Origin of the sequence: Pedobacter sp. (assembly GCF_041662865.1) — a bacterium.
GTDB lineage: Bacteria > Bacteroidota > Bacteroidia > Sphingobacteriales > Sphingobacteriaceae > Pedobacter.
This window is the reverse complement of the sequence record NZ_JBAZRL010000011.1, coordinates 1-57,671: the sequence shown is the minus strand read 5'-3', so window position 1 is coordinate 57,671 and position 57,671 is coordinate 1. Positions and strand designations below refer to the sequence as shown.

The 57,671-nt window shown below is 34.1% G+C and carries 54 protein-coding genes, 1 tRNA gene and 1 pseudogene (1 of these 56 running past the window's edge); 39 read left to right on the top strand and 17 right to left on the bottom strand.

The annotated features are described in order from the left end of the window. The 3 genes in view from WC622_RS06095 to WC622_RS06085 are tightly spaced (at most 39 nt apart) and all read right to left on the bottom strand, a layout consistent with a single transcriptional unit that may run on beyond the window. Positions 1-311, bottom strand: partial view of an IPT/TIG domain-containing protein gene (locus WC622_RS06095; RefSeq protein WP_372818275.1) — the beginning only. Its footprint begins 721 nt before the window's first position; 311 of the gene's 1,032 nt are visible here — the first part of the coding sequence; it begins with the start codon at positions 309-311; the stop codon falls past the left edge of the window. Positions 312-350: 39 nt separating this feature from the next. Beyond that, a complete protein-coding gene (locus WC622_RS06090; RefSeq protein WP_372818273.1) occupies positions 351-2,003 on the bottom strand; it encodes a RagB/SusD family nutrient uptake outer membrane protein in 1,653 nt (550 codons plus the stop codon). Positions 2,004-2,021: 18 nt separating this feature from the next. Continuing rightward, a complete protein-coding gene (locus tag WC622_RS06085) occupies positions 2,022-5,195 on the bottom strand; it encodes a SusC/RagA family TonB-linked outer membrane protein (protein WP_372818271.1) in 3,174 nt (1,057 codons plus the stop codon). Between the two features lie 227 nt (positions 5,196-5,422). Here WC622_RS06085 and WC622_RS06080 point away from each other — a divergent pair, with 227 nt between their 5' ends. From WC622_RS06080 to fabF, 11 genes and pseudogenes are all read left to right on the top strand, one after another. Beyond that, the gene (locus WC622_RS06080; RefSeq protein ID WP_372818269.1) at positions 5,423-6,298 is read left to right on the top strand and encodes an AraC family transcriptional regulator; all 876 of its coding nucleotides are present in this window, start codon (positions 5,423-5,425) and stop codon (positions 6,296-6,298) included. Positions 6,299-6,302: 4 nt separating this feature from the next. Beyond that, entirely contained in the window at positions 6,303-7,364 is a 1,062-nt protein-coding gene (locus WC622_RS06075; protein WP_372818267.1) for an SGNH/GDSL hydrolase family protein, read from the top strand. Then, complete coding sequence (locus WC622_RS06070; RefSeq protein WP_372818265.1) at positions 7,358-8,359, top strand: glycoside hydrolase family 172 protein; 1,002 nt, start codon at positions 7,358-7,360, stop codon at positions 8,357-8,359. Before WC622_RS06075 ends, WC622_RS06070 begins: the two co-directional genes overlap by 7 nt. An 11-nt stretch (positions 8,360-8,370) precedes the next feature. After that, positions 8,371-8,544, top strand: coding sequence for a hypothetical protein (locus WC622_RS06065; RefSeq protein WP_372818263.1), 174 nt, complete (start codon positions 8,371-8,373; stop codon positions 8,542-8,544). An 8-nt stretch (positions 8,545-8,552) separates the two neighbouring features. Then, entirely contained in the window at positions 8,553-9,203 is a 651-nt protein-coding gene (locus WC622_RS06060) for a GDSL-type esterase/lipase family protein (RefSeq protein WP_372818262.1), read from the top strand. Positions 9,204-9,240: 37 nt separating this feature from the next. Beyond that, positions 9,241-9,555, top strand: coding sequence for a DUF6660 family protein (locus WC622_RS06055; RefSeq protein ID WP_372818260.1), 315 nt, complete (start codon positions 9,241-9,243; stop codon positions 9,553-9,555). A 131-nt stretch (positions 9,556-9,686) separates the two neighbouring features. Further along, on the top strand, positions 9,687-11,861 hold the full coding sequence (locus tag WC622_RS06050) for a TonB-dependent receptor domain-containing protein (protein WP_372818259.1): 2,175 nt from the start codon (positions 9,687-9,689) through the stop codon (positions 11,859-11,861). Positions 11,862-12,008: 147 nt separating this feature from the next. After that, positions 12,009-12,596 (top strand): TetR/AcrR family transcriptional regulator, encoded by a 588-nt coding sequence (locus tag WC622_RS06045; RefSeq protein WP_372818257.1) that lies wholly within the window; start codon positions 12,009-12,011, stop codon positions 12,594-12,596. 67 nt (positions 12,597-12,663) lie between these two features. Further along, positions 12,664-13,434 carry an SDR family oxidoreductase gene (locus WC622_RS06040; RefSeq protein WP_372818255.1) on the top strand — a complete coding sequence of 257 codons (771 nt, stop codon included), beginning with the start codon at positions 12,664-12,666 and terminating at the stop codon, positions 13,432-13,434. A gap of 4 nt (positions 13,435-13,438) precedes the next feature. Continuing rightward, a pseudogene (locus tag WC622_RS06035) lies at positions 13,439-13,680 on the top strand (DUF2798 domain-containing protein). A gap of 3 nt (positions 13,681-13,683) precedes the next feature. Continuing rightward, positions 13,684-14,934 (top strand): beta-ketoacyl-ACP synthase II, encoded by a 1,251-nt coding sequence (fabF, locus tag WC622_RS06030; RefSeq protein WP_372818253.1) that lies wholly within the window; start codon positions 13,684-13,686, stop codon positions 14,932-14,934. A gap of 27 nt (positions 14,935-14,961) precedes the next feature. Here fabF and WC622_RS06025 read toward each other — a convergent pair whose 3' ends face one another. The 4 genes from WC622_RS06025 to WC622_RS06010 all read right to left on the bottom strand — a co-directional run bounded on the left by WC622_RS06025 (position 14,962) and on the right by WC622_RS06010 (position 19,929). Next, positions 14,962-15,327: a PleD family two-component system response regulator gene (locus tag WC622_RS06025; RefSeq protein WP_372818251.1), complete on the bottom strand. Its 366-nt coding sequence runs from the start codon at positions 15,325-15,327 to the stop codon at positions 14,962-14,964. Positions 15,328-15,369: 42 nt separating this feature from the next. Then, positions 15,370-18,072, bottom strand: a complete 2,703-nt coding sequence (locus WC622_RS06020) for a PAS domain-containing protein (RefSeq protein ID WP_372818250.1) — start codon at positions 18,070-18,072, stop codon at positions 15,370-15,372. 97 nt (positions 18,073-18,169) lie between these two features. After that, positions 18,170-19,315 (bottom strand): fatty acid desaturase, encoded by a 1,146-nt coding sequence (locus tag WC622_RS06015; protein WP_372818248.1) that lies wholly within the window; start codon positions 19,313-19,315, stop codon positions 18,170-18,172. Positions 19,316-19,512: 197 nt separating this feature from the next. Further along, on the bottom strand, positions 19,513-19,929 hold the full coding sequence (locus tag WC622_RS06010; protein ID WP_372818247.1) for a sensor histidine kinase: 417 nt from the start codon (positions 19,927-19,929) through the stop codon (positions 19,513-19,515). A 107-nt stretch (positions 19,930-20,036) separates the two neighbouring features. On the opposite strand from WC622_RS06010, the gene WC622_RS06005 reads away from it, so the two are divergent. From WC622_RS06005 to WC622_RS05985, 5 genes are all read left to right on the top strand, one after another. Then, on the top strand, positions 20,037-21,947 hold the full coding sequence (locus tag WC622_RS06005) for an alpha-amylase family glycosyl hydrolase (RefSeq protein ID WP_372818246.1): 1,911 nt from the start codon (positions 20,037-20,039) through the stop codon (positions 21,945-21,947). Positions 21,948-21,955: 8 nt separating this feature from the next. Then, entirely contained in the window at positions 21,956-23,215 is a 1,260-nt protein-coding gene (locus tag WC622_RS06000) for an ectonucleotide pyrophosphatase/phosphodiesterase (protein ID WP_372818244.1), read from the top strand. 163 nt (positions 23,216-23,378) lie between these two features. Then, positions 23,379-24,950, top strand: coding sequence for a S10 family peptidase (locus tag WC622_RS05995; protein WP_372818242.1), 1,572 nt, complete (start codon positions 23,379-23,381; stop codon positions 24,948-24,950). 191 nt (positions 24,951-25,141) lie between these two features. Further along, positions 25,142-26,107, top strand: a complete 966-nt coding sequence (locus WC622_RS05990) for an acetyl-CoA carboxylase carboxyltransferase subunit alpha (protein ID WP_372818240.1) — start codon at positions 25,142-25,144, stop codon at positions 26,105-26,107. Between the two features lie 41 nt (positions 26,108-26,148). Continuing rightward, on the top strand, positions 26,149-26,424 hold the full coding sequence (locus WC622_RS05985; RefSeq protein ID WP_372818238.1) for a hypothetical protein: 276 nt from the start codon (positions 26,149-26,151) through the stop codon (positions 26,422-26,424). A gap of 44 nt (positions 26,425-26,468) precedes the next feature. On the opposite strand, the gene WC622_RS05980 is transcribed toward WC622_RS05985, so the two are convergent. After that, complete coding sequence (locus WC622_RS05980) at positions 26,469-29,573, bottom strand: protein O-mannosyl-transferase family (RefSeq protein ID WP_372818236.1); 3,105 nt, start codon at positions 29,571-29,573, stop codon at positions 26,469-26,471. A gap of 231 nt (positions 29,574-29,804) precedes the next feature. On the opposite strand from WC622_RS05980, the gene WC622_RS05975 reads away from it, so the two are divergent. The 4 genes from WC622_RS05975 to pth all read left to right on the top strand — a co-directional run bounded on the left by WC622_RS05975 (position 29,805) and on the right by pth (position 32,203). Further along, a tRNA-Gln gene (locus WC622_RS05975) sits at positions 29,805-29,875 on the top strand. Between the two features lie 71 nt (positions 29,876-29,946). Then, the gene (locus WC622_RS05970; protein WP_372818299.1) at positions 29,947-30,888 is read left to right on the top strand and encodes a ribose-phosphate pyrophosphokinase; all 942 of its coding nucleotides are present in this window, start codon (positions 29,947-29,949) and stop codon (positions 30,886-30,888) included. 30 nt (positions 30,889-30,918) lie between these two features. Beyond that, positions 30,919-31,500, top strand: coding sequence for a 50S ribosomal protein L25/general stress protein Ctc (locus WC622_RS05965; RefSeq protein WP_372818234.1), 582 nt, complete (start codon positions 30,919-30,921; stop codon positions 31,498-31,500). A 142-nt stretch (positions 31,501-31,642) separates the two neighbouring features. After that, on the top strand, positions 31,643-32,203 hold the full coding sequence (pth, locus tag WC622_RS05960) for an aminoacyl-tRNA hydrolase (protein WP_372818232.1): 561 nt from the start codon (positions 31,643-31,645) through the stop codon (positions 32,201-32,203). Positions 32,204-32,207: 4 nt separating this feature from the next. On the opposite strand, the gene WC622_RS05955 is transcribed toward pth, so the two are convergent. The 6 genes from WC622_RS05955 to WC622_RS05930 form a co-directional block, all read right to left on the bottom strand. Then, positions 32,208-33,803 (bottom strand): response regulator, encoded by a 1,596-nt coding sequence (locus WC622_RS05955; protein ID WP_372818230.1) that lies wholly within the window; start codon positions 33,801-33,803, stop codon positions 32,208-32,210. 12 nt (positions 33,804-33,815) lie between these two features. Continuing rightward, a complete protein-coding gene (locus tag WC622_RS05950) occupies positions 33,816-34,655 on the bottom strand; it encodes a protein-glutamate O-methyltransferase CheR (RefSeq protein WP_372818228.1) in 840 nt (279 codons plus the stop codon). Between the two features lie 7 nt (positions 34,656-34,662). After that, positions 34,663-38,136: a response regulator gene (locus tag WC622_RS05945; protein WP_372818226.1), complete on the bottom strand. Its 3,474-nt coding sequence runs from the start codon at positions 38,134-38,136 to the stop codon at positions 34,663-34,665. A gap of 115 nt (positions 38,137-38,251) precedes the next feature. Further along, positions 38,252-38,932 (bottom strand): LytR/AlgR family response regulator transcription factor, encoded by a 681-nt coding sequence (locus WC622_RS05940; protein WP_372818224.1) that lies wholly within the window; start codon positions 38,930-38,932, stop codon positions 38,252-38,254. A gap of 27 nt (positions 38,933-38,959) precedes the next feature. After that, positions 38,960-40,459: a TlpA family protein disulfide reductase gene (locus WC622_RS05935; RefSeq protein WP_372818222.1), complete on the bottom strand. Its 1,500-nt coding sequence runs from the start codon at positions 40,457-40,459 to the stop codon at positions 38,960-38,962. A 3-nt stretch (positions 40,460-40,462) separates the two neighbouring features. Continuing rightward, positions 40,463-41,968: a sensor histidine kinase gene (locus WC622_RS05930; RefSeq protein ID WP_372818220.1), complete on the bottom strand. Its 1,506-nt coding sequence runs from the start codon at positions 41,966-41,968 to the stop codon at positions 40,463-40,465. A gap of 172 nt (positions 41,969-42,140) precedes the next feature. On the opposite strand from WC622_RS05930, the gene WC622_RS05925 reads away from it, so the two are divergent. From WC622_RS05925 to WC622_RS05900, 6 genes are all read left to right on the top strand, one after another. Beyond that, the gene (locus WC622_RS05925; RefSeq protein ID WP_372818218.1) at positions 42,141-42,488 is read left to right on the top strand and encodes a Spx/MgsR family RNA polymerase-binding regulatory protein; all 348 of its coding nucleotides are present in this window, start codon (positions 42,141-42,143) and stop codon (positions 42,486-42,488) included. An 84-nt stretch (positions 42,489-42,572) separates the two neighbouring features. After that, positions 42,573-43,298, top strand: coding sequence for a hypothetical protein (locus WC622_RS05920; RefSeq protein ID WP_372818216.1), 726 nt, complete (start codon positions 42,573-42,575; stop codon positions 43,296-43,298). A 105-nt stretch (positions 43,299-43,403) separates the two neighbouring features. Beyond that, positions 43,404-45,659, top strand: coding sequence for a M1 family metallopeptidase (locus WC622_RS05915; RefSeq protein WP_372818214.1), 2,256 nt, complete (start codon positions 43,404-43,406; stop codon positions 45,657-45,659). Between the two features lie 90 nt (positions 45,660-45,749). After that, entirely contained in the window at positions 45,750-45,971 is a 222-nt protein-coding gene (locus tag WC622_RS05910; protein ID WP_372818212.1) for a VF530 family DNA-binding protein, read from the top strand. A 14-nt stretch (positions 45,972-45,985) separates the two neighbouring features. Further along, the gene (locus tag WC622_RS05905) at positions 45,986-46,720 is read left to right on the top strand and encodes a ThuA domain-containing protein (RefSeq protein ID WP_372818210.1); all 735 of its coding nucleotides are present in this window, start codon (positions 45,986-45,988) and stop codon (positions 46,718-46,720) included. 102 nt (positions 46,721-46,822) lie between these two features. Next, a complete protein-coding gene (locus WC622_RS05900; protein WP_372818208.1) occupies positions 46,823-47,023 on the top strand; it encodes a hypothetical protein in 201 nt (66 codons plus the stop codon). Between the two features lie 56 nt (positions 47,024-47,079). On the opposite strand, the gene WC622_RS05895 is transcribed toward WC622_RS05900, so the two are convergent. Next, positions 47,080-47,418: an MmcQ/YjbR family DNA-binding protein gene (locus tag WC622_RS05895; protein ID WP_372818206.1), complete on the bottom strand. Its 339-nt coding sequence runs from the start codon at positions 47,416-47,418 to the stop codon at positions 47,080-47,082. A 55-nt stretch (positions 47,419-47,473) separates the two neighbouring features. On the opposite strand from WC622_RS05895, the gene WC622_RS05890 reads away from it, so the two are divergent. Beyond that, a complete protein-coding gene (locus tag WC622_RS05890) occupies positions 47,474-47,656 on the top strand; it encodes a hypothetical protein (protein ID WP_372818204.1) in 183 nt (60 codons plus the stop codon). Positions 47,657-47,856: 200 nt separating this feature from the next. Here the strand turns inward: WC622_RS05890 and WC622_RS05885 are convergent, their stop codons facing one another. Then, positions 47,857-48,483, bottom strand: a complete 627-nt coding sequence (locus WC622_RS05885) for a Pr6Pr family membrane protein (RefSeq protein WP_372818203.1) — start codon at positions 48,481-48,483, stop codon at positions 47,857-47,859. A 241-nt stretch (positions 48,484-48,724) separates the two neighbouring features. On the opposite strand from WC622_RS05885, the gene rpsL reads away from it, so the two are divergent. The 4 genes from rpsL to rpsJ all read left to right on the top strand — a co-directional run bounded on the left by rpsL (position 48,725) and on the right by rpsJ (position 52,261). Beyond that, positions 48,725-49,138 carry a 30S ribosomal protein S12 gene (gene rpsL, locus WC622_RS05880; RefSeq protein WP_109926363.1) on the top strand — a complete coding sequence of 138 codons (414 nt, stop codon included), beginning with the start codon at positions 48,725-48,727 and terminating at the stop codon, positions 49,136-49,138. A gap of 16 nt (positions 49,139-49,154) precedes the next feature. Further along, the gene (gene rpsG / locus WC622_RS05875) at positions 49,155-49,622 is read left to right on the top strand and encodes a 30S ribosomal protein S7 (protein ID WP_182923598.1); all 468 of its coding nucleotides are present in this window, start codon (positions 49,155-49,157) and stop codon (positions 49,620-49,622) included. Between the two features lie 96 nt (positions 49,623-49,718). Then, positions 49,719-51,833, top strand: coding sequence for an elongation factor G (gene fusA, locus WC622_RS05870; protein ID WP_372818200.1), 2,115 nt, complete (start codon positions 49,719-49,721; stop codon positions 51,831-51,833). Between the two features lie 122 nt (positions 51,834-51,955). Further along, a complete protein-coding gene (gene rpsJ, locus WC622_RS05865; RefSeq protein WP_008244591.1) occupies positions 51,956-52,261 on the top strand; it encodes a 30S ribosomal protein S10 in 306 nt (101 codons plus the stop codon). 76 nt (positions 52,262-52,337) lie between these two features. On the opposite strand, the gene WC622_RS05860 is transcribed toward rpsJ, so the two are convergent. Beyond that, positions 52,338-53,027, bottom strand: a complete 690-nt coding sequence (locus WC622_RS05860; RefSeq protein WP_372818196.1) for a hypothetical protein — start codon at positions 53,025-53,027, stop codon at positions 52,338-52,340. Between the two features lie 280 nt (positions 53,028-53,307). Here WC622_RS05860 and WC622_RS05855 point away from each other — a divergent pair, with 280 nt between their 5' ends. The 8 genes from WC622_RS05855 to WC622_RS05820 form a co-directional block, all read left to right on the top strand. Then, complete coding sequence (locus WC622_RS05855; protein WP_372818194.1) at positions 53,308-54,144, top strand: sulfite exporter TauE/SafE family protein; 837 nt, start codon at positions 53,308-53,310, stop codon at positions 54,142-54,144. After that, positions 54,141-54,536 (top strand): DUF1634 domain-containing protein, encoded by a 396-nt coding sequence (locus WC622_RS05850; protein WP_372818192.1) that lies wholly within the window; start codon positions 54,141-54,143, stop codon positions 54,534-54,536. The genes WC622_RS05855 and WC622_RS05850 overlap by 4 nt, the downstream gene beginning before the upstream one ends. Positions 54,537-54,719: 183 nt before the next feature. Then, positions 54,720-55,337: a 50S ribosomal protein L3 gene (gene rplC / locus WC622_RS05845; protein ID WP_372818190.1), complete on the top strand. Its 618-nt coding sequence runs from the start codon at positions 54,720-54,722 to the stop codon at positions 55,335-55,337. 4 nt (positions 55,338-55,341) lie between these two features. Next, a complete protein-coding gene (gene rplD, locus WC622_RS05840; protein WP_182923609.1) occupies positions 55,342-55,971 on the top strand; it encodes a 50S ribosomal protein L4 in 630 nt (209 codons plus the stop codon). 1 nt (position 55,972) lies between these two features. Next, the gene (gene rplW / locus WC622_RS05835; protein ID WP_372818188.1) at positions 55,973-56,263 is read left to right on the top strand and encodes a 50S ribosomal protein L23; all 291 of its coding nucleotides are present in this window, start codon (positions 55,973-55,975) and stop codon (positions 56,261-56,263) included. Positions 56,264-56,286: 23 nt separating this feature from the next. Then, positions 56,287-57,111 (top strand): 50S ribosomal protein L2, encoded by an 825-nt coding sequence (rplB, locus tag WC622_RS05830; RefSeq protein ID WP_372818186.1) that lies wholly within the window; start codon positions 56,287-56,289, stop codon positions 57,109-57,111. Continuing rightward, the gene (gene rpsS / locus WC622_RS05825; RefSeq protein ID WP_055130480.1) at positions 57,111-57,377 is read left to right on the top strand and encodes a 30S ribosomal protein S19; all 267 of its coding nucleotides are present in this window, start codon (positions 57,111-57,113) and stop codon (positions 57,375-57,377) included. The genes rplB and rpsS overlap by 1 nt, the downstream gene beginning before the upstream one ends. A 7-nt stretch (positions 57,378-57,384) precedes the next feature. Then, a partial coding sequence (locus WC622_RS05820) for a 50S ribosomal protein L22 (RefSeq protein WP_372818183.1) occupies positions 57,385-57,671 on the top strand: 287 nt, incomplete at its 3' end.

Sequence of the window (57,671 nt, the reverse complement as noted above, 5' to 3'; positions counted from 1 at the left end):
TTATTGATAGGATCTGTTAATTGAGCTGGGATTTTAACCGTTACTGTATTATCATCGCCATAAATTAACGAATCTTTAGCTAACGTACCATTAAAATCAACTTTATAGGTGGTGCTCAGATTAGTTCCTTTAATTACAATCCATTCTCCATATCCAATCGAGGTTATTGCCGTATTCCTATCGTTTAGATTAGTTACTGCGCTTAATGTAGGAGGTGCAGTATCTACTACTTTATCCTTTTTACAAGCTCCCAAAAGCAGAAATAGCATCGCACAGAGAGCGAGGTGGCTTATTAATAGCGATCTTTTCATGTTCATAAATTTAAGTTATGATTTTATTAAATAGTTTAATTACCAATCAAGGTTGTTTTTTCCTCCTATGGCTTTATTAGAATTCAATTCGTTCAATGGGAGAGGTAATAATAAATTCTTTCTTGCACGAACCTTCGAAATGTTGTTCTGTCCAGTTCCAATTTTATTCATTACCTGTAAATAAATTCCCCAACGGATTAAATCAAAACGTCTAATCCCTTCTAGGTTAAGTTCACGAGCACGTTCTGCTAATACATAGCTACGGAATTGCTCGGGAGTCATTCCGGCTGGAGCATAAGCTGCTGGAACAGGTACTGGCGGAGTGCCAGTAGTTGGATAAGAACGGAAGCGAACTGTGTTCAATGCATCATAAGCAGCAGTTGTGGCACCATTTACTTCATTTTCAGCCTCTGCATACATTAACAATACTTCTGAATATCTTAGCAAAGGAAAGAAAGCATCGCTATTAGCTACTGTTGGATCTGCAACTGCGCTATATTTAATGGTATAAGCTCTTTGAGAAGTGGCTGTGTTACTATTGTTATAGGTTACCCCATTTACTACTTTATACAATGCCGATTGTTCAAAAGGATAAAAAATATTGGTTCCTTGTAACGTAGTATAATTGTGCGTAATTCCATCTAATACTCTTTTATCCTCGATATCGTAATCGTTGTAATGGTTATTAGTAGTCCAAACAGCGCCTTGCCCGAAGGTAGAACGAGCAGGGAAATAAGCACTTAAATTATTGATAAACGCCGTTCCTGCAAGTGATTGTAACTCCCACATTTGTTCTTTATTGTTTCTTCCTGCAATACTCCATAAGTCTTTCCAGCTTGGTGTTAATGCATACAAATTACTAGTAATTACTTCTGCAGCTTTATCTCTTGCTAAGGTGTAAAGTGCTTTCGAATCCATTCCTTCATGACCAGCTACTACATTTTTTGCGTAAGTATAATACCCATTATCAGTTCCGCCACGCACTGTAACGTTACCTGTTGCTGCACCAGAAGCCATTGTTAAATAGGTTTTAGCTAAAAAAGCTTTTGCTACACCCTGATTAACTCTTCCTGCTTCACCAGCTTTAGGATGGCCTAATGGGAATAAATTGGTTTCGGCAGATTTGAAATCACTAATGACCACATCATAGGTTTCTTTAACTGTAGCACGAGGCACATTTACCTCTGGGTTTTCTGCCGATAAAGATTTCAAACGAAGGGGTACGCCACCATACAATTGTACCAGTTGAAAATAAGCCCATCCTCTTAAAAAGTAAGCTTCCCCCAAAATCCTTTTCTTTACATCTGCATCCATATTTGTAATGGAAGGAACATTTTCTAACACCGTATTTGCTCTCGCAATAATGGTATAACATCCAATCCAAGGCGCTTGCCAACCAAAATAGGCTTGTGGATTTCCAGCACCAGTCGTTCCTAAAAACCAATCGGCTCCAGATACATGGTCATCATCTAAAATGGTGATGTTCCAAAAGGGTTGTAAGTATAAATCATAAGTGTACAATTCGGCATATACCCCATTAATTGCCGCTTTTGCATCACTTTCGTTTTTATAAAAATTCTCTGGTGAATAAAAAGAATAGGGTGTTTCTTGTAATGCTTTTTTGCAAGAGCTAAGGCTAAGTACGCTTAGACCAGTCACAAATGCTATAAAATATGTTGAAATCGCTTTCATATTATATTTTTAATAAGGTTAAAAATTGCAACGTAAAGAAAGGTTATAAGTTCTCGAGTTTGGATAACCGCCAAGGTCTACACCAAATAAAGCAGGGTTATCACCATAACTGTTAATCTCAGGATCGTAACCAGAATAATTGGTAAATGTATAGAGGTTGTTAACGCCTAAAGAAACTTTTAAATTAGAAATCGTTTTAGATTTTAGAGGAACGTTATAACCAAAAGTTATGTTTTTAATCCTCACAAAACTTCCGTCTTCTACAAATCTTCTGCTAAACAATAGGTTTCTAAAGAACTGACGCATAATTTTTGGCCCAGTAGCATTGGTATTATCCTTGCCTTGTGTCCAAGCGCCATCAGCCATTTCTTGAGTGATATTTTTATTGGTGCCTAAGTTGCCGCTAAATCTAGTATTCATGTTAATGATGTCATTTCCTTGAACACCATTAATGAATACACTCAAATCAAATCTTTTGTATTTAAAATTATTGGTAAAACCGAAGGTGTAATCGGGATTTACATCACCAATAAATGTTCTGTCGCTTTGTGCAATTGAAGTTCTGTCGTTATCTAAATTTTTGTATTTAACTTCTCCAATCGTTCTTAAAATGATAGCATCACCTAATCCGCTGTACGCTGGATCGCTTCTCACTTCTGCTTCATTATCGTAATAACCATCTTCAACATAACCATATAATGCGCCAATTGGCTTGCCAACAGTTTGAATAAATGGGGCATCTCCAGTAGAAATGTTTCGGCCGTATTGTTCGGTCACATCTGGACTTAGGCTTAAGATTTTATTTCTGTTAAATGAAATGTTGAAATTAGAGTTCCATTCAAAATCTTTGTTTTTTAAGACAATACCATTTAAAGTTAGCTCTAAACCTTTGTTCTCAATTGATCCTGAATTAACCAACTTGGTTTGAAATCCAGTAGATGAAGGGATGATTAAGTTTTGTAAAAGATCGTCGGTTATCTTTTTGTATACATCTACATGCAGATTTAGCCTGTTTTTAAATAGGCCTAAGTCTAAACCTAAATTGTAGGAAGTAGTCGTTTCCCATTTCAATTTCTCATTAGCAGGTCCAGCATATAAATCGTTGGCTAAACCAGTTTGAACAGAACCACCAAATGGATAATTGTATACGCTCAATTTAGCCAATGAAGCATAAGAGCCTATTCCTTGATTACCAGTTTGCCCATAACTAATGCGTAATTTTAAATCGCTAATGGCTTTAACATTTTTCATGAACTCTTCATTCGATATTTTCCAAGCAGCAGCAGCTGATGAAAAACCCGCCCATTTATTGTCTTTTCCAAATTTACTTGAGCCATCTTGGCGATAAGAAAAAGTTAGCAAATAGCGATCGTCATAGCTATAGTTAGCACGACCTAAAAATGAAATTAAAGTAGATTGATAACGGTAGGTGATAATTGGCAGCACAACTTCTCCAGCCGCAAGATTTTCATTTTCTAATGCGTCATTTGGGAAAGTCTTTGCTTCTGCTCTTTTGCTATTTCCATTAGTGCGCTCAAAAGTGCCAGCGCCAACTATGTTTAAACTATGTTTGTCAATTTTTTTAGCATAAGTAAGAATACTTTCTGCAACACCGCTATTCCAAACATTATCAGATTTTAATCCCCAACCTTTAACAGCAAAGCCTTCGTACACACTTCTTGGGTAATATTGATCTCTGGTACTACCAGCATAACTAAAGCCAATGTTTTGTCTGAATTTGAAATCTTTTAAGAAAGTTGCTTCCAAATAGTTTGAAGTAAAAATATTTAATCCTTTTACTCTATTTAAAACATCATTTACATAAATGTAAGGGTTTGTAATAAAAGCATCGCCGACCCCATCATATGCTATTGGTTCTGATAAGGTAGAAGGAAATGTTAATGCCGAACGGATAACTCCTGCACTTGCGGCATCAGATTTATCAGTTCCTGTTTTCACTCCATTGTTAATCGTGCGTGCTATAGAAGTACTTGTGCCTACTTTAAACGTTTTGCTAATGTTTCTATTTAAATTTAAGCCTAAACTAAGTCTGTTATAATCCGAGTTTGAAATGGTGCCTTCCTGATCTAGGTAACTAAAAGTTAAACTATGACTACCTGCATCACCACCTCCAGAAACATTGATAGAATAGTTCTGATACAAACCACGACGGAAAATTTGATCTTGCCAATTATTTTTATTTCCTATATAATCTTGTGGACCTTTTGAATAATAAGTGTTTCCTGGATTTAATGGGTCTGGTAACTGTGCGCCAGGATAAGGTAATGCGTAGGCAGTACCTGTATACTTGTTCGAATTTGTATAAGCCAAATTTTGATATGCGGCATATTCTGACGCATTAAGCACATCTATTTTTCTAGAGACCTCTGCTTGTCCAAACGTAAAATTAGCTTCCACTCTGTCTTTGCCGCTTTTTCCTTTTCTGGTTGTAATTAATACAACACCATTAGCGCCACGTGAGCCATAAATTGCCGTTGCTGATGCATCTTTAAGGATATCAATGCTTTCAATATCATCTGGATTTAAAAAAGACATTGCATTTAAAGTTTGTTTCTCATCATCGCCAATAGATAGAGGTGTAGAACCGCTACTATTGTTATTAAAAGGAACTCCATCAATTACGTAAAGAGGTTCTGTCCCTCCTAAAAACGAGTTTGAACCTCTAACGCGGATACTTAAGCCAGCACCTGGTGCACCATCATTTTGTGTTACATTTACACCAGCAATTTTTCCTTGCAAGGCTTGTAAAACGTTAGTTGTGGCATCTTTAATTAAGTCTTCTCGCTCAATTCTTGATACAGAACCAGTAAGGTCTGATTTTTTAACGGTTCCATAACCAACAATTACAACATCAGAAAGGGTAGTGCTTTTAGATTTTAAAACAACATTGAACGAAGTTTTAGTGCCAATAGCTAGTTGTTGGCCTTCCATTCCTAAAAAAGTAATGACTAAAGTTTGTGCAGTAGAAGGAATGGTCAATGAGAAATAGCCATTACCATCGGTAACCGTTGCTACTTTAGTGTTCTTAATACTAACAGAAACACCTGGAAGTGTTAATCCATTTTCATCAGATACTTTGCCTGAGATCTTTTTATCTTGGGCAAAACAAGTAGTAATAGATAACAGGCATACAAGTATTGCCAATAAATTAGTAGATAGTTTATTAAGCATAAGCGTTTTATTTGGTTTATATCAAAAGTAGTGTTCAATGCGTTGGGTAAAATAATACTATTTTATCCATTTATAATATTTTTATCTCCTCATCATTCGTTTTACTCAAAATAACTGCTATTTAACTTTCGTTATGCTCTTTTAATTAGTGAATTAGCTATAGTTGTTATATATTTGAATATTGATATTATTTTATCCTGTTTATTGATATTATTTAATCATTTATTGTGCATTCAACTATAATAAAAGAAATTACTCCGCTTACTAATGGCGATTGTTTCACCATTTTCGAAAGGAAGAAACAAGATTTTGACTTTCCTTTGCATTATCATGAAGAGATGGAATTGAATTTTATTTCTAATGCTAGTGGAGCACGTAGAGTAGTTGGAGATCATATTGAAGAAATTGGCGATATCGAGTTGGTGTTGGTTGGCTCTAATTTACCACATGTTTGGGAAACCTATAAATTAAGCGGCAAAGAAATTCACGAAGTAACCATTCAATTCCACAAGGATCTTTTTGATGAAAAATTTCTACGCCGAAATCAACTACGTGTAATTAGAGAACTATTTGAAAAATCGAAATGCGGTATTTTATTCTCCAAGGAAACAGCACAAGCAATTGGCCCGAGATTGATCAAACTAAATAAGAAACATGGTTTCGATTCGGTTTTAGAATTGATGTCCATTTTACATGACCTTTCTACTTCTAGAAATATGCGTACGCTATCCGATTCTACATTTAGCAATGCTGAATTTTCTTATAATAGTCGAAGAGTAGAAAAAGTGATGGAATATATTAATGTCAATTTTGATAAGCAAGTAAGCCTTGCAGAGGTTGCAAGAATAGCAAACATGACTGAAGTTTCATTTAGTCGGTTTTTCAAAAGTCGTACGGGCATTAGTTTTATTGATAGTTTAATAGAAATTAGATTGGGTCATGCATCAAGAAAATTAATTGATACTACAGAAGCTGTCGCAGAAGTCGCATACAATTGTGGTTTTAACAACATTTCTAATTTTAATAGAATATTTAAAAAGAAAAAAGGCTGTACGCCAAAAGAGTTTAGAGAAAATCTTTCTGGTCATAGAGTTTTCGTTTAATCGTATGAAACTATTATTTTCAATTTTATTGCTAACAGTTTGTAGCAACTTTACTGTACATCATAAAGAGCAGTTTTTCAGTGCAGATAACCCATATATACAATACACGGGCAGAGTAGATTTTACAAATCCAGCAAAACCAAAATTTTGGGCTTCTGGCGCTTATGTGCAAGTAAAATTTAATGGGACATCTTGTGCACTTCAAATTAACGATGAAATGATTTGGGGTAAAATCCTGAACTATCTAGAAATAAAAGTTGATGATCAACCTGCCTACCGAATTCAATTAAAAGGAAAAGAGAATACCATAGTATTAGCCGAAAACTTAACAAAAGGAGATCATGTAGTCACCATTTGTAAAAATTCAGAAGCTGAAAATGGATATATTGAAATTGTAGGCTTTACATGCGAAAAATTAGTGGCACTGCCAGCAAAGCAAAAACGTAAGATGGAATTTATTGGAGATTCCATTACATGCGGTGCAGGTAGTGATGAAAGTGTAATTGCTTGTGGGAAAGGAGAATGGCACGATCAGCATAATGCGTGGCTCGCCTATGGGCCAACTACTGCTCGTAATTTGAATGCACAATGGCATTTGTCTTCCGTTTCGGGTATTGGATTAATGCATAGCTGTTGTGATAAAAAAATAGTGATGCCACAGGTTTTTGATAAGGTGAGCATGGCAAGAGATACCATAAAATGGGATTTTAGTAAATATCAACCCGATGTGGTGACTGTTTGTTTAGGACAAAATGATGGTGTACAAGACTCAACCAAATTTTGCAATGCTTATGTGAAATTTGCTAAAACATTGCGAGGTTATTATCCTAAAGCAAAGTTGATTTTTCTAACTAGCCCAATGGCGAATAAAGAATTGAAAACAGCACTAGTAAAGTATATCACTGCTGTTAAAAAGACCTTAAATGCTGACGGAGAACAAAATATTGACTCTTATTTCTTTACAAAACAAGCTAATAAAGGCTGCGGTGGACATCCTTCTTTAGTAGAACACAAAGAGATTGCAGATGAACTTACGGCTTATGTTAAAAAAACAATGAAATGGTAAAGCTAAGAATTACAATTTCCTTAATTCTTTTGAGTTTAAGCACGGTTACAAATGCACAAGAGCTCTTTAAAATGAAGAGCAATGTGAAATCTAGACTCATCAGTTTCGAAAACTTAAGTGGCGCAAGTAGCAATGGCGGTAAAGAAAATAATGGAGCAAAAGGTCATGCTACAGAGACTATTTTACCTGGTGCTACCCGAACACTTGTAAATTACAATGGCAACGGCATAGTGCAAAGAATGTGGTACACAATTAGTGAACGCAGTCCAGAAGTATTACGCTCCATTCGTTTGCAAATATTTTGGGATGGTGCTACAAAACCTGCAGTTGATGTACCATTTGGAGATTTTTTTGGCATTGGTTTAGGTCAGAAAAAACCTTTTGAATCTACTTTTTTTAGTGATCCAGAAGGAAAATCGTTCAATTGCTTTATCCCAATGCCATTTCGCAAGCAGGTAAAAATGCTTTTTATTAATGAAAGTAAGTTAAACGTAAACCTATTTTTTGATGTGGATATTCTAGAAACTCCGCCACATACTGCAGATGTATTGTATTTTCATGCCTATTGGAATAGAAAAATTACGAGCGAGTTAGGAGAAGATTTTGAACTATTGCCGCTCATAAAAGGCAAGGGAAGATTTTTAGGAACAAATGTTGGCGTAATTACGGATTCTGTTTATCGTGGTACATGGTGGGGCGAGGGAGAAGTGAAAATGTATATTGATGAAGACACCAAATACCCCACTATTAATGGAACAGGAACAGAAGATTATGTCGGCGCTGCTTGGGGTTTAGGAACTTTTAATCATCAATTTCAAGGGTGTTTAGTGGCAGACAATAAATTGGGTTATTTTGCATTTTATAGATATCATGTTCCTGATGAAATTTATTTTAACAAAAGCATTAAAGTAACTATCCAAGAACTCGGTGGTACTAGTTTAGAAATAGCGAGAGATTTATATAAAAAAGGAGCGAAAATTAAACCGGTTATTTAAAATTAAATGCGATGAATTCTGCACCCATGCTTACAGACGAGCAGTTTAGACCTGGGGGTGTATTATTTTACAGAGTTGATGATTATTCTGCAACAAGTTACTTTTATTTGGATAAACCAACTCACAATTTACCAAGTTTACAACCAATTGATATACGTACTTACAACTTAAAAACTATAAATTAACTTAATTTATGAAGACTTTAAAACTAATTGCCTTATTCCTTTTCGTATTTGTTGCTGCACAAGCACAACAGAAAGATGCATTTTACAATGAAATTCAAAACTTTAAAAAACAAGATAGTATTAAATTCCCCCCAAAAAAGGCAGTGCTTTTTATAGGGAGTTCAACTTTTACCAAATGGAAAGATGCACAAACTTATTTTCCTGATCATGTAATTTTAAATCGTGGTTTTGGAGGTTCTTCTTTGCCAAATGTAATTAATTACATAGGTGATATTGTTTATCCCTATCAACCAAAACAAGTTGTTATTTACTGTGGAGAGAATGATTTTACAGGAAATGCTACTGCACAAATGGTGGTAGATCGAGTTAAAAACTTGATAGATTTAATTCGAGCAAAATATCCAAGAGTTCCTATTGCTTACATTTCTATTAAACCAAGTCCATCACGAGAGAAATATTGGCCGTTAATGGTTGAAGCAAATCAAAAGATTGCTGAAATGATTAAAGGAGTGAGACGTGCCGATTTTATCAATACTTATGATGCTATGTTTAACGCTGATGGTACAATAATGACAGATATTTTTCTAGCGGATAAACTACATATGAATGCCAAAGGATATGCTATTTGGGCCAAAATTATGGAGCCTTACTTAAAGTAGGGCTCTAGAATTCATCTTTATTTCCTACTTTTGCGAGGTGAAAAACCTAGCTGTCTTTTATTTAATCTTTGTGGTATTGCTGTCGGTATTGCCATGTAGCGATGAATTAGCGGCCCAAGAATTTACCCAACAAGCAGTTGTTAAGGTAGATCATGATAAAGCAAAAGGTAGCGCAGAAAACTGTTCGCCAATTTGCTTATGTTCTTGTTGCGGACAAAGTGTGGTTGAACCTCAGTTTGTTGCATTTCAAACAAAAATCACAACTTTTAAAGTAGAAAATGAAATTTCTACACATCAATTTTCTCTTGAACAGAGGGCAAAAAATATTTGGCAACCGCCAAAATTCGGATAATGCTATTTAAGTTTGTCATGCTGAGCTTGTCGAAGCATCTTTATGGCAGTTCAAAATAATATCATTATTCATTTAATAATAGAACAATGTATCAATACATGATTCTATTCACATCAATCATTAAAATACAGATGAAAAAAATCATATTGTCAATATTGGCATTATTTATAACGACACTAACTTTTGGGCAAAATACATGGAAAGCCCAAGTTTTAGAACAGGAAACAAAAAATCCAATCTTTGGTGCAACAGCGAAAATAAGAGGAACAGCGATTGGTACACAAGCTGATGAAAAAGGTTTTTTAAGTTTAACAAATATTCCAGATGGAATACAAAAAATCACTATCAGTTTTGTTGGATTTGAGGAAAAAACAATCACTTTAACATTTCCATTAACTCAAACTGAGGTAGCCACAATTTTATTGAAAGCAACTAAGGATGAATTAGAAACAGTAACTATTTCTTCTACACGAAGCTCAAGAAGCATTCAAGATATTCCAACTCGAGTTGAATTTATTGCAGGAGAAGAATTGGAAGAAAAAGCCAACATGAAACCGGGAGATATCAGAATGATGTTAAGTGAAAGTACAGGTATTCAAACCCAACAAACTTCTGCAACATCAGCCAATGCCGCCATACGTATTCAGGGTTTAGATGGGCGTTATACTCAAATTTTAAAGGATGGATTTCCATTATATGCTGGCGCTGCCAGCGGTTTAGGTTTATTACAAATTCCACCATTAGATTTAAAACAAGTAGAATTAATTAAAGGATCTGCATCCACTTTATATGGTGGGGGCGCAATTGCTGGCTTGGTTAACTTGATTTCCAAAACTCCAAATAAGGAAAGTGAATTAAATTTCCATTTTGATGGAACAGACGCATTAGGCTTAAGTCTGAATGGATTTTACAGTAAACGTAATGAAAAAGTGGGCACTACTTTATTTGCTGCTTATCAAAATAATGCCGCTTATGATCCTGCAAATATCGATTTATCAGCTATCCCTAAATCGGAGCGTTTTACTTTCAATCCAAAATTATTTCTTTATCCGAATGCTAAAACCACACTAATATTAGGTGTAAATACCACTTTTGAAGATCGCATTGGTGGAGATATGCACTATATTAAAGGAGATGCTGATGCATTGCACACTTATTTCGAACAAAATAAAACACGACGAATTAGCACCCAATTTTCACTAGATCATGATTTAGGTAAATGCGGACATTTTACAGTGAAAAATAGCTTGAGTTATTTTAATAGAGTGTTAAATACACCAGGATATGAATTTAATGGCACTCAATATTCCACTTTTACGGAGGCAAATTATGCAAATCATGGCGAAGAAATAGAATGGATAGGTGGCATTAATTTATGGACAGATCGCTTTAAGGAACAAGGACTATCTTCTTCCGCTTTGCGAAATTACAATCAAATTACTGCTGGTGCTTTTGTACAAAATACGTGGAAAGCCAATCCTTGGTTACATATAGAAACAGGAATGAGAGTAGATCACGTGAGTGATTATGGTTTTGCATTCTTGCCAAGAATATCAACGCTGTTTAAAATTAATCCTAAACTTACTTCTCGATTAGGAGGAGGTTTAGGTTATAAAGCGCCTACAATTTTTACAGAAGATAGCGAAAGAATTCAGTACAAAAATGTATTGCCGATTAATAAAACAGAAAATCAATTAGAGAAAAGTTATGGTGCTAATTTGGATATCAATTATCGCACTGCGCTATTAAACCAAACGATTTCCTTTACTATTAATCATCTGTTTTTCTTTACACATCTTAAAAATCCATTACAGTTATTAGCTGTTACCAATGGAAATTATCAGTTTGTAAACGTAACTGGAAATATAGAAAGTAAGGGAACAGAAACTAACGTGAAATTAGGCTATAAAGATTTTAAATTATTTTTAGGTTATACGTATACCGATGCACATCAACATCAAAATGGTGTGAAAATGGAAAATACGCTAACCGCTAAACATCGAATTAATGCAGTTTTAATGTACGAATTAGAAGATAAATGGAAAATTGGTTTGGAAGCATATTCTTTTAGCAAGCAATTATTAAGCGATGGTTCTATCGGTAAAAGTTATGTAACTACAGGTTTTATGGCCGAAAAACTTTGGGATCGTTTCTCTATCTACATTAACTTTGAGAATTTCTTAGATGTACGACAAACACGCTTTGATTCCATTTACACAGGCACATTAACTAACCCACAATTTAGAGATATTTACGCTCCACTTGATGGTTTTGTAATGAACGGGGGAATAAAGTTTAGATTATAATTTTATCGCTTCTGAGGAATCTCATTAATTAACCTCGATGAGATTCCTCATTTAATACCTCTTTTGTCTGCTCAAAATCATCTTGATAAAATAAATTTGCAAGATAATACCAATCGGTATATATTTGCGCTGTCAATTTAATACATCATGACAAAAGCAGAAAAAACGAAAGCATACATTATTGAGAAAACGGCACCAATCTTTAATAAAAAAGGATTTGCTGGTACTTCATTAAATGATATGACTGCTGCAACAGGTTTAACTAAAGGAAGCATCTATGGTAATTTTGCCAATAAAGATGAAGTAGCCTTAGCTGTTTTTGATTATAATCTCAAAAAATTAACTGACATTATCAATAGTGATTTATCTGCACAAAAAGGAGCTAGAAACAAATTGCTAGTTTACGCAGAACGATACGAGAGATTTTTAAATCCACCATTTACAGAAGGAGGATGTCCTGTTTTAAATACTGCAGTAGAAGCAGATGATACCCACGCAGGATTAAGAACAAAAGCCACAGAAGCTATTTTAAGCTGGAAAAAAACAATCGTTAAAATTATAGAAAAAGGCATTGTAGATAAAGAGTTTAAGCCTGATACGGATGCAGAGCAAATTGCCTTCACCATGATTGCAATGACAGAGGGCTCAATGATGATTGCCAAATTGCTAGACAATAAACAGTATGTAACGATGGTGCTTCAATCCATGAAAAAAATGATCCAAAGCATCGATTAAAAAAATTTGAAACAGAATATACCGATTGGTATATAAAAGATAAATTAAAATTTAAAAACAATAAAAAATGAAAACTACAAACAACACCATATTAATTACCGGCGGCAGTGCAGGTATTGGTTTCGAAACAGCAAAATTATTAAGTGAACAAGGAAACCATGTAATTATATTGGGTAGAGATGAAAATCGCTTGGCGGCTGCTAAAGCAAAATTAACTAATGTAACAGCTATTCAAGCCGACGTGAGCAATGCAGATGATGTAAAACGATTAGTTGCTACTATTAAACAAGATTTCCCAAATCTAAATGTATTGATTAACAATGCAGGTAGGGCTTCGGTTTATAATTTGGCCGACCAAAGCAAAGATGCTTTTAGCATTGCAGAAGAAGAAATGTTGACGAATTATCTTTCTATTGTTAGATTGAATCAAGCGTTATTGCCAGTATTGTTAAAGCAAGAAGCAGCAGCAATTGTAAATGTATCATCTGTTGTGGCTTATGTGCCAGGTGCTACTTTGCCAACTTATGGAGCAAGTAAAGCAGCATTACATTCATATACTACTTCATTGAGATTAAGTTTAGAAAACACGGCAGTTAAAGTTTTCGAGTTAATGCCTCCATTGGTTGATACAGAACTTTCTGCAGAAATAGGTGGTCACAACGGCATTCACCCATCACAAGTTGCCAACGAATTTTTGGAAGCATTTGCGAATAATGATTTTGAAATTCGTGTAGGTGATACCGCTAAAATATACGAATTGTTCCTTTCTTCCCCAGCTGATGCTTTGAATGTAATGAATGCAAACAGAGCAGCGTGGATAGAAAGTGTTAACTCATAAAACGATGTCATTTCATCTAAAAAGAAAAATAGCATTTGCCTTAATAATGGCACTATTAACTACTGGCATTATTTCTTTCACGGTAATAGGTGTAAATCTTGGTTTCATTGATCATTTTTACAAATATGGGTGAAGTCGTGGCTCATTGCCTATTTGATTGCAGTACCTTGTATTTTAGTTGCTGGACCAGTAATAGAAAAATTGGTACAACAATTAGTGAAAGAAAAGATAAAAGCTAATCATTAAAATATGAAAAGAGTAGTGATTACCGGCCTAGGAGCAATTACACCTTTAGGAAACACGGTAAATGAATTTTGGGAGAATATAGTTGCAGGTAAAAGTGCTGCAGGACCAATTACCAAGTTTGATAGCACTAAATTCAAAACGCATTTTGCTTGTGAGGTAAAAGATTTTGATATAGAAGCCTATTTGGATAAGAAAGAAATCAAAAAGTACGATTTATTTACTCAATATGCTATTGCAGCAAGTGATCAGGCGATTAAAGATGCAGGACTTGATTTTGAAGCAATGGATGAAAAAGATAGATATGAAATTGGTGTAATTTGGGCTACAGGTAATGGAGGTATAAGTACTTTTGAAAGTCAGTTAAAAGAATTTAATACTGGCGATGGGACACCTAGATTCAATCCCTATTTTATTCCTAAAATGATTGTTGATATTGCAGCCGGAGTGATTTCTATTCGCCACCAATTACATGGGCCAAATTATTGCACAGTATCTGCTTGTGCGTCTTCAAATACAGCCATCATCAATGCTTTTGATACCATTAGATTAGGAAAAGCTAAAGTAATGATTGCAGGCGGATCTGAAGCAGCGATCACTGAATCCTCAGTAGGTGGTTTTAATTCAGCTCAAGCTTTATCTAAAAATAATGAAGCTCCTCAACAGGCATCAAGACCATTTGATGTGGATAGAGATGGCTTTGTAATGGGAGAAGGTGCAGGCGCATTAATTTTAGAAGATCTGGATTATGCTTTAGCAAGAGGAGCGAATATTTATGCTGAATTGGTAGGTGGCGGCATGGCTGCAGATGCTTATCATTTAACAGGTACACACCCTGAAGGATTAGGAGCTATTTTGGGTATGAAAAAAGCAGTAGAAGAGGCAGGTATAAGTTTGGCAGAAGTAGATTATATCAACGCACATGCGACATCTACAGGTATTGGAGACATTAGTGAACTAGTAGGAATTAAAAAGTTATTTGGTGATTTACCAGTTGCTATTAGCGGAACAAAATCTATGACTGGTCATTTGTTGGGAGCTGCGGGCGCTGTCGAGAGTATTATTTCAGTGCTGTCTGTTAAAAACGATATTATTCCGCCAACAATAAATACTCAAAAACTGGATGATGAAGTACCGAAAGGTTTAAATATTGTTTTGGGTAAACCGATCTACAAAACAGTTAATTATGCACTTAATAATACCTTTGGTTTTGGCGGGCATACAGCCAGTAGTTTATTTAAAAAGTACAGTAAATAAGGGCAAACTTGCTTAAAAAAGCCTTGTTTAATTGAGCAGGGCTTTTTCTATTTTAGATAAAAGCATATCAATTTCGAATGGTTTGGCCAAAAAATCATCGGCGCCAGCAGTTTCGGCAGAATGTTTTAAATCATTACTTGCAGAAATTAAAATAACAGGAATGTGTTTGGTACGCTCTTCACTTTTCAACTTTTTACATAATTCTCTACCATCTGAACCAGACATCCAGATATCTAAAACATAAACATCTGGTAATTCATTTTGAGCAGTAAGTATAGTATTTCCATTTAGAGTAGCATTTACAATATAGCCTTCCATTTCTAGCATCATTCCAACTGCATCTAAAATACCAGGATCATCATCAGCAACAGTAATTCTTTTTGGTTTGTTCATCTTAAATTCTATGTAAAAAAATCAAGTCTAAATTGTTAATTTTTAAGCAATTGGTCGTTGTATCGGAATAGAAAACCAAAATTTAGAGCCTTCACCTTCTTTGCTGCTCACCCATATTTTTCCGCCTTCACGCTTGATAATTTCAGAAGAGATATAAAGTCCTAATCCCAAGCCCGGAAATGTATGTTGCATACTTCCACTTACGCGATAAAATTGTTCAAAAACCTTATTTAAATTGCTTTCTGCTATGCCTATACCAAAATCTTCTACACAAAGCACAACGTTATCATTTTCTATCATGGTATGCACAACAATTTGTTCAGAATCTGGGGAATATTTAATTGCATTAGTTAATAAATTTGTAACTACTTGGCTTATCCTTTCCTTGTCCGCATAAACTAATCCAACTTTTTCTAAATTCTCTATAATTTGATGCTTTTCAGTAACACGTTGCAATTCCTCTACTTCAGATCTAACCATTTCATTAAAATCGAAATGGATTAGATTATACTGTAATTTGCCTGAATTTACTTTAGTTACATCTAACAAATCTCCAATTAAATTGGTGAGACGATTGAGTTGTAAATCCATCTTTTTCATGAGTCCAGCTTCCATTACATCCCCTTTTTTTAGCAAAATTCGCTCTAATACTTGAGCATAAGCTTTAATACTGGTTACTGGAGTTTTCAATTCATGGCTGGCAATGCCGATAAAATCGTCTTTTTGTTGTTGTAATTGTTTGGTTTCAGTAATATCAAAAGATACGCCTATAAAAGTAAGCGGATTTCCTTTCTCATCATATTGGGCTTTACCTGATTCCTTAATCCAATGAATGGAATCATCAGGCCAACGAATTTGATATTCTGCTTGGTAAATTGTTCCATCCAAAATAGCTGTATTTATCGCTTTAATTACATTCTCTTTAAAATCTGGCTCAATAAAATTAAGTAGCTCATTGTAGGTTAACTTCTTTTTAGTTAAAAGGCCGTAATTTTTATTGAATTGATCAGAAAATCTAATTTTATTTGTCTTAATATCTAACTCGTAAGAACCTAATCTTCCAGCTTCTAATGCTATTTCTAATCGCTGATTAATTCGTATTAATTCTTCCTTAGCATTTCGTTGTTGCGTAGTGTCCATAACTGTGCCCAACATCCTCAACGCTTTCCCATCTGCATCGTAATAAATTTTCCCTTGAACTTTTATCCAATGGATAGACTTATCTTCCCAAATAACTCTCACTTCATAGTAAATTTGCCCGATATCTAAGGCTCTTCTATGGGCATTTAACCGTAATTCATGATCATCAGGGTGAATGGCCGCTACATAGGTAGCTCTTGGAACTCGATGTTTATAACCAAAAATCTCATCAAAACGCTCAGAGGTGTTCATCTCTCCAGTACGTAAATCAAGGTCAAAAGTACCTAAACCTGCCGCTGCGGCTGATAATCTAGCTCGTTCTTCAGCATCTTGAATTTTACGCTTGCTTTCAAGCATCTCAGTTACATCAATTGCCACAACCATAATCCTATTAATGCTTCCATCTGCATCTTTCAATGGCTGATAAACATAGTTGATATAAATCGTTTGTTTCTGACCATTTCTAATTAAAGTGATAGGTTGTTCATTGCCATGATGAGTAATGCCAGTTTGCATTATATTTTTAAGAATATTGTCAAAACCTAATGTTTTAGATTCAGGGAGCGCTTCCCATAACGTTTTTTCAGCAAATTCTTGTCTGTTTTTACCCGAAAGATTTAGATACGCGTCATTCACTAATTCTACAAAAAGTTGCTCTCCTTTCAAAATAATCATTCCTACTGGAGCTTGTAAAATTAACTTACGAAAATTTTCTTCACTTTCTTTAAATGCATTTTGAGCGGCAACTTCTTCAGTAATATCTTGCAATGTGCCATTTAAACGATAGGCAACATTTTGTTCATTAAATAATGCTTTTCCTTTTGCTTTTACAATCCGTTCTTTTCCAGTTTTTGCATTGATGATGGTATATTTTGCGGTATAATTTCCTCCAGATGAGTGATCCAGAGCTTTTGAAATGGCATCGTTTACTTTTTCTCTATCTTTTTCGGCAATAGAATTAAGCGCTATAGACAAGTCTATTTCAACATCCGAAGCAATGCCAAACCAGCTTTTTAATCGAGCATTGCTAGTAAATTTATTAGTAAGTGGATTATAATCCCATGTGCCTAATTCGGCTGCATTTAATGCAAATTCAAGTTCATCTTTACTCTCACTTAAAGCCTTTAAGGTTTTTACTTTTGTGGTGCTTTCTGTACAGGTCACAAAAACTCCCGCAGGTTTACCAGTTTCATCATAAGCGGGGCTATAGCTAAAAGTCCAATATACATCTTCAATTTTGCCGTTACGATAAATTGGAATTAGTTGGTCTTCGCTCCAAGTGGCATCACCTCCAGAAAGCACTTGATCTATTAATGGTTTAATGATTTCCCAAATTTCTGGCCATACCTTTTTACCAACCTGGCCCATCGCCTCCGGATGTTTTCCTTCATTACCCAAACTAGGGCGGTAGGCATCGTTATAAAAGCAAATTAATTCTGGCCCCCAAAATAAAAACATTGGGAATTTAGAGTTGAGCAGAATGCTAAGCGTAGTACGTAAGCTTTGAGGCCACTTTTCTATAGGGCCAAGAGGATTTTTAGCCCAATCGATTGAGCGGATTAGTGCACCACATTCGCCACCTCTGCTAATGAAACCAAAACTCATGCGTTGTTAAAATAGTTCATCGTAAATTAAGAAATTTTATATCCCCAATTAACAAATAATTTATTTTTTTGTTCGATTGATTGAAAGAAAGAGCTATTTATAAAGGTGTGCTAATTTTTGGTGCAAGGATACAAGGGATAATGGCTAACTTTTCTTTAGCTATGTATGCTTCCTTACCTAATTTCCGCAACATGCGGTAATGAGAGCATAAAGCACTTAAAAAAGTTGGGCTTTCTATGTAAGGAAGATTAAACTCCAAAGCGGTATCCTTAACTATTTTGCCTATAGCGGGATAGTGAATATGACATATTTTTGGGAAGAGATGATGTTCAACTTGTCTGTTTAAACCACCACATATAAAACCAGCAAGTTTACTATTTACTGCAAAATTAGCTGTGGTCATCATCTGATGTGCTGCCCAAGCTTCTTCAATATTTCCTTCGTTATTTGGATGAGGAAAACTAGTTCCTTCTACCACATGCGCTAATTGAAAGACTAATCCTAATACCAAACCCTGTGCAAATTGCATAGCTAAAAAGCCAATAATAAACTGCCACCAAGTAATATCCAAGACTATTAAGGGTAAAATTATGAACAGGAAATAATATAAAAATTTGAAGAAAAACAAATTAAAATATTCAATTTTTGGATGATTTGATACTTGACAACCAATTTTTGTTTGGAAGAATTTCTTATAATCCTTTCTAAAAACCCATGATAGCATAGCTAAACTGTACAAGCCGAAAGCATAAAAATGCTGATAGCGTTGTAATTTATTTACAGGTTCATTTTCGCAAAAGCGGATTAAGCCTGGTGCTACATCAATATCTTCATCATGTCCCGAGATATTGGTGTAAGTGTGATGTACAATATTATGGCAAATACTCCAAACATAAGCACTAGCACCAATTAGACTAAATAAAAAACTAAATGATTTATTGATAAATGATTTATCAGAAAAAGCCTTATGAATTGCATCATGACAGATATTAAAACCAACAAAAGCGCCAAACATGCCTAATAAAATAGCCATGCCTAACATGAGTAATGGATTAAAACCGCCTAATAAAATTAGTAGATACAAGGTAACAAAGGTTCCTAAAAAGAAAACTGCTTTAAACCACATTGCGCCATTGGCATGAACACTTATTTGTTGCTCATCAAAATGTTCATCAACACGTTTACGTAAGGTAGCATAAAAGGTAGATTTATTCGTATTCGTAAACTTGACTTTCTTTGTCATATTTCGTGTAAAGTGTGGTAGGGGCAGTTTTTTAATTTTAGCTAATGTAGTCTAATTAATGTGTTATGTTACATAAATACTAGTTTAATTTTAGCTGTTTCATTCTTATTTACGCAAAAGCTTAAACAAAAGATGTAGTGCAGGTTTTTTTGGTTAGATATTCCGTTGCTTGTAATATTTTAAATTGTGCATATACTTTAATAAGATGTGAACATACGTTGGGTTGGTATATCAATTACAATGAGCGTTCCTTTATCTGGTTGCTTTTCAATACTTATTTTTCCTTCGTAGTAATTTATTCGGTTAGATAATAAGCCAATCCTTTTCCCTTTACCATTATTTTCTATACATAAATTAATAGAATCTGGATGTTCTATCAATTGAAAAATAACATTTGTAGCCTTGGCATATTTTATGATATTTTGGAAAATTTTTTTCACAATGCGATAAAAACTGACTTGAAAATCTTCTGGATATTTAGAAAGATCATCGAAACCATAAATTAAATGTTCAATGTAAATTTTGCCTGATGTATTAATATCGTTAATTAATTGCTCAATTGAATTAATCAAACCATATTGATAAATAGAGATTGGCATTAATTGAGAGCTCATTTGTGAACTTATTTTTTTAAATAACTATTGAAATGAAAATTACAGTTAATTTTATAGACGTAAATACCTAATATTAAGTATTTTTGATTCCAAATATAATCCCAAGTATGAAAAAATTGATTTACCCTTTATTGTTTGCAATAGTCGCTTTACTTTTTAGTTGTAAAAAATCGGGAACGTTCCCAGTCCCAGATCCAACACCAACTCCACCTACTGTACCAACAACTCCAACTTATCCGTTGCCAGGTGCAGCTAAAGATGGTGTGGTATTTATCAATGGTGGTACATCAGCAATTGTTACTTTATATGCACCTTCAAAATCATCGGTATATGTGATTGGTGATTTTAATGATTGGCAAACTTTACCTGCTTATCAGCTGAAACTAGCACCAGATAATAATACATGGTGGGTTCAAATTGACAACTTAAACCCTAATACAGAATATGCATATCAGTTTTTTGTAGATGGAACATTGAAAGTTGCAGATCCTTACTGCGAAAAAGTGTTAGATCCTAACAACGACAGTTATATTTCATCAGTAACTTATCCAAATCTAAAAACATATCCAACCGGAAAAACAACTGGAATTGTAAGTGTAATGCAGGCTAATCAGCCAATTTATACATGGAAAAATGGAAGTTTCACTAGGCCAGCAAAAGATAATTTAGTAGTATATGAATTGTTAATTCGTGATTTTACAATGGAGCATAGTTACGCATCAACACTTCAAAAATTAGATTACTTAAAGGATCTTGGGATAAATGCAATTGAATTAATGCCAGTTACAGAGTTTGAAGGCAATTTAAGTTGGGGTTACAATGTGTCTTATTATTTTGCACCAGATAAATATTACGGCACCAAAACTGCTTTGCAAAACTTCATAGATGAATGTCATGGTAAGGGAATTGCAGTAATTATGGATATGGTATTAAACCATTCTTTTGGGCAATCGCCAATGGTGCAGTTGTATTTTGACGGAAGTAAACCCACTTCAAATAGCCCTTGGTATAATGTAGATGCAAAACATCCATACAATGTGGGTTATGATTTTAATCACGAAAGCGCAGCGACTAAATATTTTGTCAAAAATGTGGTTAAATTTTGGATGCAACAATATAAAATCGATGGTTTTAGATTTGACTTATCAAAAGGATTTACACAAAATTACTCTACAAATGATGCTGGTTTTGCTGCGTATGATGCGAGCCGTGTTGCAATTTGGAAAGAATATAATAACTACATTAAAAGTATAGATCCTAATAATTTCTACGTGATTTTAGAGCATTTTGCCGATGCTAGCGAAGAAAAAGTATTGGCAGATGATGGGATGATGCTGTGGAATAATCTTAATTACAACATGAACGAAGCCACAATGGGCTGGATACCAACTTCTGATTTTTCTTGGGCATTTTATACTAAACATGGATTTAGCAAATCCGAAAATCTGGTTGATTATATAGAAAGCCATGATGAAGAACGATTGAACTTTAAAAATATCACCTATGGTAATGTAGTTACTGGATATTCTATTAAAGATTTAACAACAGCTTTAAAACGCGAAGAAATGGCTGCGGCATTTTTATTTGCAGTTCCTGGTCCGAAAATGATTTGGCAATTTGGCGAACTTGGTTACGATGTAAGCATAGACTTTAATGGTCGCACAGGCGATAAACCAATTAAATGGGATTATTTTACCGATAGCCGCAGGAAAGCTTTATACGATGCTTATACTAAATTCATCAAACTAAAAAAGAATAATACTATTTTTACTAGCCCAACATATACATATAGTGTTAGCGGTGGACTTAAATATATCAAATTAACTAACGGTACAAATACAGTGGTTGTAGTGGGTAATTTCGATGTAACTAATCAAACTGCAAACATTGATTTTGGAGCAAATGGAACTTGGATTGATGCAACTGGTGGAGCAACTATTAATATGGCTAGCACTACATATGGTGCAACTTTAGCTCCTGGAGAATATCATATTTATAGTAAACAAGCTTTAAATTAATTTTAAGAATGCTTATTAAGAAGTTATTAGCGGTCGTATTATTTACGTTTTTAGGAATATCAGTAAATGCCCAAGACACTACACAAAAGGTAGTTCCTAATAGAATAAATAGTATTGAACAACAAAAAAAGCCGTATGTAATTTTAATTTCTATTGATGCATTTAGATGGGATCTAGCAGATAAGTACAATGCTAAAAACTTAATTAAACTGAGAGAAAGCGGAGTTCAGGCAGAATATTTAAAACCCTCTTTTCCTTCTTTAACTTTTCCAAATCATTATGGTATTGTAACTGGTTTATATCCTGCGCATCATGGTGTAGTGGATAATATTTTTTACGATAAAAAGAGAGCTATTATCTACAAGAAATCAGATAAAACAATGGCTACAGATAGCTCTTGGTATGGCGGAAAACCACTTTGGGTATTAGCAGAGCAACAAAAAATGTTAAGTGCTATCTTTTATTGGCCAGGGTCAGAAATTTCAATGGATGGCATAAAACCAACTTATTTATACAATTACAGTGAAATTATTCCAATAGATAAACGAGTAGCTGTTGTTAAAGATTGGTTGCAATTGCCAGGAGAAAAACGACCACATTTTATTGCTTTATATTTTCCACAGGTAGATCAAGCAGCACATAAATACAAACCAGAATCAGAAGAAACCAGGAAGGCGGTGCAAATAGTAGATGATGCAGTAGGTAAATTAGTTGATGCGGCTAAATCAACAGGTTTAGCTGTTAATTTTGTTATTTTGTCAGATCATGGCATGTCAGCAATTGATAATGTAAATACAATTCCTCTGCCTAAAGCGATAGATTTAACGCATTTTAAAGTTACACCAGGCAATGCGCTATTACATATATATGCAAATGATAAAGCATTTATTAAACCAACGTATAAAGCATTAAAAGCTGAAGCACAAAACTATGATGTATATCTAAGTAAGAATATCCCCAAAGCCTGGCACTATAATAGAAAAGAAGATACTTACAATAGAGTTGGAGACATATTATTAGTTCCGCATTTACCAAAAGTATTTAATATCAATGGCGTACGACCTGATTTTGGTCAACATGGTTTCGACCCAGCGATTGCTGATATGCATGCAATTTTTTATGCTTGGGGCCCACAGTTTAAACAGAATTTAAAAATCCCTGCATTCGAAAACGTAAATGTTTATCCGCTAATTGCGAAAATTTTAGGGTTAACCTATACCCAAAAAATTGATGGTAAAGAGAAGGTATTATCGCCAATTTTGAAATAAACATATTGTTATTCAGGGTGTAGCGAAGAATCTCATTTGATAAATTCTACTAAGAGATTCCTCCAAAATCGGAATGACAATCAGAATGAGTAACAATTTCGTGTTCGATGCTAAATATGAGTTTCAATTTTTGATATTTATAGCAACCAAACTAAAAACTCAAATGAAGAAATTTTTTACCTCAACGCTTATCGCATTAAGTTTTGTGAGTTTTGCTCAGGCTCAACAACGTTCTCAAGGGCCGAGACCAACTCAGACTGGAACTCCAGCAGCAACAACTTCTGTTAAAGAAGAGCCAAAAATTAACACAAATATTGCCTCAAGAACAATTGTTCCAGAAAGCTCAGTGGTAACCAATCATACGGTAACTATAAGAGGAAAAGCTGTTCCTTACAAAGCTACAACAGGTACTTTGCCAGTTTGGGATGAAGATGGAAAACCAATTGCTGGCTTGTTTTATACCTATTATGAACGCTCGGATGTTCAAAATAGAGAGAGTAGACCTTTAGTAATTTCTTTTAACGGTGGGCCAGGTTCTGCATCAGTTTGGATGCATATTGCTTATACTGGACCAGTTGTTTTAAATATCGATGATGAAGGGTATCCAGTTCAGCCTTATGGCTACAAAGACAATAGTTCATCTATTTTAGATGTTGCCGATATCGTTTACATCGACCCTGTAAATACAGGCTATTCTCGAGCAACAAGCAAAGATGTTCCGGGCACTAAATTTTTTGGTGTAAGAGCTGATATCAAGTATTTAGCAGAATGGTTAAATACATTTGTAACCCGCAACAATCGTTGGGCATCGCCGAAGTTTTTAATAGGAGAAAGTTACGGAACTACACGTGTTTCTGGCTTGGCCTTAGAATTGCAAAGTAACCAATGGATGTATCTAAATGGTGTTATTTTGGTATCGCCAACTGAACTAGGAATGGAAAGAGGAACAGTGCTAGATGCAGCGTTACGTTTACCCTATTTTGCTGCAACCGCATGGTATCACAAAAAATTGCCTGCGGATTTACAAAGCAAAAAATTAACGGATATGCTGCCAGAAGTTGAAAGTTTTACCGTTAATGAACTTATTCCTGCAATTACCAAAGGTGGTTTTTTACCGCAAGCAGATAAACAAAAGATAGCTGCAAAAATGGCTAGATTTTCAGGAATATCTGAAAAGGTAATTATGCAAAATAACTTAGATGTATCTACTAATTTATTTTGGAAAGAACTGTTACGCGATCAAGGATTTACCGTTGGCCGATTAGATTCGAGATATAAAGGAATAGATAGAGCCGATGCTGGTGATGGGCCAGATTACAATGCAGAATTAACATCGTGGTTGCATTCGTTTACACCAGCTATAAATATGTATATCCGCAATGAGCTCAATTATAAAACCGATTTAAAATACAACATGTTTGGTTCAGTTTACCCATGGGATAACACTGGAGATCGTACTGGAGAAAATTTACGTGCTGCAATGGCTCAAAATCCATACTTACATGTACTTGTTCAATCGGGATATTTTGATGGTGCTTGCGATTATTTCAATGCTAAATATAACATGTGGCAAATGGATCCAAGTGGAAAATTAAAAGATAGAATGAGTTGGGAAGGTTATGAAAGTGGACACATGATGTATTTACGCAAACCAGATTTAAAAATGGGGAACGATCATATTAGAGAGTTTATCGAAAAAGCCTTGCCAAAACCAGGAGTTCCTGCAAAGTTTTAATAAAACAGAAAATAATAATCCACAGATTAATAGATTGTCATTGAAAGAAATCTGTTAATCTGTGGCTAAATAATACAAAATGCTTAACTTATCTTAAGTCCTTACTGTTAATTATTCGGTAGTGCTCATTCTTTTATGGAAATTTTATTGCATTATGTTTCGTGATAATTACTTAGTTTTGTGACCCGCTTATGGAACAGATAAAAACATCATTCGATTTCGAAAAGCCTTTAGCTGATTTAATGCAGCAAATTGAAAAGGTAAAGCAAGTTGCCGATAAAACTAAAGTAGATATGTCTGCGACTTTAGCAGAGCTTGACGAAAAGGTGGCTAAAACCAGTAAAAAATTATACAATAACTTAACTGGATGGCAAAAAGTACAAATGTCTCGTCATGCAGAAAGACCACAAACCTTAGATTATATTTCCATGATATGCGATGATTTCATCGAAATGCATGGCGATAGAACCGTAAAAGATGACAAGGCCATTATTGGTGGTTTTGCAACAATTGATGGGCAAACTGTAATGATTATCGGTCATCAAAAAGGAAAAAACACCAAAGAACGTCAATACCGTAATTTTGGTATGGCAAATCCCGAAGGCTATAGAAAAGCCTTACGCTTAATGCGATTGGCCGAAAAATTCAATAAACCAGTAATTTCTTTTATAGATACAATGGGCGCTTACCCAGGTTTAGAAGCAGAAGAACGCGGACAAGGGGAAGCAATTGCACGTAATTTATTAGAAATGTCTGTGTTAAAAGTGCCAATCTTATGTTTTGTAGTGGGAGAGGGTGCATCAGGCGGAGCTTTAGGAATTGGTATTGGCGATAAAGTGTATATGTTAGAACATACATGGTATTCAGTTATTTCACCAGAATCTTGTTCTTCCATTTTATGGAGAAGCTGGGATTTTAAAGAAAAAGCAGCAGAGTGCTTAAAGCTAACATCAGATGATATGTACAAAAACCATTTAATTGATGGTATTGTGAAAGAACCATTGGGTGGGGCGCATCAAAATCCTGAGCTAATGGCTCAAACACTTAAAGGACAAATCGTAAAAGATTTAAAGGAATTGAAAAACGTAAATGCCGATAAACTAATTGCAACTAGAATTGACAAATTCTGTGCAATGGGTGTAGTAGTCGAAAACTAATTCTATTCTATCTAATAAAAAAAGCCATCATGCTAAACGTGATGGCTTTTTTAGTTTTAATCCTTCTCAACCTGACAACTGTCAAACTCAACCTGACAACTGCTGGGTTCAACCTGGCAACTGCCGAGTTCAACCTGACAACTGCTGAGTTCAACCTTACAACTGCCGAGTTCAACCTGACAACTGCTACGCTCGAACTATCAACTGCTATGCTCGAACTATCAACTGCTATGCTCGAACTATTAACTGCTAAGCTCGAACTGGCAACTGCAACAAAATTAAACAACATAAAAAAGCCATCAAACTTAAAAATTTGATGGCTTTTAGTATTCGTCAGTATCATACTGCCAAAATAGTATATTTATTGCTGCGGTGCAGGACCAAAGAATTGACTAAATCTGTTATACAATGCATCATACTGTTTATTCAATTGGTCTGCAAGTTTTGGTTGCTTGTATTGAGCAGCTACCTTAACCATTGGCTCTAAACCGTACATTAATCCCATTTGTAAATTTTGACCTCCAACCAACTGATTCTTGCTTTTCGAAACATCTGCCAAATAGCTAATCTCTTTTTGTATATAGTCAGCCGATTTTTTTAGCAAATTATTTGCCTTTTCAGTTTCACCTAAAATATATAAGTTTTGAGCCATAGTTGGTACGCCCATCATTGTACGAAGACTATAAATTTTGGTGGGCATTACCTCATCATATCTGCGAACTACTTTTTTAGCATCATCAAGTCTACCAGCTTTAATTAAACCAGTAATTAAACTGTTAAACATATTATTAAAAATAGAAACATCATCAGATGATTGCTCATCTAAATAAGAAGCATTTTTAATATTTCCCCACTTAAATTTATTCATGATGTGAGTATACATCGGCTCTAAATTAATAGGCTGTTCTCCAGTATTTGCAATGCTATCTTGCTTTAAAGGCAATAAACGCAAGGTCAAACCTTCGCTATATAAATAATTATCCAAACCATTAAATTGTTCAGATGGAACAGTGCTACAGAAATAAACAGGTCTTTTCCAGTTGTTGTGAGCCAAAATATCTAGCATGGCTAATGTGCCTTTAGTAACAATTCCTTTGTTAAATTTCCATTCCATTACAGGTGTGATATTGCCCATTGCAGATGCAGGTAAAGTGCCCGAGCTAATCACATCTTGTGGATTAACTGTTAATTTCCAGTTTTTAGTTGGAATGAAATTGGTTTTGCTGCCATCTATCAATGGAACTTTATCCTCTGGATTATCAGATAACAAAAGATCTACAATTTGTTTCAATTCTACAGAACCCTGAATTTGGAACTCTTTATAATACATCGCATCTCTTACACCAGAAACATATTGCGATGGTTTCATGGTAATAGGCAACGGCTCCGATTCATGTACTTTTCTTCTCATTCCATTGATGTACCAATCTGTATCAAACAAACTTAAATTCACCAAGCGTATATCTGGGCGAACATTTTCAACTTCTTGAATGTACCATAATGGGTACGTATCGTTATCTCCATAAGTGAAAAGAATCGCATTTGGTGCGCAAGATTCCATATAACTTACAGCAATATCGTGTGCAACCATTTTTGTAGAACGATTATGATCATCCCAACCTTGGCTAGCCATTAAAACTGGCGCACAAAGTAAAGCAATTGCAGTAGCGCCGATAGCGGCATTTTTTACGCTTAATTTTTTAAATACCCATTCCTTTATCGCCAATACCCCAAGCCCTATCCAAATGGCAAAGGCATAAAATGAACCTACATAAGCATAATCCCTTTCTCTTGGTTCCATTGGTTTCTGGTTTAGATATAAAACAATCGCTAAACCCGTACAGAAAAACAATAAACCTATAATACCACCATCCTCTGGTTTACGTTTAAAATGCCAAATTGCACCTAATAAGCCTAAAATTAGTGGTAAAAAGAAAAAGCGATTGTAAGCAGTACTTTCTTTAATAGAAGGAGGTAAATTAGTTTGATCCCCTAGATTTAAAGCATCAATAGGTTTAATTCCACTCAATGATCTGCCTTCATATAAACTCCCTTGACCTTGTATTTCATTTTGACGGCCAACAAAATTCCACATGAAATAACGCATATACATTAACCCAACTTGATAACGGGCAAAAAAGCCAACATTATCAAAAAAGGTTGGGAAATGAGTTTGATCAAAACCCATCATATCTTGATAATATTTAACATGTCTTTCGTCATCGCTATACATTCTTGGAAACAGAACTTCGTGCTGTAAGCGTTTAATACTATCAGGGAAATTTTCATTTTCACCATAAATATGATCAGATTTTATACCTGCTACTTCATATTTAGTTGCACCTTTTCTATAAATTTTTCCACCTGGGATATTAATAGGATTGCTACCGTCATCATTATATTTAGGAATAGAATTGTAATTCGGTCCAACTAATAATGGTCTATCTCCATATTGTTCGCGGTTTAAGTAACTTAAAAATGAAAATGCATTATCTGGATCACTATTATTTAAATTAGGTTTAGCCTGTGCCCTAATTACGATCATAGCAAAAGAACCATAGCCAAAAATCACTAACACAGTTGATAATAAAGCTAAGTTTAAAATCCTTTTTTGGTGTTTAATGGAATAACGAATACCCCAAACTAAGCCGCCAATTAATAAAAGAGCAAAGAAAAGTACGCCAGTACCAAATCCTAAACCTAAAGTATTTACAAAGAAAAGATCGAAATAAGCGCCAGCTGAAACTAAATATTGGATAATGCCATATTGTATGATCGCTAATATAACGACACCAATTCCGAAAGTTTTAAAAATACCTGTCGTAGTTGGTTTGGCTGTTTTTTTGAAATAATAGACAAAAGCAATAGCTGGTATAGTTAATAAGTTTAACAGGTGAATACCAATTGAAAGCCCCATAATATAGGCAATAAAAAGTAACCACTTATCTGCTCTTGGTTCATCTGCAATGGCTTCCCATTTTAAAATAGCCCAAAAAACAATAGCTGTAAATAACGATGAAAGTGCATAAACCTCTGATTCTACCGCAGAGAACCAAAAACTATCAGAAAAAGTATAAGCTAATGCACCAACAGCACCAGCGCCCATTATGCTTATTAAATTGCCTGTGCTAATCTCTTCATTAGCTTTTATCAAAACTTTTTTAGCGAGGGCAGTGATTGTCCAGAACAAGAATAAAATAGTAGCTCCACTGGCAATTGCCGAGCCTAAATTCATGAAATAAGCAACTTTAGTTACATCGCCCATGGCGAAAATAGAAAAGAAGCGTTGAATCATTAAGAATAAAGGTGCGCCAGGTTGGTGCACTACTTGCATTTTTAATGCCGACGCAATGAACTCTCCACAATCCCAAAAACTTACTGATGGTTCTAAAGTTAAAATGTAGGTTAAAGTGGCTATAAAGAAACAAATCCAGCCGACTATGTTGTTTATTTTTGAATAGTTCATTGTATAAATGGATAAAAATAAATGCCTTAATACATAAAAATGCAGCCGAAAATAAAGAAATAGATTGATATAAATACAAATAGTTAAGGTCTTTTAACAAAAATTAACCCTTTTTTAACGCAACAAATAAGCTTTTATAATTATTTGAAAATTTTTTGATTTGGGGCTTGCAGCTATAAAAAATAAGCGTAAATTTGCATTCCATTTCAGAACAACGATTTGGGAAATGATTGCCCGATAGTATAAAGGTAGTACAACGGTTTTTGGTACCGTTTGTCTAGGTTCGAATCCTGGTCGGGCAACAAAACATATTCGGATTGTGAACAAAAACGCAATCCGATTTTTTTTAACCAGCATTGATACCCGCGAAATCATGCCATTGCAATTTAACCCAGTTAAAATTTTTGCCGGAAGCGGTACAAAAGATTTAGCACAAAAAATTGCCGAAGCTTACGGCAAACCACTAGGGGACGTAACTTTAAGTCGGTTTAGCGATGGCGAGTTCCAACCTTCTTTTGATGAATCAATAAGAGGATGTGATGTTTTCTTGGTTCAATCTACTTATCAGCCAAGCGATAATTTAATGGAACTGTTGCTAATGATTGATGCCGCTAAAAGAGCGTCAGCACATTACATCACGGCAGTTGTACCCTATTATGGTTTAGCTCGTCAAGATAGAAAAGATAAGCCACGTGTGGCAATTGGAGCAAAGTTGGTTGCTAATTTATTAAAGTCTGCAGGTATTCATCGTATCATGACAATGGATTTGCATGCAGCACAGATACAAGGTTTCTTTGATATTCCGGTAGATCACTTAGATGGATCGGTTATTTTTGTTCCTTATATCAAAAGCTTAGGCTTAAAGAATTTAACAATTGCTTCGCCAGATATGGGCGGATCATACAGAGCTCGTACTTTTGCAAAGTTTTTTAATGCAGAGGTTGTAATTTGTGATAAGCGTCGTTTACGTGCCAATGAAATCGAATCAATGTCGATTATTGGAGATGTAACTGGACAAGATATTGTGTTAATGGATGATATTTGCGATACCGCAGGTACATTAGCTAAAGCAGCTGCTTTAATTATGGAAAACGGCGCAAATAGTGTGAGAGCAGTTTGTACGCATGCCGTTTTATCTGGCAAAGCATATGAAACTATAGAAAACTCGATGTTAGAAGAATTAATCGTAACTGATACTATTCCGTTAAAACAAGAGAGTGCTAAAATTAAAGTATTGAGTACGGCTAAATTATTTGCAAAAGCAATTGCCAATGTAAATGAGCATGGCTCGATAAGTGACCTATTTAGGGTTTAATTAAGAATTTTAACAATAAATAAATATAAAATGAAAACAATCGCAATTAGCGGTTCTCCAAGAGAGAACGTAGGGAAACGCGATGCTAAAGAGCTTCGCTATGAAGGTAAAGTTCCTGCAGTATTGTATGGTGGTAAAGAGCAAGTTCACTTTGCTGTATTAAGTACCGATTTAAACGAAGCTATTTACACTCCAGAAGCTAACTTTTTAGAAATCACTATTGGTGGTGCTAAAACTAAAGCTATCATTAAAGAAGCTCAATTTCATCCATTAACAGATTTATTATTACATGTAGATTTTCTTCAATTATTTGATGATAAAGAAATTGTAATGGAAATTCCTGTTAAATTAACTGGAACTTCTCCAGGTGTTAAAATGGGTGGTAAATTGGTTCAAAAACTACGTAAATTACGTGTAAAATCATTGCCTAAAAACATGCCTCAAGTAGTTGAAGTAAGTATTGATAAAATGGAGGTTGGAAACTTATTCCGCGTTCGTGATTTGCAAAAGGGTGATTATGTTGTAACTAACACTCCAGAAGATACAATCGTTTCTGTTGGTATGTCTAGAGCATTAAAACAAGCAGAAACTGAAGCAGCTAAAGGTAAATAATTTAGTTGGCGGCTGCTAGTTAGCAGATATCAAGAAAAAGCGATGCAAGAGAAATTTTGCATCGCTTTTTGTTTAGTAAGACGATAAAATCAGAAATGAAAACGGTTAACTAAAACTACAAACTTCTTTTTATCTTTACAGAATGAAATACCTCATTGTTGGCTTAGGGAATATTGGCCCAGAATATGCTAACACCCGACACAATATCGGTTTTAATATTGCTGATGAATTAGTGAAAGATTTAAACGGAAGTTTTGAGCTTTTACGATTCGCTTATTATGCGGAAGTAAGTTTTAAGGGCAAGAAATTGCATGTGATAAAGCCCACCACATTTATGAATTTAAGTGGCAAAGCGGTTAACTATTGGATGAAGGATTTGAAAATTGCACCAGAAAATGTATTGGTTTTGGTTGATGATTTGGCTTTGCCTTTAGGTAAATTGAGAATGAAATTACAAGGCAGTAGTGCCGGACATAATGGTTTAAAAAGCATTGAAGAAGTTTGCGGCGGCCAAAATTATGCCCGCTTGCGTTTTGGAATTAGTGATAATTTTAGAAAAGGTCAACAAGCTGATTACGTATTGGGTTTGTTCGATAAAGATGAACAAAAAGAATTGCCAACTTTAATAAATAGGGGCGTAACCATGATTAAAAGTTTTGTAACTATCGGTCCTGCCCAAACTATGACTTTGTTTAATAAATAACTATTTATTTCAAATAGATTTTAATTTTTTGATGTAAAATAGCAGGTTTAAAAGGTTTACTTAAGATATCATTTGCTCCAGCTTTTACTGAAGTCTCTTTATCAGTTTCAAGTACGCCAGCTGTAAAGGTAATAATTGGTATATTTTCTTTACCAGGAATGTAACCAGATCTAATTTTTTCTGTTGCTTCTAATCCATTCATCCCTGGCATATAAGTGTCCATTAAAATTACATCATAGTTATTTGTTTTAAGTATTTCTAAAACATCTAATCCATTAACAACCACATCCGAATTTACTTCCCATCCATCTAATACTTTTAGTAATACGAACTTATTAATTACATTATCTTCTGCAACTAAAACTTTTAATCCTTTTAAAGATGATAAAACTTCGGTTTCATTTATTTTATTAGCATCTTGTTTCGCTTTATCATCAGCTATAAATTCATACCATTTTGTAAAACTAAAGGTGCTTCCTTCACCTTCTTTACTGGTTAGTTCAAGTGTGCCACCTTTTAATTCTACTAGTTTTTTCACAATGGATAGACCTAATCCAGTTCCCCCATGTTGCGCAATGGTATGATCTTCAATTTGTTCAAACTTATCAAATATTTTGGCTTGATCTGCTGATGAAATACCTATTCCAGAATCGCTAACAGAAAAACGAATTTGCACAGTATTTGTCTTTCTACCTAAAACTTCAGCTTTAAGTTTAATTTCTCCCTTTTGAGTAAATTTTACAGCATTGCTTAATAAATTCATAAAAATTTGATTCAAGCGTAGCGAATCAGCGATAATTATTTCAGGTAAATTATCAGCTATTTCTAATTTTAAGTCTAGCTTTTTTTCTTTAGCTCTAATGTCTAATAAGTTTGTCGCTTGAGTTAAAATAAGTCTGATATTTGTTTCAGCATAGTTAATTCTAAATTTACCGGCTTCAATTTTAGAAATGTCTAAAATATCATTAATTACCCCAAGCAATGATTCTGATGAAACTTCTAAAAGATTTAACATCTCTTTTTGATCACTGTTTAGCTCGCTTTTTTTCAAGAGATTTATTAAGCCAATAATACCATTTATAGGAGTGCGAATTTCATGACTCATGTTTGCCATGAAATTTTCTTTAGCTTTTTTGCCGAGTTCAGCTTCATTTTTAGCTTTAATAAGCTCTTTCTGAAATTTTTCTAATTGTTGGTTTTTGCTTTTAATTTCTCGTTGAGTGCGAATAAGTTGAATGAATGAATCTACTTTTGCAGATGTAACATAAGGATCAAGTGGTTTATATAAGTAGTCAATTGCCCCAGCATTTAAACCTTTAAGTGCATATTTAACTTCAAGAGATATGGCAGTTACAAAAATTACCATAATATCTTGAGTTTTGGCGTTACTTTTCAATATTTCTACCAATTCAAAACCATTCATGTCTGGCATTTGTACATCTACAAGAGCAAGTGCAATATCTTTTTCCCAGCAAATTCTTAACGCTTCATTGGGCGAAGTTGTGGATATAATATTGATATCCTGTTGATCTAAAATTGCTTCTAATGCAATAATATTTTCAGGTTTATCATCTACAATTAAAAGATTGACTTTATTCATTTTAAACTTGTTTTAATTAATTTTTTGGTAGATATTATTCTTTTTGTCAATTATTTTAAATTTTTTTAAGAGCTCATTATCTCTAATACTTTCTTTTGTGCCAAGGCATAGAAAACCAAAATTTGCTAAGCTATTATAAAATAATCGGATCACATTTGATTGCAGTTCGGTGTTAAAATAAATCAACACATTTCGACAGCAAATCATTTGAAATTCATTAAATGGCCCATCGCAAACTAAGTTGTGCATAGAAAAAAAGATGTTTTTTTTAAGCTTTCTACTCATCGAAGCAGCATCATATTTTGCTGTATAATAATTTGCTAAAGAGTTTCCTGATCCAATTTGAATATAGTTTTCTGAATAACTTTTCATTTTTTTGAGATCGTATATTCCTTCCTTGGCTTTCATCAAAACATCTTGGTTAATGTCTGTTCCATATAAAAAACTGCGTTCATATAGATTTTCTTCAAAAAGTAAAATGGATAAAGAATAGATTTCCTCTCCGGTAGAACACCCAGCACTCCAAATTTTAATGTGTTGATATGATTTTAAATAAGGAAAAACTTTTTCTTTTATCGATTTGAAAAAAGAAGGATCTCTAAACATTTCAGTAACATTTACTGTAACTTCTGTTAAAAAGAAATCGAAATATGTAGTATCATTTATGAGGTGATTGCTCAAGTCGAAATAATCCAATTTTTGCAAATCCATAATACGATTGATGCGGCGTTTAAGTGAAGCCATCGTATAATTGCTAAAATCAAAGCCATATACTTTTTTAATCAGAAAAATTAGTGTCTGTAATTCTTCATCAGAAATACCATCTCCAGTTTTCTTAGGTATACTTTTCATTTTGCATTTAACTTAACCAAACACGAAGCATTGATAACAGTTTATCTACATCAACAGGTTTAGAAACGTAATCATTTGCCCCTGCTTCAATGCATTTTTCACGATCGTATTTCATTGCTTTTGCAGTTAATGCGATAATAGGTAGGTTGGTGAGTTTCTTTTGTGCTCTAATTTTACGCATAGCCTCATATCCATCCATTTCTGGCATCATGATATCCATCAATACTAAATTAATTTCAGGATGTTTTTCCAATTTTTGTAATGCTTCTATACCATTATTCGCAATGATTATCTTTATATCGTAAGAATGTAATGCGCTAGATAGCGCAAATATATTACGCATATCATCATCGGTAATTAAGATTACCTTTTCTTTTAATGCTTTTTCTAATGTAGTTGCCGCTGGTCTTTTTGCTGTATTATTTTGTGGTCTGTTTGAAACAACTGCAGGACTTTGCAATTTATTAATGAATAAACTAACTTCATCCAATAACCTGTCATTAGATTTGTTTGTTTTTAAAACCATGGCTTCAGTATACTGCATAATATGAGCCATTTCATTTCTATCCAATTCCATTGCTGTATTGATAATCACAGGAATGTGTTTTAGCTCTTCCTTCATTTTAATTTGATCTAAAAGATCAAATCCATTGATATCTGGAAGTTTCAAATCTAAAATTATGCAATCAAAATGGTGACCTTCTAAAAGCTTCAATGCGTCTTTACCAGTAAATGCTTGTGCGACTTTCGCTCCCTTTTTTTCTAATTGCTCTGTTAAATTATTGTTTTGTAAGACTTGATCTTCTATTACCAATACATTTTTAAAATCGTACTGATGTTGAACACTTAATAAATCTAAAGCCTGATCTAATTTTTCCTTTTCAATAGGTTTTTTAAGAAAGCCAATTGCACCTTCTTTTTTTGCTTTTGTTTCTTTTTCATCTCCTGCAGACATCATATGTACTGGAATGTGTTGAGTAGCTGGATTTGACTTTAATTTTTTAAGGATAGTCCATCCATCGATAACGGGCAACATTACATCTAAAACAATGGCATCAGGTAATAATTTGGTTGCCATTTCTAATCCTTTATCTCCACTATGTGCTAAAATTGGATGAAATCCTTTTTCTAACGCATAAGTTTTTAAGATATCAGCAAATTCAATATCATCTTCTATAATTAATAAACTGTTGTCTTTACTTGCAGTGGAAATCGGATTTGGATTGATTTCTGGTATAATAGTTTGAATATTCTGAGTTTCTTCAGGCAAATCAATAGGCTCTGTGGCTCCGGTATCTAAATCTTGAACGATAAATAAAGTGAATGTACTACCAACACCTTGTTCGCTTTCTACATGAATTTCTCCCCCTAATAAACTTGCTAATTCTTTACTAATAGATAATCCAAGACCAGTTCCTCCAAATTTTCTACTTGTTGAACCATCTTCTTGTTGAAAAGCTTCAAAAATTACCTTTTGTTTATCTTTAGAAATACCAATTCCAGTATCGCTAACAGTAAAAGATAAGTGCTTTTCTTTTTTCTTTTTTGAATTATTATCGTTTTTCAGTTGATTTGAATTAGCTAATCCAATGGTTAAACTAATTTTCCCTTTCTCTGGTGTAAATTTAAATGCGTTTGATAATAGATTTTTAATAATTTGCTCTAATCTAGTCTGATCTGATGTAAAATTAATTGGTAAATCTGGATTTAAATTTATGTTGAAATCTATTTTTTTATGATTTGCCAATTCTGTAAACAACGATTCGAGATTATTCTTGATTTCAACAGGCTTAATCTTTTCTACATGCAGATCAATGTTGCCAGATTCTATTTTTGATAAATCTAAGATGTCGTTAATTAGGTTCAATAGATCATTACCAGCATTGTGAATTACGCCAGCATATTTTATTTGTTCTTCAGATAAATTATTAGGCCTGTTTTCCTTTAATATCCTAGCTAAAATTAAAATACTATTTAATGGAGTTCTGAGCTCATGGCTCATGTTTGCTAAAAACTCAGATTTGTATTTACTGCTTAATTCTAACTCTTCAGCTTTAATGCTTATGGCTTCTTTAGCTTCATTAATTAATATGTTACGTTCTTCGAGTAGTTGTGCTTTTTCTTCTAGTTCTGCATTTGTTTGTTGCAACTCCTCTTGTTGTACCCTAAGTTCTTCTTCTGATGCTTGCAATGCATCCGTTTTATACATTAATTCTTCATTAGTCGTACGTAACTCTTCTTGCTGACTTGCCAACTCTTCTGCTTGTTGTTGAGTTTGCTCAAATAATTCTCTTAATTGCAAATGTGCTAATGCGCTATGTAATGCTATTCCTATGTTTTCGGCAATATTGCTAATGAGTTGGAGTTTGTTTTCTTGAGGTTTAATTAAAAAGCCAAGTTCGGCTACTGCAATTGTTTTATTCTCGAAGATGATAGGTGCTAAAAATAAATACGCTGGATGAGTATCGCCTAATGCAGAACTTACTTTAATGTAGTCTTTAGGAATTTCGCCAATAAATTTTGATTTCTTTTCAACAGCCGTTTGACCTACTAAACCCTCTCCGAATTTGACATGATTTTTTTGTTTGCTTTGATAAGCATAAGAGCCAGTGAGGTATAGAATTTTTCTTTTATCATCTACTAAATATAAAGCTCCAATTACAGAATCAATATAATTTCCAATTTTTGAAATGATATTAGAAGAAAGTTCTTCTATCTCTTGCTCTCCTTGCATTGCCTCGTTAATTTCGGCAGCTCCAGTTAAAAGCCAGTTGTGGTGTTCATTTAATGCAGAAACTTGCGCTAATTCTGTATTTGTACTTAAAATTTGTCGTTCAGTTTCTTTTTGTTGATCGAATGTGCGCCTTATATAGGAAAGAAGAAATAAAATTAGTACGAAAATTATGAAAGAACTTGATAAAACTATAACAATGGTTTGTTGACTTTTTTCTTCATTTTCCTTTTTTCGTTGTTGTAGTAATGCTAATTCTATATTAATGAAAGTTTCTGTAATTCTTAAAAAATTACGTTTAACCTTTTGTCCTCTATCAGTTAAAATTTCATCACGTCCAGCCTCAAAACCAATAGTTTCAGCCTTTTGAATGATATTTTTCATGTCTTCAACTTTTAATCCTGCATAATATTCAATACTATCAGCCCTAAAAGATTGCTCAGGATTATCTTTAATAAGTGTTTTTAAAACTTCTACGTTCTTTAAAACTTGATTTATGCTTTTATTGTAGGGGTTTTTATAAGATGCTCTTTGAGTAATGATATACCCTCTTAATCCAGTTTCAGCATTAATTAATTCCGTTTTTGTTTTTTCGGCAGTATTAATAACCTTATAGGTATGTTCTATCCAATTAGAACTTTCATTAAAAGATCTTATGCTTAAATAAGATGCTAACGCAGCTATAAAGACAAATATAAGCGAAACTGCAAAACCAGTTAACACTTGTTGTTTGAATGACAGTTTAAACATTTTAAAAGGGATGATGAAATAGCTTAATTTTAAAGCTCTAAGATAGTACTTTAGCGAAATGTTGACTAAAGATATTCACTTTCAAAAAATAAAAGTTTAAACAGTTAGTTTTTTACTAGAATAGTTTAAGATTTGGAAGATAAGTTGTACCAATTGGAAGAGATTCTTGGCCAATCCAAACTTGTGAGCGATCATATTTGCTGATTTTATTTTTTGCAACTATAAATGCCCGATGTGTACGGATAAATTGTTTACTCGGTAAAAGTTCTGTCAACTCATTTATCGTGATTCTAGAACTCAATAATTTATCGTTTGCTAAATGAATTTGTGTGTAATTTCCAGAAGCCTCTATGTATAAAATATCTGATAAAAGCACCTTTACCTGCTCATAACCATCTTTTATAAAAATAAAATCAGCTTTGCTTTCTGGATTTTGGTTACGCAGATCGAAAAGCTCTTTTGCTTTATTGCATGCCTTTAAAAATCTAAATAATGAAAAAGGTTTTAACAGATAATCAACAGCGTCAAGTTCAAAACTTTGTACGGCATGTTCGCTGTAAGCCGTTGTAAAAATTACCATTGGTGGTTTACTTAATGCTTTTAAGAAATCAATTCCACTAATATCAGGCATTTTGATGTCCAAAAAAATCAAATCAACTTTGTTTTGTTGTAAGTAGGTGATAGCCTCAAAAGCATTAGTAAATTGAGCATTTAAATCTATAAAAGGCACTTTGCTAGCATGAGCTGCAACTATGTCTAAAGCTATGGGTTCATCGTCTATTGCAATTGCAATCATTCTATTTAATTAATGCTAACAATTATTTTATTTCAAAAAATTCTCTAATTGTGAATAAAGTTGTTCTTTTGAACTTGGTCTATTTGCTTTTGTAACTGCTAATTTCCCATCCTTGTCAAATATAAAATATTGAGGATAATATTCAGCTTTATCTATTGCATTTGCTAATAATTCTTTCCAAATAGGAGCTATTGTTTGCCTGTTTTTACGCAAATGAATCCCTTCCATTTTATTAATTTTGATGAATTCTCGCCAAGAAACATCCTTGTATTCTTCGTCCATATCTAGATAGATAAAAACTACATCTTTATCTTTAAAACGAGATTTTAATTCAGGAATAAATGTTAATTCTTCTTTACAAGGTCCGCACCAAGTTCCCCAAATATCTAAATAAACTACCTTTCCTTTAAATGGTTTAAGGACCTCTTCGATAGAATTAATCTTTTCGAAACCATCAATGATTTTGATGTTGGCATTGGTCTCATTTTCAATTAATGTTTGGTATAAACTAGTTGTTTTAGAAACAATATCTTGGTGATGAATGCTGCTTGGGAATTGTCTGTTAAATGCATTGGAAAGTCCTTCAAAGGGTCTTAAATCTTTATCATGATATAGATTTATTAATTGTTGATAGGTATATTCTTCTACAATAGCTGAAGGAAAATTATGGGTTGCGCCAATCCATCTCCAATAGTTTTTATCGAATTTCTTAACAATTACATTTGCACTATCTAAACTAATCCCAAAGTACGGAACAGGTTGATTTGAAGGAATTTTTTCTGCCTTGATCTTTATAAAAGCTTTCGTTTCTAAAAAGCGAATGTAATTATCTACGAAAGCAAAATATTGAGGGCCTGTTGGGAAAACCTGTGGTTTTAAGTCGGCGTTATTAAAAACTTCAAGAATTAAACTGTCTACAACTGTACGATTAGCTGTTTGTGTTCTGGCTAAGTCATTAAGGTAATTGTAAGCAATTGATCTTAATTCCGTGGCAATTAACAATTTGGTTTTAGGTGAAATTGCAGAGGTATTAACTACCTTGATTTTATTATCACGTTGTGTAAAATAAGGTTTTAAAACCTGTTCTTTTAATTGTGAAAATGAGAGCTTAGAGAATTCATTGTTCCCTTCGTTTTTTAAAAAGAAAGGGTACTCTTCAACATTAACCTTTTGCATCACCTTACTTTCTAGTAAAGCCGTTCCTCCAATTAAAGTTAGTGTGGTGTCTTTTAAATTAGCTATTAAGTTTTTACCAGGAATTAACAAGAATGTATGAAACTTTCTTTTGTAAATGATATTTGCAAACTTGGTTTCCCTTATAGGTAAAACGAAATTGAAAGAACCATCTTTTCCTATTGGAATTTGAAGAGAATTCTCTTTATGAAATCCAAAAACCAAAGGAATATTAACTTTCAGTTCTTCTTTTCCATCATAGTTTAAAATTTTGCCACTTAATTTAAATTGAGCGACAGCTGTTGCACAATAAACAGATGTTATTGCCAAGAGAATAATTCTTTTGAAGCGCATGATTTACAGCTGAATGGTTAGATGAATAAAAAACTCTTTGGCGCTTTCACGGATAATTAACTCATGCTTACCTGGATAAAGTAATGCCAAACGTTGTTTAACATTTGCTAAACCAATACCACTTTTTAACTTTTCTGGATCGTTATCTGGTTTAATATGAATGCTGTTATGAACATCAAAATAAAGCGTATTCTCTTTTGTTTGTAAGGTCACTTTAATATGAGAGGGTTGTTGTAAACTGATGCCATGTTTAAATGCATTTTCTACGAAAGGAATTAACAACATCGGCGCAATTTGTAGATTATTTAATTGCTCATCAATTTGCGTTTCAATTACAATATCAGCGGATCTTGATGTTCTTAGTTTTTGGAGTGAAATGTAATTTTCTAGGTAATCAACATCCCGTGTTAACGAAATTTTTTCCTGTACGTTTTCATGCAACATAAAGCGCATCATATCACCTAGTTTTTGTATTCCTTCGCCTGTTCTTTCTGCATTTTCTTGTAAAGCTGTTCCGTATAGCGTGTTCAATGCATTAAACAAAAAGTGTGGATTGATTTGCGATTGTAAGAAGCTTAAAGAAGCATCAGATTTTCCTAACTCAGTTCTTAAAGAAGTTAATTCGTTATTACTTGCTAAACGCCTTTTGTATACATACCAAGCCAATGGCGCACTAATAATCAATTGTGTAGGTAAATGGAATAAAAACACAACTAAAACACCTTCAGGTCTGGTGTAAAAAAAGAACATTGAAATAAAGCTCATCGGCACTGCCAAAAGAATGCTGATAAAAAATACTTGCCAAAAAAACGATTTAAATTTTTTGCCTTGAGCGTAAATAAAAGGAAGTAAATAATAGATGGAGTAAATGATGATGCCAATGGTTGAAAAGATTACCAAGGTCCAAATAACAATTATTTCAAACGCAGATCTCGTGGTTAGCCATAACAACATTCCAACAAACCAAAATGCTAATCCTACGCCAATATCTAACCTCATTTGGTATTGGCTTTGAGTATTTTTATCCTTGTGTTCAATCATGTAGATGATAAAACCTTTACCACAAGCATAAGCTGATATTAAGATGATTAGCCAGATTGAATAGCTAAAACTACTAAAGAAAATGCGGTTGTAGGCCTGTTGTAATGTATCGTATTGAACCAATAAATATGCATCTGTATAGGTTGTACAAACTCCATTAACTAGCCCAATAAATACAGTAAAAACTAAAATTAGAGTGTAATTGAGGATTTCATTCCTTCTTTGAATAAGGGCTGGGATGATGCAGAAATTAAGCAATAAAAAAGTGAAATAAATAATAGAAATTCGAAAAATTCCAGGCACAAAGTAATTTGAAAAATAGGAGTAAGAAACTTTTGCTTCTCTAAAAGAATAATAATCAAAACCATGATTTCTATTACTTGTATTAGAAATGAGAACGATGATGGCAAATGCATATAATATCGTCGCAATCCAAAATTCTCCCTTTTGTAGATCTTTTAATTTCATAATTGTGAGTTTGATAGCGCAATTTTAAGAACTGTAAATCTATCGATTATAAAAATGTGATAAACCAGTATAAAAATGTGATGAAATTGTAAGTTTTAGTAAGAATTGCACTAAATGTTAATGATTTTGCTCTCAGACTTATAACTTAGGGCTCATAATTTATAACTCAAAAATGATAGTATACGGCATCCCAAATTGCAATACAGTTAAAAAAGCACAAGATTGGTTAAAAGCCAATCAACAAGATTTTGAATTTCATGATTTTAAAAAGAAAGGTGTGACTGCCGAGAAATTAACGGAGTGGTTTAACACTTTTGGTTGGGAGAAAGTAATCAATAAAAATGGATTAACGTTTAAAAAATTGAGCAAAGAGGAACAATCTGCAATTAATTCGGCTGATAATGCAATTGTTTATTTAATGCAAAATACAAGTGCCATTAAACGCCCAATTGTAGAGCAAAATGGTAAAGCAATTCTAATTGGTTTTGCAGAAGATATGTATAAAGAAAAACTAAAATAATTTACAGCTGTTCATAAATTGATTTCATTCTGTTAAATTTTGTTAAATAGCGAAGCTTAAGGTAAAAGAGCTTTAAATTTGAATATGCTTAAAAAGTTAATTTTAATACTATTACTAATTGCTCCAATTAAAATATGGGCTCAAAATAATATCCTAACAGGAAATATTTTTGATAATGATAATAGGTCAACTAGTTTAGAAGGAGCATCGATAAAAAATCTAAGCACCAAAGCTTTAGTATTAACAGATAAGGATGGCCATTTTGCAATTACTGCTAAAATTGGCGATTTAATCTCTTTTGGAATGGCTGGCTTTCAAACGGATACCGTGTATTTAACTAACCTCTTTCCTAAAAATATATATCTCCGAGTACAAGTAAATAATTTAAATGTAGTTGATATTAATTCCACTAAAATGTCTCCAATGTTGGGTAACCTGGGCAATCCAGATAACAAACCTCCAACACGTCAGCTAGATTATTCAAAAGAAAAAGGAGGTTTACGCCTTAATTTAGGTTATGGTAAATGGCGTAAAGAACAATTGAAAATTCAAGAACTGACAGAGCAAGAGAACTATCAAGAAGAAATCACTAAAAATTTTAACGAACAAACTATCAAAAGCGCAGTAAAGTTTGAAGGAACAGATATAAAGAATTTTATAGACTTATTTCGTCCAACTGTAGAACAGGTTAAAGCGGATAGACCTTTTAATTACTCTTATTATATCGTAAAGTCATATCATGCTTGGCTAAAATTACCGCTAGATCAAAGAAAACTCCCCCCATTAATTAAATATAAGACTACTAATTAGTTGTTTTATTCAATTTTTGTTGAATAAATTATGGGAGTAACAATATTGAATATATATTGGAATTTATTCAATTAGAAATTACCTTTAGCACAAAAAACAATTAACATGCTTAAATTTATAACTAAACCCTTTTTATGTGCGGTGGTTATTAGTGCGTGTAGCCTTACCAGCTTTGCACAACAATCAACAACTCCACCCGCAACAAACTATGTCCCTGCTGATGCATTTGGACCATTATTCTATACACAGAATGGGAACGAATTCCGCTCGGCAAATGGTGCGCCTAGTGCTAAGTACTGGCAAAACAGAGTTGATTACAACATTACTGCTAATCTTGATGAAGCCAAAAACATGGTGAGTGGTACAGTAACACTTACGTACAAAAACAACAGCCCTGATAAATTACCGTATTTATGGTTGCAATTAGATCAAAATACATTTAAAGAAACTTCACGTGGTTATGCAATTACACCTTCACGTAGTCGTTATGGCGCACAAGGTGAGAAATTTGATGGGGGTTACAAAATCCAAAATATCAGTGTTTCACAAAAAGCAGCAGCTGTTAAATTCACTTCAATTGTGGAAGATACACGTATGCAAATTCGCTTAGATCAGCCAATGGGTGCCAATGGCGATATCATCACTGTTAAAATGGATTATTCTTACATCCTTCCAAAAGAAGGTTCGGATAGAACAGGTCATTTAACTACAAAAAACGGAGAAATTTTTGCAATTGCACAATGGTTTCCACGTATGTGTGTGTATGATGATGTGTTAGGATGGAATACCTTGCCTTATTGGGGGGGTGGAGAGTTTTATTGCGAATATGGTGATATCACCTATGCAATTACAGCGCCGGCAAGTCATATAGTAATGGGTTCTGGAGAATTATTAAATCCACAAGAAGTATTTACGGCAGAGCAATTAAAAAGATGGAATGCAGCTAAATTAAGTGATGCGACAGTTCATATTCGTTCAGAAGCTGAGGTTTTAGATCCTAAATCTCGTCCTGCAAAAGATAAATTAACATGGAAATTTAAAATTACAAATGCTCGTGATGCAGCTTGGGCTTCTTCAAAAGCATTTGTGTTAGATGCTGCCCGTATCAATTTCCCTAGCGGAAGAAAAGGTTTAGCTGTTTCTGCACATCCAGTAGAAAGCAATGGTGTAGATAGCTACGGGCGTGGTGTAGAATACGTTAAATCTACGATTGAACATTATTCAAAAATGTGGTATGAGTACCCATATCCAATGGCAGTTAACGTAGCTACAAATATTGGTGGTATGGAATACCCTGGTATTGTTTTTTGCGGTTGGACTGCTAAAAAAGGTGGCGCTTGGGGTGTAATTGATCACGAGTTCGGTCACTCATGGTTTCCAATGATTGTTGGTTCAAACGAACGTAAATACGGTTGGATGGATGAAGGTTTCAATACATTCATCAACGGTATTTCTTCTCAGAACTTTAACAACGGTGAATACAAACAACGTCCAGCAGATATGAACCGTATCGGTAAAGCAAATATCGGTAATCCACGTTACGAAAATATCATGCAAATGCCTGATGGAATGGCTGAAGCTAACATAGGCATTAACTTATACAGTAAACCAGGTTGGGGCTTAAATATTTTGAGAGATCAGATTTTAGGTAAAGATCGTTTTGATTACGCTTTTAGACAATACATTAAAAATTGGGCGTTTAAACACCCAACTCCTTTTGATTTCTTCCGTTCAATGGAAAATGGATCTGGCGAGGATTTAGCTTGGTTCTGGAGAAGTTGGTTCTTAAATAACTGGAAAAATGACCAAGGTTTAGGAGATGTTAAACCAGTAATGAAAGAAGGTAAAATAACAGGTTATACTATTCAAGTGAAAAACTTGGAAAAAATGCCAATGCCGATTATATTACAAATTAAATCGAAAAGTGGTAAAACCGAAATTGTTAAAGTTCCAGTAGATGTTTGGATGAAAAATACAACTTGGTTGGTACGTTACCCTACAGCTGAAGAAATTACTGAAGTAACATTGGATCCAGAAAAAGTATTGCCAGATGGAAATCCAGATAATAACAAATGGACTTCTGAAGGAACTGCGGCTGTTTCAACTACTCCACCAGCTAATTTAGATGTGTTTTTAGGCACTTATTCTTCTCCTGATATACCAGTTAAAATTGTAATTACTAAAGCTGACGGTAAATTAATGGCCCAAATAGGAACAAACCCAGCTTTCCCAATAACTTTTTCAAGTGGTACTAAATTTGTTCAAGAAGCAAATGATTTAGAATTTGATTTTAATACAGTTAAAAATGAACTTACGTTAGGAGCACAAGGTCAAAGCTTTGTTTTAACAAAAGATAAATAGATCAATAAAATTTTGTAAAAAGGTGTAAGGATTAGGCAACTAAACCTTACACCTTTTTTGCTTTCAGCTTAAACTATTATCTTTGTTCAAATGGCATTACAAGAACAAAAAAATAATCCTCTACATGGTTTAACGCTCGAATTTATCGTAAAGCAATTATTTTTCCACTATGGTTGGGAAGAGCTTGGAAATTTAGTTAAGATTGCTTGTTTCAAAAATGATCCATCCTTAAAATCGAGCCTTAAATTTTTGCGTAAGACCGATTGGGCGAGAAAAAAAGTAGAAAAACTATACTTAAATACCTTCCATTAATTAGCTGAATTAACATGAAATTCCAATCAAAAATAATCTTGTTTTTATTATGCGTTCTATTTTTTGGCTTTAAAATCGAAAAGAAAAAAGTAGCAAAAAAAACAAGTATTCTTGTTTTTTCTTTAACCAAAGGATATCATCATGCTTCTATAGCTGATGGAATTATTGCTATTCAAAAGCTAGGTGTAGAAAATAGATTTACAGTAGATACAACAACTGATGTTAAATTATTTACTCCAGAAAATCTGAAAAAATATAAGGCTCTCGTGTTTTTAAGCCCAACGGGAAGTAATGTTTTTAATGATGAACAAAAAGCTGCCTTAAAACAATACATCAATAATGGAGGCGGTTTTGTGGGTATTCATGCCGCAACTGATTGTAATTATGAATGGGAATGGTATGGTAAAATGGTAGGTGGGTTTTTCGATAGCCATCCAAAAGTGCAAGATGCAAAATTGAATATCATTGAATCTAAAAATAAAATAGTAAAAGGCTTACCTCAACCTTGGCCACACAAAGACGAATGGTATAACTTCAAATCTTTTAATACTTCAGTTAATGTACTAATTAAAGTAGATGAAACTTCTTATAAAGGTGGTGCTATGAAAAATGATCATCCAATTAGTTGGTATCATAACTTTGAAGGAGGAAAAGTGTTTTATACCGCACTTGGTCATACCAAAGAATGTTATACAGAACCTTTATTTTTACAGCATTTACTTGCGGGTATGAAATGGGCAATGAAATAATTAGCAGATTTTGAACTTATTTACAAACTTCACAAAATCTTCATTTTAGATATAGAATTTAGCAGTGTTAAATAATTATAACAATCACTAAATCATAAAAAAATGAAAGCAATTAAAGTTCTAATGATCGCCCTAGTAGCAGCATTTACGGTAAACACAGTAAGCGCACAAACTGCACCTGCTAAACAAACAGCAAAAACTGTTAAGCCTGCTAAAGTTGAGAAAAAAGCAGATACTTCATCTGCAAAAAAAGCTGTTAAAAAAGCAAAAAAAGCTGTTAAAAAAGCAGCGACTAAAAAATAGTCTATAATTAAGTTTTGTTTATAAAACTCTCTGGTATGGATATGCTAGGGAGTTTTTTATGAATTATATTTTTCAGAAAGCTTCTTAGGGGCGGCTTTGCAATAAGCAGTTGTTAAAGCATCTGTAAATAAATCAGCTCTGACTTTATCTAAATTAAATAATGTCGCACCATTTTGTCCCCACTTATTAGGAACTGGAAAAATAATACTTGAATCAAATGCTGAAAAAACGGACTGATCTATTGGAGATAACAGTAAACAAGCTTGATTCTTTTTCCCATCATAGGTTGCAAATATTTTTTTTCCTACACGAAAAGAAATTTTATCGAAATGAGGTTGTTCACTAGTTTCTGGAAAACTTAAAGCAATTTCCCGCATTGTTTCTAAAGCTACCATAATTTAAAATTAGGTATTAATTTAAAGAGTTAACTTTGCAATGAAAAATTAAGCCATGATTAGGATAAATGATGAAACACCTGACGAAGTACTTCAAGCTATTAAAATTGGCGATTTAGTAACAGACGGTTTTAGTAAAACGAGTTTGATAGAAAGAATCGAAACAACCGATGATGGTTTGTATAAAGTTTACGAATTTCATCTCATTACTGGAAGAGTGATTAAAACTAAAAGGTAAATGCCTTTGTTTAGGTCTTGTTCGACTCTTGTTAAGGTCTTGTTCGAGAAAAAGGCCGTTTTCTCGAAAAAGTACCGAAGGAGACCTTAACAAGACCAAAACAAAGGGTATGTTTTTATTAATAGCTACTGATAATTGTTGATGAAAAAAATCTCCTGAAGTTGGTGCAAGCTTTTAGGTCGAGAATATCAAAATACCGTTTAAAAAGCATCTTTTTTCTTAAAACTCTTATTTAATGCAATTAATAATAAGCCTATAATAATAAAAGCAATTACCATAAAACCCGAATTGATAAACACTTTATGATAGCCTATTCTGTTCACATCTAAAAATGGATAAGGATACCAACCTACAAAATAACCTCTTATTAAAGAGTAAATAAGATAAGCCAAAGGAAAATAAGCCCAAACTATTCCATCTTTCCATTGTAATGTGCCTTTGGGGATGAAAATTTGCCAGTATAAAACATATAGAACTGGAACGGCAACATGCAATAAATTATCCACCACCAACTGCCATCCTTTTGGTTCCCAAATACCTCTCAACACAAAATTATAGACTAAGCCAACTATAAAAATGTAAAGTGCAATAGCTGATTGTACTTTAATAGCAGAAAAATATCTTCCAAGAAGGGTTGTAGGTAAAGCCAAAGAAAATGTAAGACTAATAGCTATTAAAATGTTGCTCTGAATAGTAAAATAACTAATAAAATTAAAAACACTTTCATTGGTTAGATAAAGCTGAAGTATAACAGCAAACCAGGTGAGTAGCGCTAATGTTATTTCACAAAATCTTCTTTTATTCGACGGTTTTGAAAGAACTTCCATAGATTGTTATAAGTGAATAATAAATATATGAAATACTTCACAACACGAATATGATTAAGAAACAGCTAACTCATTCATTTACTTTGTATAGCTCATCTGCAATCTTTCTCAAAAAATATTATACAAGCCCTTGATTATCACAAATTAAGTTCCTACTTTTGCAGTCCCTTAATGTGGCCTCGTTGTAGGCTGGCCATTGAGGGGAGTTTTTAAATAAAATAGAAAAAACAAAAAGCAAGAAATGCCAACCATTCAACAATTAGTTAGAAAAGGTAGAGTAGCACTGGAGTTCAAGAGTAAGTCTCCGGCGTTGGACAGCTGTCCACAGCGAAGAGGTGTATGTACACGTGTATATACTACTACCCCTAAAAAACCAAACTCAGCAATGCGTAAAGTTGCCCGTGTACGTTTAACCAATGGAAAAGAGGTGAATGCCTATATTCCTGGAGAAGGTCACAACTTACAAGAGCACTCAATCGTGTTAATTCGTGGTGGTCGTGTTAAAGATTTACCAGGTGTACGTTATCACATCATTCGTGGTGCATTAGATACATCAGGTGTAGCTGGTCGTAACCAACGTCGTAGTAAATATGGTACTAAGCGTCCTAAACCAGGACAAGCAGCTGCAGCACCAACTAAAGGAAAGAAAAAATAATTAGGAGGAAACAGAAATGAGAAAATCAAAACCAAAAAAGAGAATTATTCTTCCTGATCCTAAATTTAACGATGTTCAGGTTACAAGATTTGTAAACAATATGATGTTTGACGGTAAAAAATCTATCGCTTACTCTATTTTTTATGATGCAGTTGAAATCGCAGAGAAAAAAACTAGCGAAAACGGATTAGAAGTATTTAAACGTGCTTTAGTAAATATTAGCCCAGCAGTAGAGGTTAAATCTCGTCGTGTTGGTGGTGCAAACTTCCAAGTACCTACAGAGGTAAGACCAGACCGTAAAATTGCTTTAGGCATGAAATGGTTAATCACTTACGCTCGTAAACGTGGTGAAAAAACCATGAAAGAAAAATTAGCAGGTGAAATCGTTTCAGCAGCTAAAGGCGAAGGTGCAGCAGTTAAAAAGAAAGAAGATACGCATAAAATGGCTGAGGCTAACAAAGCGTTCTCACACTTCAGATTTTAATCTAAAGTTAACATAGATATAAAGACTACACCGGTTATTTGCAATATTAATAATCGGTGTAGTCATTTAAAAATCGCAGAAATCATTTAAAAAATAATGTCAAGAGATTTAAGATTTACAAGAAATATCGGAATTGCTGCTCACATTGATGCGGGTAAAACCACAACAACTGAGCGTATTCTTTATTATGCTGGTGTTAGTCATAAAATTGGTGAGGTACACGAAGGTGCCGCAACAATGGACTGGATGGCACAAGAGCAAGAGCGTGGTATTACCATTACTTCTGCTGCTACAACTGTTGGTTGGAAATACAGAAACCAAAATTATCATATCAACATAATCGACACACCTGGACACGTGGATTTTACCGTAGAGGTAAACCGTTCGTTACGTGTATTAGATGGGTTAGTATTTTTGTTTTCGGCGGTTGATGGTGTTGAGCCTCAATCTAAAACTAACTGGCGTGTAGCTAACAACTATAGCGTTGCTCGTATTGGTTTCGTTAATAAAATGGACCGTTCTGGAGCTGACTTCTTAAAAGTTGTTAAACAAGTTAAAGATATGTTAGGTAGTAATGCAGTTCCATTGCAATTACCTATCGGTGCTGAAGATTCATTTAAAGGTGTGGTTGACTTGATCAACAACCGTGGTATTGTTTGGAATGAGCATGATAAAGGTATGACCTTTACTGAAGTGCCAATTCCTGATGATATGTTAGATGAAGTTGCTGAGTGGAGAGAAAAATTATTAGAATCTGTTGCAGATTATGATGAAACTTTGATGGAGAAATTCTTCGAAGATCCAAACTCAATTACTGAGCGTGAAATATTAGATGCATTACGTGCAGCTGTATTAGATGCTAAAATTGTACCAATGGTTTGTGGTTCATCTTTCAAAAACAAAGGTGTACAAACTATGCTTGATTACGTGATGGAATTATTGCCTTCACCAATGGATAGCGAAGGTGTAATTGGAACTAATCCAGATACAGGTTTAGAAGTTTTGCGTAAACCATCAGAAAAAGAGCCTTTTGCAGCTTTAGCATTTAAAATTGCAACAGATCCATTCGTAGGCCGTTTATGTTTTATCCGTGTTTATTCAGGTAACTTAGAAGCTGGTTCTTACGTTTACAATGCTCGTTCTGAAAATAAAGAACGTATTTCTCGTATTTTTCAAATGCATGCAAACAAGCAAAACCCAATTCCTAATGTAGGTGCTGGTGATATTGCTGCGGTTGTAGGATTTAAAGATATTAAAACTGGAGATACACTTTGCGAAGAGAAAAACCCAATCATCCTTGAATCAATGAACTTCCCTGAGCCAGTAATTGGTTTAGCAATTGAGCCTAAAACTCAAGCAGATGTTGATAAATTAGGTATGGCTTTAGGTAAATTAGCTGAAGAAGATCCAACATTTAGAGTTCAAACTGACGAAGAAACTGGTCAAACAGTTATTTCAGGAATGGGTGAGCTTCACTTAGATATTTTAATTGACCGTTTAAGACGCGAATTTAAAGTAGAGGTTAATCAAGGTGCGCCACAAGTAGCCTACAAAGAAGCTATTTTCGGTACAACTCAACACCGTGAAACATATAAAAAACAATCTGGTGGTCGTGGTAAATTTGCAGATATCCAAGTTGTTATTTCACCAATTGATGCTGATTACGAAAAAGGTGGTTTACAATTCGTAAACGAAATTACAGGTGGTTCAATTCCACGTGAATTTATTCCTTCAGTAGAAAAAGGTTTTGCTTCTGCAATGGCGAATGGTGTATTAGCTGGTTATCCACTACCTGATATGAAAGTTCGTTTAATTGATGGTTCATTCCACGCAGTCGATTCAGATGCATTATCATTTGAATTAGCAGCTAGAATGGCGTATCGTGAAGCATTGCCAAAATGTAAACCTACTTTGATGGAGCCAATCATGAAAATCGAAATCTTAACTCCTGAAGAAAACATGGGTGATGTAATCGGTGACATGAACCGTCGTCGCGGTCAACTTTTAGGTATGGACACTCGTGCAGGTTCTCAAGTAATTAAAGCAACTGTGCCTTTATCAGAAATGTTTGGTTATGTAACTCAGTTACGTACAATCACTTCTGGTCGTGCAACTTCAACAATGGAATTTGATCATTATGAAGCAGCGCCTAAAAACGTACAAGATGAGGTAATTGCTAAATCAAAAGGTAAAGTTAAGTCTGAAGACTAGTACATAGATATTGGTATTTAGTAGTTAGATGAATTTGTCTAACTACTAAATACTAACTACTCAAAAATAAACCGATCGCTTGTTATTAATAGCTCTAACAGGTAATCATAAATAAAAATAAGATGAGCCAAAGAATCAGAATCAAATTAAAATCTTACGATTATAACTTGGTAGATAAATCTGCTGAGAAAATCGTTAAAACTGTAAAACCTACGGGTGCAGTAGTTAGCGGGCCAATTCCGTTGCCAACAGAAAAGAAAATCTTCACTGTTTTACGTTCACCACACGTAAACAAAAAAGCACGTGAGCAATTTCAATTGTGTGCTTATAAACGTCTTTTAGATATTTATAGCTCTAACTCTAAAACTGTTGATGCATTGATGAAACTTGAATTACCTAGCGGTGTTGAAGTAGAAATCAAAGTTTAATGATTTTATAGAATTAAAAAAAGACCCTTAGAATTTTCTAAGGGTCTTTTTTTATGAGCTATTTTTAAATAATCATCTACTTTCCACGACTTTTCATTTCTTCAATAATGTTGCGTTCATCTTGAAGTTCCCTAGCTAGTTTCCGTTGTTGTTCATTTGATTTTGCTTTATACGCTTGATATTCAGCAGAAATTTCATCGTAAAGCTGGGTTCTATGTTTGGCTTCTAAAATGTTTTTTGTTGATCTAGCAATCACAATAAATAAAGCGATAGCTAACAGTATAATGATAGACCAAACTATAATACTATAAGATCCTTTAGTTAATGAAATACCTAAAAAGCTAATTTCATCAGCTTTAGCAGTAGTATCGTTTAATGTATTTTCCTTTCCGCTAATTTCAGCTCTTAAACTTGTAATGGTTTTTTCTTGCTCAATAACTTTAGCTTTCGCGTTTTTTAATTCTTCACGTTCCTTACGTAAAGTGTCACTTACACTTTTCCATACCGAATTTAATCTTGTTGGGTTAATCAATTTAGACCCATATAAAGATTTAGATCGCGAAAGCATAAACTGATATTGACCATTTAAACTAAAATCAGTATTCTTTGCAGTATCAATCCTTTTAGGATAATAAGTTTTTGTTGAAGGGAGCGATTTGGTCTTCGCTGGAATGGGTTGAGTTTTAACTTGAGTTTGTGCTAATATATTTAACGACAAAAATCCCAATAGTAAAACAGTGATGATAGATAGTAGTTTTTGTTTCATAGCGATAGTAACCTTGATTATTAAACAATTATAATGAAAAAATATTGTCTAGGGAAAATTGGCTCTAAAGATAATAACTGTTTAAACAGAGGTTAATATTCATTCATTCCCTATATAACACTTTAGTAATTCCTTAATTTAACCTATGATACGGTTACTATATCTAGCCACTTTTTCATTCATTATCTATCATAAAACTCTATTAAGCACATCTTTTTGGTAGTTTACTTAATGTAAATTATTCTAGGTTAAGCGAAGTAAGGCGGGTATATTTGCCAACATGTCGGTATTGCTTTTTACCATTATTGTATTAGTTGGCGCTTTCCTTGCGGGATTATTAGGTTCTTTAACTGGTCTTGGCGGAGGTGTAATCATTATACCTTTATTAACTTTAGGCTTAGGTGTTGATATTCATTATGCAATTGGAGCTTCAATCATCTCAGTTATCGCAACATCTTCAGGTTCTGCAGCAGCTTATGTTAAGGAAGGAATTACAAATGTGAGAATTGGTATGTTTTTAGAAATCGCAACTACTGCAAGTGCGATAGTAGGTGTGATTATTGCTACCTATATTAAAGCAGATTATATCATTGTTATTTTTGGGTTCATTTTATTATTCTCAGCATTTATGATGCTCCGTAAAAAGATAGATCACTCGAATGATGAAAAAACAAGTATCCTGGCCAATTATTTTAAATTAAATGGTAGTTATCCAACCGAAAATGGTTTAAAACAATATGCAGTTCACCATGTTGTAGGTGGTTTTGCAATGATGTTTATAGCAGGCACACTTTCAGGTCTGCTAGGGATTGGCTCTGGCGCTCTAAAAGTAATAGGTATGGACAATATCATGAAAATACCTTTTAAGGTCTCTACCACAACTAGTAACTTCATGATTGGTGTAACAGCATCGGCCAGTGCATTGGTTTATTTGCATAAGGGACAAATCGATCCAGCTATAGCGATGCCAGTAACTATTGGGGTTATTGCAGGAGCTACTATTGGTGCAAAAATTTTGATTAGAACTAAAACAGATAAATTAAAAGTGATATTTGCAATTGTAGTTACTTTTTTGGCGCTTCAAATGATTTATAAAGGATTAACTGGGGGAGCATGAGTAGACAGATCAAACACTATTTAGGAGATAAAGATGTTCAGATTATCTTGGGAACACTTTTGCGTGTAGGTGTAATAGTTTCTACCAGCGTGGTTTTAATTGGTGGAATAATTTTTTTAATGAATCATACGCATCAACCTGTTTCTTATACTGATTTTAAGCCTGAAGAAGCAAAATTTTCTTCAGTAGCCGAAATATTTAAGGGTTTAAAAACATTTGATGGACTTGCCATTATTCAGTTTGGAGTTTTACTCCTCATCTTTACACCAATAGCTAGAGTTGTTTTTTCTATTTTTAGTTTCTTAATGGAAAAAGATTACATGTATGTGCTTATTGGTATAATTGTATTGTGTGTGATTATCACCAGTTTATACCTCGACGTAGCACATTAAAGCCCTTTTTTAAGCTATTGTGCTGACACTTAGAAAAATAATCTCAATTATTTGAAAAAATAATGAGCTAACTATTTGAAAATTAAGAATTCTTTCCTATTTTTGCCGTCCCTTAGCGGGGAATGTATATCCACCTTGAACGAAGCCCTACTGCTTCGATGGGTGTTAAATTTAAAATAGAAAATGTCAGGTATTATTGGAAAAAAAGTAGGAATGACCAGCATTTTTGACGCCGAAGGAAAGAATATTCCTTGTACGGTGATCGAAGCTGGACCTTGTGTTGTAACACAAGTTAAGACCGAAGAGAAAGATGGTTATGTATCAGTTCAACTAGGATACGATGAAGCCAAAGCAAAAAACACTACCCAGCCTCTAAAAGGCCACTTTGCGAAAGCAAACACAACTCCAAAACGTAAATTGGTAGAATTTGAGCAGTTTGAAGCATCACTTAATTTAGGTGATACAGTTACTGTTGATATTTTTGCTGAAGGCGATTTTGTTGATGTTGTTGGTACTTCAAAAGGTAAAGGTTTTCAAGGTGTTGTAAAACGTCACGGTTTTGGTGGTGTGGGTGGTCAAACTCACGGTCAACATAACAGATTGCGTGCTCCAGGTTCATTGGGTGCTGCATCTTATCCAGCTCGCGTATTTAAAGGTATGCGTATGGCAGGAAGAACTGGTGGAGACAGAGTGAAAATTCAAAACTTACAAGTTTTGAAAGTTTATGCTGAACAAAACCTAGTTGTAGTTAGTGGTTCCATTCCAGGAGCTAAAGGTTCTTACGTAATCTTAGATAAGTAAGCAGATGGAAGTTAAAGTAGTAAACATAACAGGAAAAGAGACAGGTGCCAAGGTGCAACTTCCTGAGTCGGTATTTGGAATTACTCCAAGCGATCACGCGATTTATTTAGATGTAAAACAGTATTTGGCTAATCAACGTCAAGGAACTCACAAATCTAAACAACGTAACGAAATTGCAGGTTCTACCCGTAAATTATACAAACAAAAAGGTACTGGCGGTGCACGTGCCGGAAGCATTAAATCTCCATTGTTCAATGGTGGTGGTCGTGTTTTTGGTCCACAGCCAAGAGACTATAGTTTTAAATTAAACAAGAAATTAAAATCATTAGCACGTAAATCAGCTTTATCATATAAAGCGATTGATAATAGCGTGGTAGTATTAGAAGATTTCACGTTTGATAGCATTAAAACTAAAAACTATATCAATTTGGTTAATGCATTGAATTTAGCTGGAGAGAAAACGTTATTAGTTTTACCTGCACAAAATAACAATATCTATTTATCAAGCAGAAATATTCAGAAAGCAAAAGTAACTACTGCTGATCAGTTAAATACTTATGATGTATTAAACGCTGGTAAACTTTTGTTAACTGCAGATTCGCTTAAAACATTGGAGGAGGCATTTGCCAAGTAATATGGAAATTTTACAAAAACCAATATTAACCGAAAAAGCTTCTGCATTAACTGAAAAAGCTAACCGTTTTACTTTCAGAGTAGATCACAGAGCTAACAAGTTGCAGATTAAATCAGCCATCGAAAAAATGTATGGAGTGAACATTGTTGCCTTAAACACTATGGTGGTTGTAGGTAAAATGAAATCAAGAAATACTAAAGGTGGTTTAGTATCGGGACGTAGCCCGAAATATAAAAAAGCTATTGTAACATTGAAAGATGGCGAAACAATAGATTATTACGCGAATATTTAATAAGAATTGAATAATTTATAACTATGGGCTTAAGAAAATTTAAACCAGTCACTCCGGGAACCCGTTTTAGGGTGGGCGCAAGCTTTTCGGAGATTACAGCAACCAAGCCCGAAAAATCATTGGTTGTATCTTCTAAGAAATCGGGAGGTCGTAACAATACAGGAAAGATGACTATGCGCTACATGGGCGGTGGTCACAAAAAATCTTACCGTTTAATCGATTTTAAACGTGATAAGTTTGATATCCCTGCAACAGTAGCTACTGTTGAATACGATCCAAACCGTACCGCTCGTATTGCATTATTGCATTACGCAGATGGCGAGAAGCGTTACATTATTGCTCCTGAGGGATTGCAAGTAGGACAGACAGTGCTTTCGGGTGAAAAAGCTACTCCAGAAGTAGGTAACACTTTGAAATTGGCAAATATCCCTTTGGGATCTATTGTACACAATTTAGAAATTCATCCTGGTAAAGGTGCTCAATTGGCACGTAGCGCAGGTGCTTATGCACAGCTTGCAGCTAGAGATGGTAAATATGCAACTATTAAAATGCCATCAGGCGAAGTAAGATCTATCTTAGTTACCTGTTTAGCAACAATTGGTGCAGTTTCTAACTCAGATCACGCTAATGAAGTATTAGGTAAAGCAGGACGTAGCCGTTGGTTAGGTCGTCGCCCTAGAACTCGTCCAGTAGCGATGAACCCAGTAGATCACCCGATGGGTGGTGGTGAAGGTCGCTCTTCAGGAGGTCAACCTCGTTCAAGAAACGGAGTTTACTCTAAAGGCTTCAAAACCCGTACACTGAAAAAATACTCAAATCGTTTCATCATAGAGAAAAGGAAGAAATAATGGCTCGTTCGATAAAAAAAGGACCTTATATTGACCATAACGTAGAGAAAAAAGTAGTCTCTATGAATGATTCAGGCAAAAAGTCTGTGATCAAAACTTGGTCTCGCAGATCAATGATCTCACCAGATTTTGTGGGTCATACATTTGCAGTACACAACGGAAATAAATTTATTCCGGTATACGTAACAGAAAACATGGTTGGTCACAAACTAGGAGAATTTGCTCCAACCAGAACATTTAGGGGTCACTCTGATAAGAAAAAATAATTAAGAGATGGAAGCACTAGCGAAATTAAACAATTGTCCAACCTCACCACGTAAAATGCGTTTGGTTGTAGATCTAATCAGAGGTGAGCGTGTTGAGAAAGCATTAAGCATTTTGAAATTTACCAATAAAGAAGCAGCAATAAGAGTTGAAAAACTTTTATTATCAGCAATCAAAAATTGGGAATCTAAAAATGAAGGTTCTCGCCCTGAAGAAAACCAATTATACGTGAAAACGATAATGGTAGGCGGTGGTCGTCAGTTAAAAAGATTAAGACCAGCTCCTCAAGGTCGTGG

Bases quoted from the DNA above. Each gene is read 5' to 3' on its own strand.
- WC622_RS06090 (WP_372818273.1), bottom strand. From the start codon at position 2,003: ATGAAAGCGATTTCAACATATTTTATAGCATTTGTGACTGGTCTAAGC.
- WC622_RS06085 (WP_372818271.1), bottom strand. From the start codon at position 5,195: ATGCTTAATAAACTATCTACTAATTTATTGGCAATACTTGTATGCCTG.
- WC622_RS06075 (WP_372818267.1), top strand. From the start codon at position 6,303: ATGAAACTATTATTTTCAATTTTATTGCTAACAGTTTGTAGCAACTTT.
- WC622_RS06070 (WP_372818265.1), top strand. From the start codon at position 7,358: ATGGTAAAGCTAAGAATTACAATTTCCTTAATTCTTTTGAGTTTAAGC.
- WC622_RS06065 (WP_372818263.1), top strand. From the start codon at position 8,371: ATGAATTCTGCACCCATGCTTACAGACGAGCAGTTTAGACCTGGGGGT.
- WC622_RS06060 (WP_372818262.1), top strand. From the start codon at position 8,553: ATGAAGACTTTAAAACTAATTGCCTTATTCCTTTTCGTATTTGTTGCT.
- WC622_RS06050 (WP_372818259.1), top strand. From the start codon at position 9,687: ATGAAAAAAATCATATTGTCAATATTGGCATTATTTATAACGACACTA.
- WC622_RS06045 (WP_372818257.1), top strand. From the start codon at position 12,009: ATGACAAAAGCAGAAAAAACGAAAGCATACATTATTGAGAAAACGGCA.
- WC622_RS06040 (WP_372818255.1), top strand. From the start codon at position 12,664: ATGAAAACTACAAACAACACCATATTAATTACCGGCGGCAGTGCAGGT.
- fabF (WP_372818253.1), top strand. From the start codon at position 13,684: ATGAAAAGAGTAGTGATTACCGGCCTAGGAGCAATTACACCTTTAGGA.
- WC622_RS06025 (WP_372818251.1), bottom strand. From the start codon at position 15,327: ATGAACAAACCAAAAAGAATTACTGTTGCTGATGATGATCCTGGTATT.
- WC622_RS06020 (WP_372818250.1), bottom strand. From the start codon at position 18,072: ATGAGTTTTGGTTTCATTAGCAGAGGTGGCGAATGTGGTGCACTAATC.
- WC622_RS06015 (WP_372818248.1), bottom strand. From the start codon at position 19,315: ATGACAAAGAAAGTCAAGTTTACGAATACGAATAAATCTACCTTTTAT.
- WC622_RS06010 (WP_372818247.1), bottom strand. From the start codon at position 19,929: ATGAGCTCTCAATTAATGCCAATCTCTATTTATCAATATGGTTTGATT.
- WC622_RS06005 (WP_372818246.1), top strand. From the start codon at position 20,037: ATGAAAAAATTGATTTACCCTTTATTGTTTGCAATAGTCGCTTTACTT.
- WC622_RS06000 (WP_372818244.1), top strand. From the start codon at position 21,956: ATGCTTATTAAGAAGTTATTAGCGGTCGTATTATTTACGTTTTTAGGA.
- WC622_RS05995 (WP_372818242.1), top strand. From the start codon at position 23,379: ATGAAGAAATTTTTTACCTCAACGCTTATCGCATTAAGTTTTGTGAGT.
- WC622_RS05990 (WP_372818240.1), top strand. From the start codon at position 25,142: ATGGAACAGATAAAAACATCATTCGATTTCGAAAAGCCTTTAGCTGAT.
- WC622_RS05985 (WP_372818238.1), top strand. From the start codon at position 26,149: ATGGCTTTTTTAGTTTTAATCCTTCTCAACCTGACAACTGTCAAACTC.
- WC622_RS05980 (WP_372818236.1), bottom strand. From the start codon at position 29,573: ATGAACTATTCAAAAATAAACAACATAGTCGGCTGGATTTGTTTCTTT.
- WC622_RS05970 (WP_372818299.1), top strand. From the start codon at position 29,947: ATGCCATTGCAATTTAACCCAGTTAAAATTTTTGCCGGAAGCGGTACA.
- WC622_RS05965 (WP_372818234.1), top strand. From the start codon at position 30,919: ATGAAAACAATCGCAATTAGCGGTTCTCCAAGAGAGAACGTAGGGAAA.
- pth (WP_372818232.1), top strand. From the start codon at position 31,643: ATGAAATACCTCATTGTTGGCTTAGGGAATATTGGCCCAGAATATGCT.
- WC622_RS05955 (WP_372818230.1), bottom strand. From the start codon at position 33,803: ATGAATAAAGTCAATCTTTTAATTGTAGATGATAAACCTGAAAATATT.
- WC622_RS05950 (WP_372818228.1), bottom strand. From the start codon at position 34,655: ATGAAAAGTATACCTAAGAAAACTGGAGATGGTATTTCTGATGAAGAA.
- WC622_RS05945 (WP_372818226.1), bottom strand. From the start codon at position 38,136: ATGTTTAAACTGTCATTCAAACAACAAGTGTTAACTGGTTTTGCAGTT.
- WC622_RS05940 (WP_372818224.1), bottom strand. From the start codon at position 38,932: ATGATTGCAATTGCAATAGACGATGAACCCATAGCTTTAGACATAGTT.
- WC622_RS05935 (WP_372818222.1), bottom strand. From the start codon at position 40,459: ATGCGCTTCAAAAGAATTATTCTCTTGGCAATAACATCTGTTTATTGT.
- WC622_RS05930 (WP_372818220.1), bottom strand. From the start codon at position 41,968: ATGAAATTAAAAGATCTACAAAAGGGAGAATTTTGGATTGCGACGATA.
- WC622_RS05925 (WP_372818218.1), top strand. From the start codon at position 42,141: ATGATAGTATACGGCATCCCAAATTGCAATACAGTTAAAAAAGCACAA.
- WC622_RS05920 (WP_372818216.1), top strand. From the start codon at position 42,573: ATGCTTAAAAAGTTAATTTTAATACTATTACTAATTGCTCCAATTAAA.
- WC622_RS05915 (WP_372818214.1), top strand. From the start codon at position 43,404: ATGCTTAAATTTATAACTAAACCCTTTTTATGTGCGGTGGTTATTAGT.
- WC622_RS05910 (WP_372818212.1), top strand. From the start codon at position 45,750: ATGGCATTACAAGAACAAAAAAATAATCCTCTACATGGTTTAACGCTC.
- WC622_RS05905 (WP_372818210.1), top strand. From the start codon at position 45,986: ATGAAATTCCAATCAAAAATAATCTTGTTTTTATTATGCGTTCTATTT.
- WC622_RS05900 (WP_372818208.1), top strand. From the start codon at position 46,823: ATGAAAGCAATTAAAGTTCTAATGATCGCCCTAGTAGCAGCATTTACG.
- WC622_RS05895 (WP_372818206.1), bottom strand. From the start codon at position 47,418: ATGGTAGCTTTAGAAACAATGCGGGAAATTGCTTTAAGTTTTCCAGAA.
- WC622_RS05890 (WP_372818204.1), top strand. From the start codon at position 47,474: ATGATTAGGATAAATGATGAAACACCTGACGAAGTACTTCAAGCTATT.
- WC622_RS05885 (WP_372818203.1), bottom strand. From the start codon at position 48,483: ATGGAAGTTCTTTCAAAACCGTCGAATAAAAGAAGATTTTGTGAAATA.
- rpsL (WP_109926363.1), top strand. From the start codon at position 48,725: ATGCCAACCATTCAACAATTAGTTAGAAAAGGTAGAGTAGCACTGGAG.
- rpsG (WP_182923598.1), top strand. From the start codon at position 49,155: ATGAGAAAATCAAAACCAAAAAAGAGAATTATTCTTCCTGATCCTAAA.
- fusA (WP_372818200.1), top strand. From the start codon at position 49,719: ATGTCAAGAGATTTAAGATTTACAAGAAATATCGGAATTGCTGCTCAC.
- rpsJ (WP_008244591.1), top strand. From the start codon at position 51,956: ATGAGCCAAAGAATCAGAATCAAATTAAAATCTTACGATTATAACTTG.
- WC622_RS05860 (WP_372818196.1), bottom strand. From the start codon at position 53,027: ATGAAACAAAAACTACTATCTATCATCACTGTTTTACTATTGGGATTT.
- WC622_RS05855 (WP_372818194.1), top strand. From the start codon at position 53,308: ATGTCGGTATTGCTTTTTACCATTATTGTATTAGTTGGCGCTTTCCTT.
- WC622_RS05850 (WP_372818192.1), top strand. From the start codon at position 54,141: ATGAGTAGACAGATCAAACACTATTTAGGAGATAAAGATGTTCAGATT.
- rplC (WP_372818190.1), top strand. From the start codon at position 54,720: ATGTCAGGTATTATTGGAAAAAAAGTAGGAATGACCAGCATTTTTGAC.
- rplD (WP_182923609.1), top strand. From the start codon at position 55,342: ATGGAAGTTAAAGTAGTAAACATAACAGGAAAAGAGACAGGTGCCAAG.
- rplW (WP_372818188.1), top strand. From the start codon at position 55,973: ATGGAAATTTTACAAAAACCAATATTAACCGAAAAAGCTTCTGCATTA.
- rplB (WP_372818186.1), top strand. From the start codon at position 56,287: ATGGGCTTAAGAAAATTTAAACCAGTCACTCCGGGAACCCGTTTTAGG.
- rpsS (WP_055130480.1), top strand. From the start codon at position 57,111: ATGGCTCGTTCGATAAAAAAAGGACCTTATATTGACCATAACGTAGAG.